Source organism: Streptomyces sp. PTY087I2 (genome assembly GCF_001687325.1).
Lineage (GTDB): Bacteria > Actinomycetota > Actinomycetes > Streptomycetales > Streptomycetaceae > Streptomyces.
Genome location: NZ_LZRD01000037.1, coordinates 1 through 53,196, shown reverse-complemented (window position 1 = coordinate 53,196; position 53,196 = coordinate 1). Strand labels below are relative to the sequence as shown.

The following is a 53,196-nucleotide window of genomic DNA, read 5'->3' as shown; positions in this document are numbered from 1 at the left end:
CGCGGCGCCGCTGGAGCCGGCGCTCGGGCCGCCGGAGCGGTCCGAGGACCCGGCACCCGCGCCGGAACCGGAACCCCCACCGGCACTCGCCCGCGCACCGGCGCCCGATGCGGTCGGCGGCGTGCCGGGGCGCGGGGTCGCGCCCGTGCGCTCCGCGTCGGAGCGGCCGCCGCCGGAGATGTCGCTCTCCGCCATCGGCGTACGCATGACGACCGGCGGGATGGGACGCGAGCCGGGGATGTTGATCCGGATGCGCGTCGTCAGCGTCGTCTCGGTCTTCGGTTCCTCGGGCCGGGGCGGATCCACGGATTCCGGGTTCTCGTCAGAGCCGTCCTGCGACGGGTGGAGCGACGGATACTGGCGGGATCCGTACGGCGGCGTACCCGAGGGGTACGCGGCTCCGCCGCGGCCCTGGGGCCCGGAGGACGAACTGTCAGTTTCACGACTCAAAGCAGGTTCTCCCGATTGGCTCCGCCGCCCGTACTTCCCCCATGCCGCAGGCCAGGGGACGGCTCGGCGCGCGCACCACCATACTGGCCGCCGCCGTCGGACACTCCGCGCCCGGGTGAAACCTCCACCCGTGCCTCACACCTGTGGGGGTCGTCGGCGACCCGGACTTGGCACTTCATGTACCGGACCGGCCACTGTGGATGGCTGATTGCGGCACCTTGGAGGTGGTGGCGCAGATCACAGCGACGGCCGTTCCGCCGAGCATGAAGAGCACCAGGCCGAGTTCGTCGCCGAAGACGTAGTCGCCCTCCGGCCGGCCGCTCAGCAGAAGGAAGACGGTGATGAACCAGCCGGCCGCCGGGGCGAGCGCGCCGATCTGGGTGCGGGTCAGGATCCGGCCGCCGTAGAAGAGGCCGCCGGAGCCGAGCAGGGCGATGATCAACCCACCCGGGAACCACGCCGCTTGGACGAGGGTTCCGGCGAGGGCGACGAGCGCGCCGAGGACCGCGAGGCCCAAGTAGGCGGCGATCCGGGCCGGGTTCGGCCGGGCGGCGAATCCGATGGGCTCGGGCTCCCGGGGCGGGGCGTTGCGCCGCGGCGCGTGGGAGGAGTCCGCGCGGCCGCGGGCCTTCTTGGAGTTGCCGCTCACGCCACGCCTCCCTCAGCGTCCGGGGCTGCCTCGGCGCCCGGGACGCCCGCGAACAGGTCGTTCTCGCGCTCCGGTCCGGCCACGCCGCGAACACCGCGCACCAGTTGGTAGCACTCATTGGTCAGCAGGGGCTGACCAAGGTCGTTGGAGAGGGCGAAGAACGGGCCGTCGACCGCGATCTGGGTGGCGTGGGCGCGCATCGCCGCCGACTTCGCCCCGGCGTACGCCGATCCGTCGATCTCCGCGGTGATCTGCTCCGCGCCGGTCACACCCGGGACGTCGGTCACGGCGGCGATGCCGGGGAAGGTGTCGGGCGCGGTGGTGCGCAGCCGGTCGAAGGCGGCCTCCAGGGCCTCGCGCTCCACCCGGTTCCAGTAGATCTTGGCGATGGTGTGCGGTGCGCCGGAGCCGTACGCCGGGTCGGCGGCGAGGTCGGCGGCGCGCATCGCGACGCGGTGGGCCTGGATGTGGTCGGGGTGGCCGTAGCCGCCGTCGGGGTCGTAGGTGATGAGGACCTGGGGGCGGACCTCGCGGATCACCTCGACGAGGTGGGCGGCGGCCTCGTCGACCGGGGTGGACCAGAAGGAGCCGGGGCGGCCGTTCTGTTCGGCGCCCATCATTCCGGAGTCCCGGTAGCGGCCCGCGCCGCCGAGGAAGCGGTGGTCGGTGATGCCGAGCTCCCGCATCGCCGCGGCCAGCTCGCCGACCCGGTGGGGGCCCAGCACGTCGTCCCGGTCCGCGGTGAGGCGGGCGAGCGAGGGCGGGATGACCTCGCCCTCCTCGCCGAGCGTGCACGTCACCAGGGTGACGTGGGCGCCCTCGGCCGCGTACCTGGCCATGGTGGCGCCGTTGTTGATCGACTCGTCGTCGGGGTGCGCGTGCACGAGCAGCAGACGGCGGGCGGGGAGGTCCTTCATGGGGACCACCCTACGAGCCCGGAGGCCCCCCGTGCCCCCGCGCCCTCGCGCCGCCCGCCGTCACCCGGCGGCCGACGTCCGGATCAGAACTTGATGCTGCTGATCATTCCCGCCACGTTGGTCGTCAGATCGGAGATGGTCGGTGCGATGGACGAGCTCGCGATGTAGAAGCCGAGCAGCATGCAGACCACCGCGTGCCCTCCCTTCAGCCCCGATTTCTTGATCAGCAGGAAGACGATGATCGCCAGCAGCACTACCGCCGAAATCGAGAGCGCCACGGCGGTTCACCTCCATCGGTACGTTCGGACGGTCGGAACGGGGGTACACGGAGTCAGCAGGTTGTCAGCGGGTTTCCTACCCACCGAGCGCTACGGATCATAACTATCCGTGCCAACGCATTGATCGGGGCACGGCAGCACGAGGGGCGCACGGACCGTGCCGCGCGGCCGAGTTCGCGACTAGGTTCAGAACCATGACCTCGCAGAAGCTGTCTTTTCCCCGCCAGCACGCCCGGACCCAGCGCTTCACTCTCGGCGCACCTCGCGCCTTCACCGTCTCACCGGATGAGACACGTGTGATCTTTCTCCGGTCGACGTCCGGAGAGGACCGGACCACCCGGCTGTGGGTGCTCGACCCGGTGACCGGCGAGGAGCGGATCGCCGCCGATCCCGAGGTCCTGCTGGGCGGTTCGGCGGAGAAGCTGTCGGCGCAGGAGCGGGCCCGGCGGGAGCGGACCCGGGAGGGTTCGGCGGGGATCGTCTCCTACGCGGTGGACGCGGCGGCGGAGTTGGCCGCGTTCGCGCTGTCCGGAAAGGTGTACGTCGCCGAACTGCGGGCCGGGACCGCGCGGGCGCTGCCGGTGCCGGGCCCGGTGATCGACCCCCGCCCGTCCCCCGACGGCCGGCACATCGCGTACGTGGCCAAGGGCGCGCTGCGGGTGGTGGACGCGACGGGCGAGGGCGACCGGGCGCTGGCCGAGCCGGAGGACCCCCAGGTCACCTATGGCCTGGCCGAGTTCATCGCGGCCGAGGAGATGCACCGGTACCGGGGTTTCTGGTGGGCGCCCGAGTCGGACCGGCTGCTGGTCGCACGGGCCGACGAGAGCCCCGTACAGCGCTGGCACATCGCCGATCCGGCGCACCCCGAGCGCAGGCCGGCCGAGATCGCCTACCCGGCGGCGGGGACGCCCGACGCCGAGGTGCGGCTCTTCGTCATGGACCTGGAGGGGGACCGCACCGAAGTGGTCTGGGACCGGGAGGCGTTCCCGTACCTGGCCCAGGTGCACTGGTCGTCCGCGGGCGCCCCGCTGCTGCTGGTGCAGGCCCGTGACCAGCGCAGTCAGCGGTATCTGGCGGTGGACCCGGAGACCGGTACGACCCGGATCGTCCATGTCGACGAGGACCCGGTCTGGCTGGATCTTTTCCCCGGCGTGCCCGCGTGGGCGCCGGACGGGCGGCTGGTACGGATCGCCGACGAGGGCGGCGCGCGGGTCCTGGCGGTCGGGGACCGGCCGCTCACCGGGTCGCAGCTGCACGTCCAGGCGGTGCTGGACATCGGGGAGTCGGACATCCTGATCTCGGCGGTGGCCGGTGAGGACGCGGTCGAGCCGGAGATCGGGCAGATCCATGTGTACCGGGTCAACGAGCTGGGAATCGAGCGGATTTCCGAAGGGGTGGGTGTGCACTCCGCGGTCCGCTCGGGCGCTCTGTCGGTGGTGGTCTCGGCCGTTCCCGAGGAGCCCGGAACCGCCGCGTGGGTGGTACGGGACGGCAAGCGGCTCGTCCGGATCGCGAGCTTCGCCCAGGAGCCGGTGCTCACCGCCCGCGTGACCCTCACCGAGGGGGGCGCACGGCGGATTCCGTGCGCCGTGCTGCTTCCGTCGGACTACCAGGAGTCGGACGGTCCCCTTCCGGTCCTGCTGGATCCGTACGGTGGCCCGCACGGCCGCCGGGTGGTCGCCGCCCACAACCCGCACCTGACGTCGCAGTGGTTCGCGGACCAGGGCTTCGCGGTGGTCGTGGCGGACGGCCGGGGCGCGCCGGGTCGTTCGCCGGCCTGGGAGAAGGCGGTACGGGACGACTTCGGCCTCACCCTGGACGACCAGATCGAGGCGCTGGAGGGGCTCGCGGGGCGGTTCCCGCTGGATCTGTCCCGGGTGGCGATCCGCGGCTGGTCGTACGGCGGTTACCTGGCGGGCCTCGCGGCGCTGCGCCGCCCGGACGTCTTCCACGCGGCCGTGGTGGGCGCCCCGGTCACGGACTGGCGGCTGTACGACACCCACTACACCGAGCGCTATCTCGGCGACCCGGCCCGGCAGCCGGAGGTGTACGCGGCCAACTCCCTCGTCACCGACGACGGGCTGTCCGAGCCCGCTTCCGAGGCGCGCCCGATGATGATCGTGCACGGTCTCGCCGACGACAACGTCGTGGTCGCCCACGCCCTGCGGCTGTCCTCGGCGCTGCTGGCGGCCGGACGGCCGCACGAGGTGCTGCCGCTGAGCGGGGTGACGCACATGACGCCGCAGGAGCAGGTCGCGGAGAACCTGCTCCTGCTCCAGGTGGACTTCCTCAAGCGGTCGCTGGGGCTGTCCGGCGCCTGAGCCGCCCGCCGTTCCCCGTCCGCCCCCTCCGCCCCCGGTTCACGAGCGGGGCGGCGGGGACGAGGGCGGCGGGGGCCCGAAGCCGGGGGCGGGGGCCGGCGGATGGCCGGGGGCCTGGGGCGGCACGCCGGGGCCGGCGGCGGGCGGGTAGCCGGGAGGCTGGACGCCCCAGGGGCCGGCGCCGCCCCACGGGCCCGGGGAGCCGCCGGGGGTCCTGGGGCCGCCCTTGAGGGCGAGGACGAGCAGCACGATGGGCGCGATGAGCAGCGAGGAGACGAAGCTCAGCATGTTCAGCTGCGCCTCGAACTTCATGTCGAAGAACCGCTCGTACATCTCGAAGCGGATGATGCGCGTCACGCCCAGCACACCGGAGGCGAGCACGAACCCGCCGCCGATCAGGCCGAGTGGTCGCGCGTAGGCCGCCCCGGCGACCGCGCCGACGGCCGCCACCAGGAAAATCAGGATGTGCACCCCGGTGACCCAGCCGGGCGGGCCCTCGGTCAGCGAGATGGTCAGGGGCTTCCCGCCGATGAACCACGCGGGGTAGAGCTCGGACGGATAGATGAACGGCTGCCGGATCTCCCAGCCGGCGAAGACCACCGCCTGGAATCCGAGGAGCAGGAAGGCCGCCACCCCCGCGCCGCGTCCGGGACCGGCGGGGCGCTCCTCGCCCTCCGGTACGGGACGGCGGCCGGCCACCCCGGCGACGATCAGCGCGACCGAGGCGGCGAGCACGACGTACGTGGTGAGCAGGGCCCGGTCGCGGAGCTCCTCCGGGGCCGGGGCGTCGGCGATGATCCAGGTGCTGGGCAGCCGCAGGGCGAAGGTGACGACGCCGGTGACGACCAGGGCCGATGCGGCGGAGGCGGACCGGAGTGCCGCCACGGCGGCGGCGACATACGCCACCAGCAGCACGAGGCTGGTGGCCGATGTGGTGGGCCTCGGCGCGCCCCCGAGGCTCCCGGTGCCCGACCAGTAGTCCCAGACCGGCCCCGGTCCGTCGGCGGCGCGTATGTCCCGCACGATCCAGGCCGCGACCATCAGCGCCAGCACCGCGCACAGAACGGCGCCGGTGATCCTTGCTCCCCGTGTAAGCGTCACCCGCTGATACTCCATTGCCCCGAACGGATGAACAAGGGCGTTCGGGAGGAGCGAGGGGGGCGGGCCGGTGTCGGCGGGCGACCGGCCGGAGCGCCAGGACGACGCTCCGGCCGGACCACGGCACCCGCACGGCCGTACGCTGTTCAGCATGGGGCGTTCGTATATCGGAGCGGCGACGCCGGAGTTGCCGACGTGTTAACGATCCGGACGCCGGTTCATCACGTTTCGCCCTCCCCGGACCCCGGAACCTCCCCGGACCCCGGCCGCTCGTCGGGACCCTCCGGCCCCGGCGCCTCCGCGGGCCCCGGGATCTCCAACTCGTCCTCCGTCGGCACCACATGCTTCTCCTCCGCGAAGTGGCAGGCCGAGTCGTGCCGGGCCGGGGTGTCGACGAGCCGGAACTCCGCGGGCACCGCCAGCAGCGGGACCTCCAGCTCGCACCGTTCCTGCGCCTTCCAGCAGCGGGTGCGGAAGCGGCAGCCGGAGGGGATGTTGGCGGGCGAGGGGACGTCGCCGTGCAGGATGATCCGTTCCCGGTGCTCGCGGGCGGTCGGGTCCGGTACGGGCACGGCGGACAGCAGCGCCTGGGTGTACGGATGGGTGGGGTGGTCGTAGATCTCCGCGTCGGAGCCGATCTCCACGATCCGGCCCAGATACATCACGCCGACCCGGTCGGAGATGTGCCGGACGATGGACAGGTCGTGCGCGATGAAGACGAAGCTGAGGTTGAACTCCGCCTGGAGCCGGTCCAGCAGGTTGACGACCTGGGCCTGTACGGAGACGTCGAGCGCGGAGACCGGTTCGTCGGCGACGATGATCTCCGGGTTGAGGGCGAGGCCGCGCGCGATGCCGATGCGCTGGCGCTGGCCGCCGGAGAACTGGTGCGGATAGCGGTTGATGTACTCCGGGTTGAGCCCGACGACATCCAGCAGGTCCTGCACCTTCTGGCGGCGGCTGCCCTTCGGAGCGACCTCGGGGTGGATCTCGTACGGCTCCCCGATGATGTCGCCGACCGTCATCCGCGGGTTCAGCGAGGTGTACGGGTCCTGGAACACCATCTGGATGTTGCGGCGCACCGCCTTCAGCGCCCGGCCGGAGAGTTTGGAGATGTCCTCGCCCTTGTAGCGGATCGCTCCGGCGGTGGGGCGTTCCAGGTGGACGAGCATCTTGGCGACGGTCGACTTGCCGCAGCCCGACTCCCCCACGATGCCCAGCGTCTCGCCCGCGTACAGGTCGAAGTCGACGCCGTCGACGGCTCGGACGGCGCCGATCTGCTTCTTGAAGAGGATGCCCTGGGTGAGCGGGTAGTGCTTGGCGAGGCCGCGCACCTGGAGGATCGGGTCGCCCTCGACGTACGGGGGGACGGCGTCCTCGCGGGCCTTGGCGAGCAGGGTGGAGCCGGCCGCGCCGCCGCCGGTCCCCGCACTCTCGTCGCGGTCAGCGTGCATCGAGCGTCTCCTTCCAGAAGTGGCAGGCGCTGCGGCGCTGTTCGTCGACCTCGTAGAGCGGCGGCACATCGCTGCGGCACACGTCCTGGGCCATCGGGCAGCGGGGGTTGAAGGCGCAGCCGGGCGGGATGCGGGTGAGGTTGGGCGGCAGGCCCTTGATCGCGTACAGCTCCCGGCCCTTCTGGTCCAGGCGCGGGATCGACTGGAGGAGGCCCTTGGTGTACGGGTGGGCGGGGGCCTTGTAGATCTCGTGGACGGGGGCGGTCTCGACGATCCGGCCCGCGTACATCACGGCGATCTTGTCGGCGACGTCGGCGACGACGCCGAGGTCGTGGGTGATGAGGATGAGGCCCATGTTCAGCTCGCGCTGGAGTTCCGCGAGGAGGTCCATGACCTGGGCCTGGACGGTGACGTCGAGGGCGGTGGTGGGCTCGTCGGCGATGATCAGGGACGGTTCGAGGGCCATCGCCATGGCGATCATGATGCGCTGGCGCATCCCGCCGGAGAACTGGTGCGGGTACTGGCCGACGCGTTCCTTGGCGGCGGGGATGCGGACCCGGTCCATCAGCTCGACGGCCTTGGCCCTGGCGTCCTTGCGGGACATGCCGCGGTGCACGACGAACATCTCGCCGAGCTGCTGGCCGACGGTGAGGACCGGGTTCAGCGAGGACAGGGCGTCCTGGAAGATCATGGCCATCTCCTGGCCGCGGATCTTCCGCCGCTCGTCCGGCTTGAGCTTCAGCAGGTCCTGGTCCTTGAAGAGGATCTCCCCGCCGGCGATCTTGCCGGGCGGCATGTCGAGGATGCCCATGACGGCCTGGGCGGTGACGGACTTGCCGGAGCCGGACTCGCCGAGGACGGCGAGCGTCTCGCCCTCGGCCACCGAGTAGTTGACCCCGTTGACGGCCTTGGCGACGCCTTCGCGGGTGTGGAACTCCACGTACAGATCGCGCACTTCGAGCAACATGGCAACCGGCTCCTCAGCGCAGCTTGGGGTCGAGGGCGTCGCGCACCGCGTCGCCGAGCATGATGAACGCGAGCACGGTGATCGCCAGCGCTCCGGCGGGCCAGAGCAGCATGTGCGGGGCGTTGCGGATGTAGTTGGAGGCCGCGGAGATGTCGATGCCCCAGGAGACGGCCGGGTCCTTCAGGCCGACGCCGAGGTAGGAGAGGGTCGCCTCCAGCGAGATGTACGTGCCGAGCGCGATGGTCGCCACGACGATGACGGGCGCGATGGCGTTCGGGGTGATGTGGCGCAGCATCATGCGGGAGTTGGAGGCGCCGAGCGCGCGGGCCGCCTGGACGTAGTCGTTCTGTTTGGCGGTGATGACCGAGCCGCGGGCGATGCGGGCGATCTGGGGCCAGCCGAGCAGGACGATGAACCCGACGACGGGCCAGACGGTGGAGCTGGTGACGACGGAGAGGAAGACCAGGCCGCCGAGGACGACGGGGATGCCGAAGAAGACGTCGGTGAGGCGGGAGAGGATCGCGTCCCACCAGCCGCCGAAGAAGCCCGCGAGTCCGCCGAGGACGCTGCCGAGGATCGCGACGCCGAGGGTGGCGCAGACGCCGACGGTCACCGAGGTGCGGGTTCCGTAGACGACGCGGGTGTAGACGTCGCGGCCCTGCGGGTCGAAGCCGAAGGGGTGGCCGGGCTCGGAGCCCTTCTGGGCGTCGTCCAGGTTGGCCTGGAGGGGGTCGCCGCTCGCGATGAGCGAGGGCCAGATCGAGATGATCACCAGGAAGAGGATGACCAGCGAGGAGATGATGAAGACCGGGTTGCGCCGCAGGTCGCGCCAGGCGTCCGACCAGAGGCTGCGGGGCTTTCCGGCGGGCCCGGTGCCGTCGGGGCCGTCCGGGTTCTTCTCCAGGCTGGTGCCCTCCTCCATGGCGAGGTCCGTCGCGCCGCCGGCGCCCGCCTGGGAGATCGCTTCGTCCGGGGTCTGCGGCTCAGGCATAGCGGATCCTCGGGTCGAGTACGGCGTACAGGAGGTCGACGATCAGGTTGGCGGCCAGGAAGACGAGGACGAGGATCGTGACGAAGCCGACGACGGTCTGGGAGTTCTGCCGCAGGATGCCCTGGTAGAGCTGGTAGCCGACGCCGTGGATGTTGAAGATCCGCTCGGTGACGATGGCCCCGCCCATCAGCGCGCCCACGTCGGTGCCGATGAAGGTGACGACGGGGATGAGGGAGTTGCGCAGCAGATGCCGTACGACGACGCGGCGGCGGGGCAGGCCCTTGGCGACGGCGGTGCGTACGTAGTCGGCGCGGGCGTTCTCGGCGATCGAGGTCCGGGTGAGCCGGGTGACGTAGGCGAGCGAGACCGAGGCGAGGACCAGACCGGGGACGAGGAGTTCGTCGAAGGTGGGGTCGGCGGAGACCGAGGGCTTGATGATGCCCCACTTGACGCCCAGGAGGAGCTGGAGCAGCAGGCCGGTGACGAAGGTGGGGATGGCGATGACGATCAGCGTCAGGATGAGGACGGTGGTGTCGACGGGGCGGCCGCGCCGCAGGCCGGTGACGACGCCGAGGCTGATGCCGATGACGATCTCGAAGACGACCGCGACGATGGTGAGCCGGATCGTGATGGGGAAGGCGGTGCCCATCAGCTCGGTGACCTTCTGCCCGTTGAACGCGGTGCCGAAGTCGCCGGTGAACACGTTGCCCATGTAGGTGAGGTATTGCTGCCAGACCGGCTTGTCGAGGCCGAACTCGGAGCGCAGCTGGGCGGCGGTGGCCGGGTCGCACTGGCGGTCGCCGCAGAGGCCCGCGATGGGGTCGCCCATCACGTTCACCATGAGGAAGATCAGCAGCGTGGTGCCGAAGAAGACGGGGATCATCTGCAACAGCCGCCGGATCACATAACGTCCCATGAGGGGCTCCGGGGGTCGGTTCGAGCACTGCCGGGAACGGAGTGTGCGGACGGCCGGGCGCCGGTGTGTCAGGGCGCCCCGGCCGTCCGCGTCGCTCAGCGCGTCACTTGACGGTGATCTCTTCGTAGACCGGGACGCTGAACGGGTTCAGCGCGACGTTGTCCACCCGGTCCGAGTAGCCGGCGCTGCCGTTCTGGTACCAGAGCGGGATGACGGGCATCTCCGTGACGAGGATCTTCTCCGCGTCCTGGAAGGTGGTGATGGCCTTCGCCTTGTCGTTCTCGGCATTCGCCTTGTCGACCAGGTCGTCGAACTGCTCGTTGCTCCACTTGCCGTCGTTGGACGGGGCGTTGGTGTAGTAGAGCGGCTGGAGGAAGTTCTGGATCAGCGGGTAGTCCATCTGCCAGCCCGCGCGCCAGGCGCTGGTGAGCTTCTGGGTGGAGACCTGGGCGCGGAAGTCGGCGAAGGTGCCGACGGGGCCGCCGACGCAGGCCTTGTTGTTGCCCATGACGTTGTTGATGCTGTTGCAGACGGCGTCGACCCATTCCTTGTGCGAGCCGGTGTCCGCGTTGTACGAGATCTTCAGCTGGCCGCCGGGGATGCCGCCGCCCTCGTCGATCAGCTTCTTGGCCTCGGTCTTGTTGTACGTGCACTCCTTGCCGCAGAGCCCTTCCTTGAAGCCGCCCTCCTCGCCGAGGACCGGGGAGGTCCAGTCGGACGCGGGGGTGCGGGTCTTCTGGAAGATCTGGTCGGTGATCTGCGGCCGGTTGATCGCCATCGACAGGCCCTGGCGGACCTTGCGCGCGTCGTCGGTGTCCCACTCCTTCTCGTAGAAGGGGAAGGCCAGGGTCTGGATGATGCCGGCGGGGGTGTTGATGTACCGGTCCCCGAGGTCGGCCTCGACGTTGCGGAGCTGGGAGGCGGGTACGTCGTCGACGAGGTCGAGGTTGCCCGCGGTCAGGTCGGTGTAGGCGGTGTTGTTGTCGGTGAAGACCTTGAGGTCGACGCCGCCGTTCTTCGCCTTGTCGTCGCCGGGGTAGTCGTCCCACCGGCGGAGGTTCATCGAGGAGCCCTTGGCGTACGACTCGATGGTGTACGGGCCGTTCCCGATCGGCTTGGAGAGCCAGGCGTCGTGGTCGTCGTAGAACGCCTTGGGCAGCGGGACGAAGGCGGAGTAGCCGAGGGTGTCGGGCCACAGGGAGAACTTCTGGGTGAGCTTGGCGGTGAAGGTCAGGTCGTCGACGACCTTCAGCCCCGACAGGGTCTCGGCGGAGGCGGAACCGGACTCCGGGTGGACCTTGTCGTAGCCCTCGATGTACTGGAAGAAGTAGGCGTTCTTCTGGTTGTTCTTCAGCGCCGCGCCGTAGTTCCAGGCGTCCACGAAGGAGTTGGCGGTGACCTTCTCGCCGTTGGAGAACGTCCAGCCGTCCTTGAGCTTGATCGTGAAGTTCTGGGAGTCCGTCGAGTCGATGGACTCGGCGATCATGTTCTGGGCCTCGCCGGTCTTCGGGTCGTAGCGGATGAGTCCGCGGAAGACCATGTCGAGGACCTTGCCGCCCTGGACCTCGTTGGTGTTGGCGGGCTCCAGCGGGTTCTGCGGGTCTCCCCAGGAGGAGCTGACGATGCCGTCGGCGCCGCCGCTGCCGCCACCGCCGTCGCCGTCGTCGCCGCCGCAGGCCGTCGCTGCCAGGGCGACGGCCACCGCACATGCGGCCCACCTGACGTGTGTGGCTCCGCGCATGAAGTGCCTCCTAGAGTCATCGAGTAGCTCAATGCCTCATATCACCCCATACCGTGACGTACCGCATGCGGGATTGCCCCGTACGGGCGGGAGGGCGGCGGAGACGACGGAGGCCCGGCCCCCTCGGAAGGGGCCGGGCCTCGGTCGTTCGACCTGCGGGAGCGTTACGCCGCGTGTACGACGTCCTTCTCCTCGGCGAAGTGGCACGCCGACTCGTGCGCGGCCGGGGTGGCCGCCGAGACGAAGCGCTCGGGGATCGCCAGCAGGGGCTCCTCCGTCGCGCAGCGCTCCTCCGCCTTCCAGCAGCGGGTGCGGAAGCGGCAGCCCGAGGGCGGGTTCGCCGGTGACGGAACGTCACCAGTCAGGATGATCCGCTCGCGTCCCTCGCGGGCCGCCGGGTCGGGGACCGGGACCGCCGAGAGCAGCGCCTGGGTGTAGGGGTGCGTCGGGTGGTCGTAGATCTGCGTGTCCGTGCCGATCTCGGCCATCTTGCCGAGGTACATCACGCCGACCCGGTCGGAGATGTGGCGGACGATGGACAGGTCGTGCGCGATGAAGACGTAGGACAGGTTGAACTCGTCCTGGAGCTTCTCCATCAGGTTGATGACCTGCGCCTGCACCGACACGTCGAGCGCGGAGACCGGCTCGTCGCAGATGATGATCTCCGGGTTGAGCGCGAGGCCGCGGGCGATGCCGATGCGCTGGCGCTGGCCGCCGGAGAACTGGTGCGGGTACCGGTTGATGTACTCCGGGTTCAGACCCACGACGTCCAGGAGCTCCTGGACGCGGCGGCGCCGGTCGCCCTTCGGGGCCACCTCGGAGTGGATCTCGAAGGTCTCCCCGATGATGTCGCCGACCGTCATCCGCGGGTTCAGCGAGGTGTACGGGTCCTGGAACACCATCTGGATGTTGCGGCGCACCGCCTTCAGCGCGCGCCCGGACAGCTTGGTGATGTCCTGGCCCTTGTAGAAGACCTCCCCGGCGGTGGCCCGCTCCAGGGTCATCAGGAGCTTGGCGACCGTGGACTTGCCACAGCCGGACTCGCCCACGATGCCCAGGGTCTCACCGGCGTACAGGTCGAAGGAGATCCCGTCGACGGCCTTGACCGCGCCGATCTGCTTCTTGAAGAGGATGCCCTGGGTCAGCGGGAAGTGCTTGACCAGGTTCCGCACCTGGAGGATCGGCTCGCCCTGGCTGACGGGCGCGTCGATGGCGGCTACGGCCTCCGCCTCGGTCGCGGCGTCCACGGTCTCCACCTCGGAGACGTTCGGGGTGGCGTCCACGGGCTCCTGCTCCTTCTTGAGCTCAGCCATGGATCGTCTCCTTCCAGAAGTGGCACGCGCTGCCGCGGCCGGCCAGCTCCGTGCCGTCCTGCTCGGTCACCGGGGCGAGCGGCGGGACGTCGGTGCGGCAGATGTCCTGTGCCTTGGGGCAGCGCGGGCTGAAGGCACAGCCCGCGGGGATACGCGTGAGGTTGGGCGGCAGGCCCTTGATCGCGTACAGCTCCTGGCCCTTCTGGTCCAGGCGCGGGATCGAGTCGAGCAGACCCTTGGTGTACGGGTGGGCCGGGCGGCTGTACAGCTCGTCGACCGGGGCCGTCTCCACGATCCGGCCCGCGTACATCACGGCGATCTTGTCCGCGACGTCGGCGACCACGCCGAGGTCGTGGGTGATCAGGATCAGACCCATGTTGTACTCGCGCTGGAGCTCGGCCAGCAGGTCCATGACCTGGGCCTGCACCGTCACGTCGAGCGCGGTGGTCGGCTCGTCGGCGATGATCAGGTCCGGCTCCAGGGCCAGCGCCATGGCGATCATGATGCGCTGGCGCATACCGCCGGAGAACTGGTGCGGGTAGTCCGAGATACGGGCCGCCGCCGCCGGGATCTTGACCTGGTCCATCAGCTCGATGGCCTTGGCCTTGGCGGCCTTCTTGGACAGGCCCTGGTGCACGCGGAACATCTCGCCGAGCTGGTAGCCCACGGAGAGGACCGGGTTCAGCGAGGACAGCGCGTCCTGGAAGATCATCGCGATCTTGCTGCCGCGGATCTTCCGGCGCTCCTCGTTGGACATCTTCAGCATGTCCTGGCCGCGGAAGAGGATCTCGCCCTGCGTGATCTTCCCGGGCGGCATGTCGAGGATGCCCATGATGGTCTGCGCGGTGACGGACTTGCCGGAGCCGGACTCGCCGAGCACCGCGAGCGTCTCACCGGCGCTGACGGTGTAGTTCACACCGTTGACCGCCTTGGCCACACCGTCGCGGGTGTGGAATTCCACGTGCAGGTCGCGGACGTCGAGCAGTGGACCGTCGCCACTCACGGACTCCCGCGGTGCGGGGACGTGAGCCGTCTTGTCGATGGTGGTCACGAACGCCTCCCTCAGCGCATCTTGGGGTCGAGGGCGTTGCGGACCGCATCGCCGAACATCAGGAAGGACAGCACCGTGACCGAGACCATCACCGAGGGGATGACCAGGACGTACGGCGCGTTGCGGAGCTGGTCCTTCGCAGCGGACACATCGATGCCCCACGAGACCGTCGGCTCGGCGAGGCCGATACCGAGGAACGACAGGGTGGCCTCGGCGGCGATGTAACCGCCGAGCGCGATGGTGGCGACCACGATCACCGGAGCGATGGCGTTCGGCAGGATGTGCCGCGTCAGGATCCGGGTGGTGGAGGCGCCGAGCGCCTTGGCGGCGACCACGTAGTCGGCCTGCTTGATCGTGATGACCGAGCCACGGGCGACACGGGCGATCGAGGTCCAGCCGAGGAAGGCCATCGAGAGGATGACGACCCAGACGGAGCGCTCCTCGAAGGTGGTCAGGATGACCATGGCGCCGACGATGAAGGGAACGCCGAAGAAGACGTCGGTGATCCGGGAGAGGATCGTGTCGAGCCAGCCGCCGAAGTAACCGGCGAGCATGCCGATCACCAGGCCGGTGACGGTGACCGCGATGGTCACGACCACGCCGACGGTGATCGAGGCGCGGGCGCCGTAGATGACGCGGGCGTAGATCGAGCGTCCCTGGCCGTCGTAGCCGAGCCAGTCGGGGGCGAAGAAGTGGCCCCAGTTCGGGTGCTGGAGGTAGTGCTCGGCCAGGTTGGCGTCCCGCGGCGAGGCGCTGGTGAACAGCCCCGGGAAGATCGCCATGACGGTGAGCAGCAGGATCAGCACCATCGAGACGAGGAAGAGCGGGTTGCGGCGCAGGTCGTGCCAGGCGTCCGACCAGAGGCTGCGCGGCTTGCCGGGCGCGGGGCCGGCGTCGGTCGCGGGCGGCGTGTCGACGGCCGTGGCCGGAACGTCGGTGCTCTTGGTGAGTGCGGTGGTGTCAGGCATACCGGATCCTCGGGTCCAGGACCGCGTAGAGCAGGTCGACGAGCAGGCTGCATACGAGGTAGACGATGACGAGCAGCGTCACGACGCCGACGACGGTCGCGCCCTCACGCTTGGACAGCGCCTCGAAGACGAGCGATCCGACGCCCTTGATGTTGAAGATGCCCTCGGTCACGATCGCGCCGCCCATGAGGGAGCCGATGTCGGTGCCGAGGAAGGTGACGACCGGGATGAGCGAGTTGCGCATCAGGTGCACGCCGATCACGCGGCGGCGCGGCAGGCCCTTGGCGACAGCCGTACGCATGTAGTCGGCGCGGATGTTCTCGGCGACCGAGGTACGGGTGAGCCGGGCCACGTACGCGAGTGACAGCGACGCCAGCACGATGGCCGGCATGATCAGCTCGCCGTTGGTGGGTTCGAGACTCACGTTGGGCTTGGCGATGCCGAGCTGGAACGCGACGAAGTACTGGATGAGGAAGCCCAGAACGAAGGACGGCATGGAGATCAGCACCAGCGTCAGGCCGAGCAGACCGCGGTCCCGGAGGGACTCGGCCTTGAGGCCCGCGACGATGCCGAGCGAGATCCCGGCGATGACCGTGAAGGCGAAGGCGAAGATCGCCAGTCTCACGGTGATCGGGTAAGCGTCGGCGATGACTTCGGCGACGGGACGCTGGGTCCCGATCTGGACACCGAGGTCACCCTGGAACAAATTGCCCAGGTAGTTCAAATACTGCTGCCAGATCGGCTGGTCGAGGCCGTACTGGGCCTTCAGAGCGGCGATCTGCGTAGCGTCTACGTGCTGTTCACCGGCAAGAGCTCTGACGGGGTCGCCGGGCAGTGCGTACATCATCAGGAAGACCAGGAGGGTCGAACCGATGAAGACCGGGATCATCTGGAGCAGTCGTCGTGCGACATAGCGCCCCATGGGTGCCTCCGTGTGGGGATAACTGCGGCGCGGGGGCCGCCTCTTGGCCAGAGACGACCCCCGCGCCTCCGACCCGTGCCGATGGGCAGCACGGGCGGATGACGGCCAGTTGGGGAATGACCCGCAGGCGTGTTACTTGGTGGTGACGCCCGTCAGCTCGAAGTCACCGTGGAAGTCGATCTTGACGTTGGAGACGTTCTTGCCGTGACCACCGTTGATCGCGTAGTACCAGAGCGGGATGGCCGGCATCTTGTCGACCAGCTTCTTCTCGACCTCCTGGTAGGCGGCGACGGACTCCTCGAGGGAGTCGGCCTTGTCGCCCTTCGCCATCAGCTCGTCGATTTCCTTGTCGTTGAAACGACCGTTGTTCGACTCCGCCTTGGAGTGGTAGAGCTCCTTGAGGAAGTTCACGTTGACGGGGTAGTCGGCCACCCAGCCACCGCGGTAGAAGCCCTTGACCTCGTCGTTGTCACGCGCTTCGAGGTCGGTCGGGAAGTCCGGCTTGGCGTCGCCCACGCAGTCGATCCCGGTGGCGTTGCGGATGGACTCGCAGACAGCGGTCACCCACTCCTTGTGCCCACCGTCGGCGTTGTACTGGATGGAGATCTTGTTCTCCGGGACACCGCCGCCGGCCTTGATGAGCTCCTTGGCCTTGGCCGGGTTGTACTTCAGGATGTCCGTGTCGAGGGTCTGGTTGCCCTTGACCTGCGGCGGCGTGAAGCTCGTCGCCGGGGTACGCGTGCCGTTCAGGACGGTCTTCGTGATGGTGTCACGGTCGACCGCCATGGACAGACCCTGGAGGACCTTGGGGTCGATGTCCTTGAACGTCTTGGAGTAGAACGCCGGGACGAGCGTCTGGATCGCGGCGTACGGCTGCTCGATGGCGCCGTCACCGAGGTCCGTCTTGTACTTCGGGAGGTCACGCGGGCCGACCTGGCGGATCATGTCCAGGTTGCCGGAGACGAGGTCGGTGTACGCGGCCTCGACGGTCGAGTAGTTCTTGAACTGGATGCCCTTGTTGGCAGCCTTGTTCGGGCCCTGGTACTCGTCCCAGGCCTTGACCTGGATGAGCTTCTTGTGGGTCCACTTCTCGAACGTGTACGGGCCGTTGCCGATCGGCTTCTGGCCGAACGCCTTCGGGTCGTCGTAGAAGACCTTGGGCAGCGGCGCGAACGTCGCGTAGCCGAGCTTGTAGTTGAAGTACGGAACCTTCTCCGACAGCTCGATCGTGAACGTGGTGTCGTCCACGGCCTTCAGGCCGGACATCTTGTCGCCCTTGGGCTCACCCTTCTCCGGGTGGACGTCCTCGTAGCCCTTGATGTCGGAGAACCAGAACGCGTTCTGCTGGGCGTTCTTGGAGTTGGCGTACCAGTTCCACGCGTCGATGTACGACTGCGCGGTCACGGCCTCACCGTTGTGGAACTTCCAGCCCGACTTGAGCTTGACGGTCCACGTCTTGGAGTCCTCGGTCTCGACGGACTCGGCGTTCGTGAGAACGATCTCGCCCTTGTCGTCGAAGTCCAGCAGCTGGGTGAACAGCGACTGGATGACGTAGGAGCCGTTGCTCTCGTTGGTGTCGGCCGGCATCAGAGGCTTCTGGGGCTCGCCGACGTCGATCGAGACGTAACCGGCGGGCTGGCCCGACGTGTTCTTCTTGCCTCCGTCACCACTGTCGCTACCGCCACAGGCAGTCGCGGCCAGGGCGATGACGGCCGCTCCCGCGACCCACTTGGCGCTCTTGGCACCGCGCATGGGTTTCCTCCTCATGAGTCCACTTTTGACTACAAGAAGGGCACTGGAGAGATTCACCGACACCCCTGACGGTGATCGTTCAGTGCCCCGAGTGTGCTCGTGAGTCGGCACTCCCCACAGTGCGTGACCCATTGACCCGAGCTCAATGGAGCCAACTATTGAGTACGGCCGGGCTGTAAACCACACTTAAAGGGTCTCGGTTTGACAACATCAGACCCTCTCGTGTGCCCGAAATCCGGACAAAGCGATCCCAGACAGACACGCCCGAAACGGACTGTTAACACATGTTCCGGAGAGCGACCCCCGATATCCGGACACCGCGGTCAGGAAAAGCGATTGACGAAGGCCCGGCCCACCACAGTCTCCGTGGTGGGCCGGGCCTTCTGTCAATGCCTGTGCTGACGGTCCGTCCGACGGGGTGACCCACGCCGGTACGGGCCTGCGCATACGGAGCGTGTGCCTCCGGCAGCCCCCGGGCCCTCGGAAGGGCTCAGCGGAGGCTCGGGGGCGGCTCCTGGCGCGGGCTCAGCCGTGCTTGGCGCGCGAGGCGGCGCGGCTGCGCTCGCGCTGGTCCAGGACGACCTTGCGGATCCGCACGGTCTCCGGGGTGACCTCGATGCACTCGTCCTCGCGGCAGAACTCCAGGGACTGCTCCAGCGACAGCTTGCGGGCCGGGACCACGTTCTCCGTGGTGTCCGCGGAGGCCGCACGCATGTTGGTGAGCTTCTTCTCCTTGGTGATGTTCACGTCCATGTCGTCGGCGCGGGAGTTCTCGCCGATGATCATGCCCTCGTACACCTCGGTGCCGGCCTCGGTGAAGATGACACCGCGCTCCTGGAGGTTGACCATCGCGAACGGCGTGACCGAGCCCGCGCGGTCGGCGACCAGGGAGCCGTTGTGACGGGTGCGCAGCTCGCCGAACCACGGCTCGTGGCCCTCGAAGATGGAGTGCGCGATGCCGGTGCCGCGGGTCTGGGTCAGGAACTCCGTACGGAAGCCGATGAGGCCGCGCGACGGAACGATCCACTCCATGCGGACCCAGCCGGAGCCGTGGTTCGTCATGGTCTCCATACGGCCCTTGCGGGTCGCCATGAGCTGGGTGATGGCGCCGAGGTGCTCCTCGGGGGAGTCGATCGTCATGCGCTCGATCGGCTCGTACGTCTTGCCGTCGACCTGCTTGGTGACGACCTCGGGCTTGCCGACGGTCAGCTCGAAGCCCTCGCGGCGCATCTGCTCGACCAGGATGGCGAGCGCCAGCTCACCACGGCCCTGGACCTCCCAGGCGTCGGGGCGCTCGGTGTCCAGGACGCGGAGCGAGACGTTACCGATCAGCTCGCGGTCCAGGCGGTCCTTCACCTGGCGGGCGGTGACCTTGTGGCCCTTGCCGCCCTTGCCGACGAGCGGCGAGGTGTTGGTGCCGATGGTCATCGAGATGGCGGGCTCGTCGACCGTGATCAGCGGCAGCGCGATCGGGTTCTCCGGGTCGGCCAGGGTCTCGCCGATCATGATGTCCGGGATACCGGCGATGGCGCAGATGTCACCGGGGCCCGCCACCTCGGCGGGCTTGCGGGTGAGCGCCTCGGTCATCAGCAGCTCGGTGATGCGGACGTTGGACATGGTGCCGTCGCGCTTGATCCAGGTGACGGTCTGGCCCTTGCGCAGCTCGCCCTGCTCGACGCGGCAGAGCGCGATACGGCCGAGGAAGTTGTCGGCGTCCAGGTTGGTGACGTGGGCCTGGAGCGGCGCGGCCTCGTCGAACTCGGGGGCCGGGACGTGCGCCAGGATCGTGTTGAAGAACGGCTCCAGGTTGTCGCTGTCCTGCGGGACGGTGCCGTCCTCGGGCTTGGTCAGCGAGGCGACGCCGTCACGGGCGCAGGCGTAGACGATCGGGAACTCGATCTGGTCCTCGTCCGCGTCCAGGTCCAGGAACAGGTCGTACGTCTCGTCGACGACCTCGGCGATCCGGGAGTCGGGGCGGTCCGTCTTGTTGATGCAGAGGATGACCGGCATCTTCGCGGCAAGCGCCTTGCGCAGCACGAAGCGGGTCTGGGGCAGCGGGCCCTCGGAGGCGTCGACGAGCAGCACGACGGCGTCCACCATCGACAGACCACGCTCGACCTCGCCGCCGAAGTCGGCGTGACCGGGGGTGTCGATGATGTTGATCGTGATCGGGTCCCCGCCGTCCTTGGGGTGATACTTCACCGCCGTGTTCTTGGCGAGGATCGTGATGCCCTTCTCACGCTCCAGGTCGTTCGAGTCCATCATCCGGTCGTCGAGCGACTCGGCAGCGTGCGCGGCGAAGGAGCCGGCCTGCTTCAGCATGGCGTCGACCAGCGTGGTCTTGCCGTGGTCGACGTGGGCGACGATGGCTACGTTACGGATGTCGTGGCGCGTGGGCATGGGTGGCTTGCGCTTCTCTCGGATCGTGGGATCAGGCGTCTCAGTCGGTCTTCGAGTCCTCGTACGCCCGCCGGGCGGCACGCCACGGCTCGTCCCATCGTACGGGCCTCGGGCGCGCCGGGCTTCCCGGGCCGATCCGCGGAGGCGGTCTTCCCGTGTGATTCAGGCGATATTCAGCCGGTGTCAAGGTGCTGCCGGGCCACCGATGTGGCCGGAATGCGGGCGGAGCTGCGGTGGAGCTATGTGGGGGGTGAGGAGAGGTGAAGCGACGAACGGCCCGGGTCAGGGCAGAAACCACACTGCCCGCCGGGCGAACCGGCGGGCAAGGGTTTTGAGGTGCATCTGAGCTTGGCGGCGGGAGGGTGTGGTATTTACCTGCTACTTCTTGCGGTCTGCGGGGGATCCTGCCGCTTGCCGGTTCTTGAACCCGATGTCCTGGTACCGGGGGGCGGCGAAGCCGAACGCCCCGACGTTCGCGAGCTTCTTGTCGACCGCGACGAGCTGCGGGCGCTGGAAGAGCGGGATCGATCCGGCGGCGGCCCAGATCCGGGCGTCGGCCTGCTTCATCAGCTCCCGGGCGGCCTTCTCGTCCAGCTCGGACGCGGCCCGGTCGAAGAGCTGGTCGATGTGGTCGGTGCCGACCCGGGTGTAGTTCTGCTCCACGAGGAGCGAGCCGTCGGTGGCGGGCTCCGGCTTGGCGTAGATCGGGCGTCCGTCGGTGGCGGGGTAGGCGGTGGCGGGCCAGGAGTAGAGCGCCAGATCGTACGCGCCGGAGGCGATGTGGTCCTTGAAGTAGCTCTCGTCGGGGACCTTGGTGATCTCCGTGCCGACGCCGATCTTCTCCAGCATCGCGGCGATCTTGTCGCCGACGCTGCGCAGCGACTGGGAGCCGGGCCCGGAGGGGAGCACGAACCGCAGGGTCAGCGTCTTGCCGTCCTTGCCGAGCTGCCCCTTGGCCGCGGCGGGCGCCGGGGCGGCGGTGCCGACGGGGGCGTACGCGCCGGCGGCTCCCCCGGGCTGCTTGTCCGTGGCGGCGACGGCGTTGTCCTCACCGAGGACGCCGGCCTGGCGGAGGAGGGCGGTGCCCTGGGCGGCGGCGGTCCGGGCGGGGGCGAGGACGTGGACGGCGGAGGCGCTGCCGACGGTGGCGGGGGCGGGGGCGCCGGGCTTGTTGTCGTCGCCGACGATGTAGAGGCCGTCGTCGCGGGAGGCGGCGGTGTCGGCGGAGGCGGAGTCGGCCTTCTTGCGCTCGGCGGCGGATTCCTCGGCGTCCTCGGAGTCCGCGGTGCCGCTGTTCTCCTTGTCGGTGCTGTCCTCGGTCTTCTTCCCGTCCTTCTCGCTCTTGGTGTCCTTGTCCTTCTCGGCGTCCTTCTCGGCGGCGTCGCCCTTCTTCTCCGCCTCGCTGCCCGCCTTGGTGTCCTTGGGCGGCTCGGCCGCGCCGCCCCGGGTCCAGCCGGCGTCCGCCAGCAGGGCCTGGGCCTCCTTGGTGTTCTGCTCGCCGAGCGCGCCGCTGCCGTCCTTGTAGCCGGGCTGCCCCGCGAGGGCGAGGTGGCTGCCGAGCGGCTTCGCCGGGAGGCCCAGCGGCCCCAGCACGGTCCGGGCCAGCTCCCCGCGGTCCAGGGCGCGGGCCACGGCCCGGCGGACCCGGTCGTCGGCGAGCGGACCGGACTCGCCGTTCAGCGCGAGCTGGGTGTAGGCGGGCTCCAGGGACTTGCGGACGGCGAAGTCGCGGAGGGCCTTCTGCTCGGTGGCGTACGCGGCGACGGCCTTGCGGTTCTTCTCCCGGGCGGCCTGCGCGATCTCCGCCGCCTCCTCGTCGGAGCCGTGCGCCTGGGCCCAGGAGCGCAGGGCCTGGGCGGGCGTGATCTCGGAGCCCGGGCCGTGGTTGAGGGGCTGGCCGTTGCTGCCGCTGTCGCGGCGGGCGAGCGTGATGCGGTCGGCGGTGGCCGCGTCGATGTCGGCGATGTCCACCGTGCCGTCGGCGAGGGCCTGGGTGCGGTCCTTCGGGGCGACCGCCCGGAAGACGAGGGTGTCCAGCTTGGCCTTGTCGCCCCACCAGCGCGGGTTGCGGGCCAGCGTGACGGTGCCCTTGGACTTGCTCACGCTGCGCAGGACGAAGGGCCCGGCGGTGTTCTTCAGGGTGGTGCGCGCGCCGTCGTTGAAGGCGTCCGGCGACCCGGTGATCTCCTTCGGGTAGAGCGGCGAGAACAGCGAGCGCCAGTCGGCGTACGGCTTGGAGAACGTGACCCGCACCTGGAGGTCGTCCGCGCCCCGCTCGATCTTCTCGATGCGCTCGTAGCCGGAGTTGCGGGCGGTCCAGAACGCGGAGTCCTTGCCGCGGAGCGCCCGCCACTGGGCGACGAAGTCGGGGGCCCCGATCTCCCGCCCGTCGCTCCACACCGCCTGCTGGTTGAGCTTGTAGAGCACGACCTGCTTGGGCTCGCGCTCGATGATCTTCGCGGACTCCAGGTAGTCCGGGTTGAGCTTCGGCTGCCCGGTCCGGTCCATCGGGAACAGGGTCGGGAGCAGGGCCCCGGTGATCCGGGTGGTGGCGCTGTCCGCGTCCGCCTGGAACGCGTTGAAGGTGGCGGGCAGCGCGTCGACCGCCCAGTTCGCCGTCGAGCCGTCGGTGACCGCCGCGCGGGCAGCGGGAGCGATGTCCTGCGGCACGCCGCGGGAGGTCTCCTCACCGCCGGAGCTGCACCCCGCCAGCACGGGGATCGTGAGCACCCCCGTCGTGAGGAGCGCGAGCGATCGGCGCTTTCGAACCGTCCCGCGCGGGACGCCGACGTGGGACATGGCTGATACCTCCGGGGCCGGCCCGGACCACCCCGTACCGGAATGGACCGGATAGTGCGTATGTAGTGGCATTTGCAGTTGATCACACTGATTCCTTCCGCTTACTGAAAGCGCCTCTTCGCGCGAGGGGGCGCCGACACGACGACCGGAGGCCGCAAGCTCACCCGCGCGGAGGAACGTTCCGCTTGCCCCCGCCTCACCCCCGGCCGCGACCGCGCGTGAGCGGACGTGAGCCCCGGCACGCCGGATCGAACGGCCTTGCTCCTCCCACGGCCCAGGATTTAGGGTGAATGCGCTTTCACGAGCCTCGTGATCGCCTCGCGGAAGAAGAGCGGACGGACGGTCGGTCGAGTGAGCGCCCCCACGGTGTACGACGTCGCCGAGCGGTCGGGCGTCTCCATTGCCACGGTCTCCCGGGTCTACCGGAACCCCGATTCCGTACGCGTACAGACCCGCGAGAAGGTCATGGAGGCGGCCCGCGAGCTGGGGTACGTACCGAGCGGCAGCGCCCGGGGCCTGGCCAGCCGGACCACGGGCGTGCTCGGGCTGTGCTTCCCCGACTTCGCGGACCAGGACGCCGAGATCGCCGCCGCCGCGAGCGACGCGGACGACGACCAGGCCGTCATGCTCTACTCCGACCAGGTCATCCGCGGCATGGAGCGGGCAGCCCGGCGGCACGGTTACGCGCTGCTGATCGCGGCCTCGCTGGACGGCGGCCCGGAGAGCCTGGTGGCGAAGGTGGCGGGGCGGGTCGACGGGTTCGCCGTGCTGGCGCAGACGGTGCCGACCGAGGACCTGGAGGTGATATCGCGCCGGCTGCCGGTGGTGATGCTCTCCGGACCGCGCGAGATCGACCACCTGGACCACATCGTGGTGGCCAACGCCGAGGGCGAGCGGGAGCTGACCCGCCATCTGATCGAGGACCACGGGCTGCGCCGGCTGGCGTTCGTCGGCGGCGAGGAGCAGGCGCCTGACGCCGAGGCCCGGTTCCGGGGCTTCCAGGACGCGTGCCGGGACGCAGGGCTTCCGGTGCCCTCCCGCCCGGAGGTGCGCGCCGGGATGATGACGCAGGCCGAGGGCGCGCTGGCGGCGGACGCCCTGCTGGACCGGTCGGAGGGTACGGGGGTGGAGCGGCCGGAGGCGATGCTGTTCGCCAACGACCAGATGGCGGTCGGGGCGCTCCAGGCCCTGGAGCGGCGCGGGGTGCGGGTGCCGGAGGACATCGCGGTGACCGGGTTCGACGGGATCCCGCTGAGCCGCCTGGTCCGCCCGGCCCTGACAACCGTCCGCCAGCCGATCCGCCGGCTGGGCGAGGAGGCGGTGGAGCTCCTGGTCCAACGCCTGGCGGACCCGGGCCGCGCCCCGGTCTCCCTGGAACTGCCGGTCTCGGTGACCCGCAGGGCGAGCTGCGGCTGCGGCTGAGGGCGCGGGTTACGGGCCGGGGCCCGGGTTACGGGGCGGGGCCCGGGTTACGGGGCGGGGGTCGGGCTACGGCGAGGGGTCCAGGCCCTTCGAGCGCGCGCCCATCGCCGGGCGGCCGGGATCAGCCCAACAGCCCCCACGAGGCAACCGACCCCCGCCGGGCGCCCCCTCGGGCACGCAGCCCCCTCAGCCACGCGACCCCTCAGCCACGCGGGGCGACCGGCATCACCCCACCGCCCCCCAGCCACTCCCCGAAGAACCGCGTCCGCCGCGCGTCCAGTTCCGCCGCCTCGGCCGTCATCCCCCGGTACGCGAAGTGCCCCGCCGTCAGCACCTGGAGCTCGCGCTCGCCGGCCAGCGCGTTGTATACGGCGAACTGCCCCGGCGGCGGCACCGACGGGTCGAACAGCGCGGCCGCGACCAGCGTGGGCAGCGTCAGCCGGGTCGCCGCCGTGGCCGCGTCGAAGTAGCGCAGGACCTCCTCGATCTCGGGGTGTTCGCGGTGGTGCGCCCGGACCGCCTCGCCGCTGCCCGCGCAGGGCAGGGTGAGCCGCAGCGGGTGGTTGCCGAAGGTGGGGACGGTGAGCTGGGCCGCGCCGAAGCGGTCGTCCCAGGGCAGCGCGAGGGCCCCGAGCCCGCCGCCGAAGCTCTCGCCGAGGTAGCCGAGGCGCGGCCCGCCCGGCTGCCCGGCCGCCGCCAGCTCCGGCACCAGGGCGGTGAGGGCGGAGGCGGCGCACCACAGGTCGGCCGCGCAGTCCCCGATGACGTACGACGTACGGGAACCGATGCCGTGCAGGACATGCGCGTCGGCCACGTCCGGGACGGAGTCCACCCGGCTCCGCTCCCCCATGCCCCGTACGCACGGCAGGATCACGGCCGCCCCGGGCAGCGGCGCCGGGAGGTCCCGGCCGGGTCCCTGGCGGCCGCCGTACCCGTGCCCGACGACGAATCCGTACCGCACAGGCCCCTCGGCGGGCAGCGCGAGCCAGCCGCCGAGCCGGACGCCGCCCACGGAGGTGAAGGTGACGCCGCGGACGCGGACGCCGTCGCGCTCCTCCTCCACGGGACCGAGGACCGGCCGGGGGTCCACCGCCCGGGCGCGCGCGTACCGGCCGCGCCAGAACGCGTCGAAGTCGTCCGGGGCGGGCGGGGCGGGAACGGAGAGCAGCGCGTCCGGCGCGTCGTACCCGTAGGCCGGGTCGAACGGGAAGCCGTGGGAGAGCGCGACGGATGAGGCCATGCGGCGAGGGTAGACGCCGCGTCACCGACGGGAGTCCGGCCCCCGGGATCGACGAATCGGCCACATCGCCTGTTGTTCCACAAACGGCGCGTTTACGGTTCAACGACAGGACGCCGGAACGTCGGGCGACAGGACGCCGCGATGTCGGGAGACAGGACGCCGAGGCATCGGGCGACAAGACGCCGAGATGTCGAGCGCGTTGCACGAGTGTGACCCACCACCCTCTTGCGGATTCACGAACGCCTGGCGCAGAGTGATGTATGCGCTTACAGGCAGCGCATACATAGCGCATCGCGCAGCATCCGGAATGCTCAAGGAGGAGCCCTCCCATGTCCCGCATCGCCAGAACCGCTCCCGCCGGCATAGCGCTCGCCCTCGCCGTGACCCTCTCCGCCTGCGGCTCCTCCGGCGGCGACGTCGCGGCCGACGAGAAGCAGACGCTCACCGTGTGGGCCATGGGCGCCGAGGGCGAGAAGCTCGCGGACGTGGCCGAGGTCTACGAGAAGGCCAACCCGAACATCACCGTGAAGGTGACCCCGATCGGCTGGGACGTCGCCCACCAGAAGCTCGTCTCGGCAGCGGCGGCGGGCACCCTGCCCGACGTGGCGCAGATGGGCGGGAGCTACATGGGCGAGTTCGCCGAGCTGGGCGTGCTGGAGCCGGTGGACACCAAGGTCTTTGACAAGAAGGACTTCTTCCCGGCGGGCTGGGAGCAGGGCGAGGTGGACGGCACGGCGTACGGCGTGCCGTGGTACGTCGACACCCGGGTCCTCTACTACCGCACGGACCTGGCCGAGAAGGCGGGCGTGAGCAAGCCCCCGGCGAACTGGAAAGAGCTCCAGGACCTGGCCGGCGCGTACCAGAAGAAGGCCGGTACGAAGTGGGGCCTGTCCATCCAGCCCAGCGGCCTGGACACCGTGCAGAACTTCTACTCCTTCCTGTACTCGGCGGGCGGCGAGATCGTCAACGACCGGGGTGAGGCGGTCATCGACAGCCCGGCTGCGGTCAAGGCGCTGAAGGAGTACGGCAGTTACTTCGACAAGGGCCTGGCCAACAAGTCCGTGCAGCCCGGCTACGACGTGGTGAAGGACTTCGGCAACGGCCGGGTCCCGATGTTCTTCGGCGGCCCCTGGCACGTGACGCTGCTCGACGAGGGCCAGCCGCAGATCAAGGGCAAGTGGGCCATCGCCCCCGTTCCGGCGGACGCCTCGTCCACCTCGATGGCCGGCGGCTCCTCGCTCGTCGTCTCCCGGGACAGCGAACACAAGGCGGCGGCCACCGAGTTCATCCAGTACCTGACCGACACGAAGGGCCAGTCCGACTGGTACGAGCGGACGAAGGACCTGCCCGCCAACACCTCCGCGTGGGAGGCCGGCGTCCTCGCCGACGACGCCGGCCTCCAGACGTTCAAGCAGCAGATGGACTCCGCCAAGTCCTCGCCGTCCCTGGCCAACTGGACCGAGATCACCGACAAGGTGGACCAGGCCATCGCCAAGGTGACGCAGGGCAAGGCTTCCGCCGAGGACGCGCTGAAGACGGCGCAGTCCGAGATCGAAGGCCTCGTGAAGCAGTAGCCATGGGCACCTCGACCACCACGACGATCACGGCCGAGAAGGCCGCGCGACCCGCGAAGGCGGGGACCGCACCGGCCTCCGCCCCGGGCGACGGCAGCCGCCGCAAGCGGACGCTGGGCATGCAGAACGCGGCGGGCTGGCTGTTCTCCACCCCGTTCCTCGTCCTGTTCGCCGTCTTCATGGCGTTCCCGATCCTCGCCACGCTGGCGATGAGCTTCACCGACTTCGGGCTGCGCAATGTGACGCGCCCGTGGGAGGCGGAGTTCATCGGATTCGAGAATTACGTCGAGCTCTTCGGTGACGAGAAGTTCCTCAAGTCCCTCTTCAACACGGGGTACTTCGTGGTCGTCGGCGTACCGCTGACGATCGGGATCGGGCTGGTCGTCGCCGTCCTGCTGAACAACGGCATCGACCGGGCGCGGACGTTCTTCCGGGTCGGCTTCTACGCCCCGGTGGTCACGACCATCGTCGCGGTGGCCGTCGTCTGGCGGTTCGTGCTCGACCCGAGCGACGGGCTGATCGCGGGCCTCTTCTCCGAAGTGGGCTGGACCGCACCGGACTTCCTCGGCTCCGAGACGCTGGCGATGCCGTCGCTGATCGTCATGGCGGTCTGGCGGAACGTCGGAACGGTGATGGTGCTGTTCATCGCGGGCCTCCAGGCGATCCCCACCGAAGTACGGGAGGCGGCGAAGCTCGACGGCGCGAACGTCTGGCACGAGTTCCGGTCCATCACGGTTCCGCTGCTGCGCCCGACGGTCCTCTACGCCACGGTGATCACGACGATCGGCTACCTCAACGTGTTCGAGGAGCCGTTCGTGATGACGCAGGGCGGCCCGTCCGACTCGACCCTCACGGTCTCGCTGAACATGTACCGCGAAGGGTTCAACTTCTTCCACATGGGCTACGCGAGCGCGATGGCGTACGTCCTGTTCGTGGTGATCATGGGCATCACGGTGCTCCAGCTCCGACTGCTGAAGGACAACACGAAATGAGCGCCACCAGCAGCGCCCCGGTCAAGAACCTGGGCAAGGGGTCCCGTCCGAAGCGGAGCACCACCCGCCCCCTGATCTACGTCCTGCTCTCGCTCGGCCTGCTGGTCATGTCGGCGCCCTTCCTCTGGATGGGGATCTCCGCCTTCAAGACGCAGAGCGAGCTGTCGGCGAGCCCGCCGGTGTGGATCCCCACCGAGTGGACGCTGACCAACTTCCGGCAGCTGCTCGACAAGCTGGACCTGCCGCTGTACTTCATGAACTCGGTGATCGTGGCGGTCCTGGTGACCGTCTCGAACCTGGTCTTCTGCTCGATGCTCGGCTACGCCCTGGCGAAGCTGAACTTCGTCGGCCGCAACAAGATCTTCGGCCTGGTGCTCGGTGCGCTGATGGTGCCCGGCAACCTGATGCTGCTGCCGCTGTTCGTGCTGATGAGCAGGCTGAAGCTGATCGACAGTTACGCGGGTCTGGTGCTGCCGTTCGCCGCCGGGGCCTTCGGGGTCTTCCTGATGCGCCAGTTCATGCAGTCGATCCCGGACGAGCTGCTGGAGGCGGCCCGGATGGACGGCGCGAGCGAGTGGTACATCTTCTGGCGGATCGTGATGCCGCTGGTGAAGCCCGCGCTCGCGACACTGTCGATCTTCACGTTCCTGGGCTCCTGGAACAACTTCGTCTGGCCGCTGATCGCGACCAACGACCCCGACAAGTACACCCTCCCGGTCGCCCTGGCGACCTTCGCCACCGACCCCAACAAGGCGGGCGGCTCCAACGGGATGCTGATGGCCGGGGCCTTCCTGATCGTGCTGCCGGTGCTGGTCGTGTTCATCGCGCTGCAACGGCACTTCACGCAGGGCATCGCCACGGCGGGCATGAAGTAGCCCCCGGATCAGCCGACTTCACGTAGCGGCCGCACCCCACTCCGTAACGAGCGCGGCCACACCCCTCACCACCACCAGAAAGACATGTCGCGATGACACACACGCCTGCTCCCGTCCCGTTCCCCGAGGGCTTCCTCTGGGGCGCGTCGACGGCCGCCCACCAGATCGAGGGCAACAACACCGACTGCGACTGGTGGGTCAAGGAGCACGCCGCCGGCACCCACATCGCGGAGCCGAGCCTGGACGCCTGCGACAGCTACCACCGCTGGCCCGAGGACATGGACCTGCTGGCCTCGCTCGGCTTCACCGACTACCGGTTCTCCATCGAGTGGGCCCGTATCGAGCCGGTCGAGGGCCGCTTCTCGCGCGCCCAACTCGCCCACTACCGGCGGATGGTGGAGGGCGCGATCGAGCGCGGCCTGCGCCCGATGGTGACCCTGCACCACTTCACGGTCCCGCAGTGGTTCGAGGCGCGCGGCGGCTGGACGGCGGAGGGGGCGGTGGAGCTGTTCGCGCGGTACGTCGCGGCCTGCGCCCCGGTGATCTCCGAAGGCGTACGGCACGTCTGCACGATCAACGAGCCGAACATGATCGCCGTGATGGCGGGCCAGGCCAAGCGCGGCGACAACAGCTTCCCGCCCGCCGGCCTGCCCACCCCCGACGACGCCACGACCCAGGCCGTCATCGCCGCCCACCACGCGGCGGTGAAGGAGGTCCGGGCCCTGGACGCGGGCATCCAGGTCGGCTGGACCATCGCCAACCAGGTCTACCAGGCCCTCCCCGGCGCGGAGGACGTCACCGCCGCCTACCGCCACCCGCGCGAGGACGTCTTCATCGAGGCGGCGCGCGGCGACGACTGGATCGGCGTGCAGTCCTACACCCGTACGCGGATCGGCCCCGACGGACCGATCCCGGCGGCCGAGGACGTCGAGCGGACGCTGACGACGTGGGAGTACTACCCGGGCGCGGTCGGCGAGGCGCTGCGCCACACGGCCGAGGTCGTCGGGGACGTCCCGCTGATCGTCACGGAGAACGGCATCGCGACCGCCGACGACAGCCGCCGGGTCGACTACTACACGGGCGCTTTGAGCGAGGTCGCCTCGGCGCTGGAGGACGGCCTCGACATCCGGGGCTACCTGGCGTGGAGCGCGCTGGACAACTACGAGTGGGGTACGTACAAGGCCACGTTCGGCCTGATCGCGATCGACTGGGAGACCTTCGAGCGCACCCCGCGCGACTCGGCGAAGTGGCTGGGCTCGCTGGGCCGCACGCGCGAACTCCCGCGCACGGAAGCCTGATTCACCCGCGCGTTCGCGCGCCCTTGATACGGGGAGCCACCTGACGGCTCCCTCCGGCCCGGGAGCCGGCGGAACCTGACGACCGCCGGCTCCCGAGCCGCCCGCACGAGCACTGTTCCCCTCTCCCCCTTCTGCCACCAGGAGCCGGACCGATGGACCGTCGCACGTTTCTCACCGCCGCAGGGACCGGGGCCGCGGCCCTGTCGCTCGGAGCCGTAACAGCCCCCGCAGCAGCGGCGGCCTCCCCCGCCGACCCGCGTCTCCTTCGGACCTGGTTCGTCGACACGTACCGCTCGATCGAGGCGATGACGACCGACTTCGGCCTGGTCACCGACAAGATCGACCTCAGGAGCGAGGCAGCCCCCACCCAGTCCCCTCAGACCTCCCCGACCAACATCGGCTGCGGCCTGTGGTCGACGGTGGCGGCGGCAGGCCTGGGGGTGATCGGCGAGGGGGCGATGCTCCGGTCCCTGACCCGTACGGTCACGGCGGTCGAGAAGCTGGAGCGCCACCACGGCTTCTGGCTCAACTGGTACGACGCACACGACGGTTCGGTGCTGACGGAGTGGCCCGGCACGGGCGCCCCGGTGCGCCCGTTCCTGTCCTCCGTGGACAACGCGTGGCTGGTGACGGGCCTACGGATAGCCGCCGACGCGGCACCGACGCTATGCGCCCGCATCGACCGCATCCTGGCCACGGCCGACTGGTCGTACTTCTACACGCCGTACGACCCGGCCGACCCGGTGGCGGGCCCCGGCCAGCTGCGCGGCGGCGTCTGGACGGACACGGAGGAACCGACCCCGCACCACTACGGCGCGCTCAACACCGAGCCCCGCATGGCGAGTTACCTGGGCATAGCCGACGGCTCGCTCCCCGGCGACCACTACTGGCACCTGCTGCGCACGATGCTGCCGGAGCACGAGCAGGAGCAGAGGCCGGGCGGCGGCTACGTCACGGTCGACGGCGTACGCGTATGGAACGGCCACTACACGCACCGCGGCCGGAAGGTGGTGCCCACCTGGGGCGGCTCGATGTTCGAGGCGCTGATGGTGCCGCTGTTCGTACCGGAGCCGGAGTGGTCGCCGCGCGCGTGGGGCGTGACCCATCAGCGTTACGTACGCGGCCAGATCGACCACGGCCTGCGGGAGGCGCGGTACGGCTACTGGGGCTTCTCCCCCGCCAACGTCCCCGAGGACGGCTACCAGGAGTACGGGGTCGACGCGCTCGGCATGCAGGTGGACGGCTACGCCTCCAACACGGACCGCACGCACACCACGGACGGCGAACCCCTGCCCCCACCCTCGGCGTTCACCAACGGAGTCGTCACCCCGCACGCCTCGTTCCTGGCCCTCCCGTACGCCCGCCGGGAGGCGGTGGCCAACCTGCGCGCACTGGAGCGGGACTTCGGCGCGTACGAGGACGGCCTCGGCTTCCGCGACTCGGTGAACGTGTCCACGGGCCGGGTCAGCGACTTCATGCTCGCGCTGGACCAGGGCATGATCGCCGCCGCACTCGCCCAGGAGCTACGCCCGGGCCTGCTGCAACGCCCGTTCCGCACGGGGGGTTTCCGGTCCCGGGTGCGTCCGCTGCTGGAGCGGGAGCGGTTCTCGATCTGAGGCCGAGGATACGGAGAGAGCCTTGCCGGCACGGGGGCGCTGTCCCGGTGGCCCCCGCGCCGGGATCAGGCCTCGCCCAGGTTGCCCTCGTCGTCGATGCGCTGAAGAATCTGCCAGAAGTCACCCTCGTCGAGCAGGCCTATGAGCACCTCGATGATGTTGTCGATGCCGGGATCGCGGACGATCAGACCGTCGTAGCACCAGAAGTAGCGTCCGCCCAGATCCTCGCCCGTGCGGGAGCCCTTCTCCATCAGCCGCTGGACCTCGTCGAGAGTGAAGACGGTCGCGGTCCAGCGGGAGCCGTCCGCCGACATCCGCACCTCTACGTCGATGTTGCAGACGTCTTCCAGCACCTCGTCCGCACCAAGCACGAACGACGCCTCGAATCGATCTGTGCGGACGCGGTACCAAGGTCCGTCCCGAACCCGCTCGACGACTCCGGGCGACAAGGCATTGGTCATGGCGGGAGTATGGCGGTGCCCTACGACCTGTTCAACGGGAATACCCATCGCGAAGCATGCGAACAGGCGCCGGGGTGTCCGGCGTGTCCAACCACGGCACATGAGTGCCGTCGGGAGTGATGGTCAGCCCGAACCGCTCCGGTCCGGGCTGCCCGGCCTCGCGCCACCAGCTGTACGCGGCCTCGACTGCCTCCCACAATCGGTCGGGCCCGTGCTCCCACACGGTGAAGCGGTCGGCGGTCCGCCCGTCCACGTCCACGGCGGCCCAGGAGGTCGCGTCGGTGGTGGCCAGCCACAGCCGGAAGTCGACACCCTCCACATCGGGGTTCTCGTGCCAAGTCCGCCACACGTGGGGCAACTGGAGACCGATCGCGAACTGGGCGGCCCAGTCCTCGCCGGCGACCGCCCAGGGAGTCAGCCGGGTGGAGGACTCCGTGGGCACGTGGCTGTCACACACCACATCGCGGTAGATCCGCAGGTCCGTACGCTGCCCCCGCATCAGCATGAACGCCGAGTGCGGGGAGAAAGACCCCGAGGCGCCGCCGTAACCGTCCACGGTGAGCCTGAGCAGCCCGTAGCAGAACCATGGCGACTCCCAGGGCACGAGGACTGCGCCGCCCGGCCGGGTCTGCGCGATCCACGCCGGAGGAACTGTCCGTACGGAGCAGGTCGCGATCACCCGGTCGTAGGGTTCGTCGGCCTCCTGGCCCCGGGCCCCGTCGCCCTGGACCGCCCGTACATCCAGCCCCGCGCCCTCAAGGCGGCCCGCCGCGGTCGCCGCCAACTCCGGGTCGACCTCGATGGTGGTCACCCGGCCCGGCCCGAGGCGGTGCGCGAGCAGCGCCGCGCTCCACCCGGTGCCGGTGCCGATCTCCAGAACGCGGTGGCCCGCCCGTACGTCCAGCAGGTCGAGCATGCGGAAGACGATGGACGGGGCGGAGGCCGAGCACGAGGCCCAGCGCTCCCCCGGTGCGGCAGTGTCCCCGTCATTGACCTGGGTGACGACGGCGGTGTCGGCGTAGGCGTGCCGCAGCCACTCCGCCGGGGCCGTCGCCCGGTCACACTCCACCAGGTCGTCCCCCACCCAGACGGTCCCGGGCAGGAACGCGTGCCGGGGTACGCCCCGGAAGGCGGCTTCCCAGACCGGGGCCATGGGAGCACCGAGGCTCTCGTTCACCGAGCCCAGCAGGCCGGCGCTCATGGCGGACACGACGCCGGTCTGCTCGTCCGGTGCGTTCAGCTCCATCTGCGGTGTGCCTACTTCCCTTTGTGCTTCGGCCCCGGCGCAGGCTTGGCGGTGTCCGAGGACGGCTTGGCCGTGCCCGGATCCTTGCCGCCCGAGTGCTTTCCGTCGCCACCACCGCCGCCTTTGCCTGTTCCCCAACCCATGGCTGCCCGTTCCTCTCGGTCGGCCGTTTCGATGAAGTGACCGTAAGGAAGGATCGGGCAGGGTAGCTACGTTGTTGCATGCGGTTGCACGGATTCACCGGAGAGAGTCGAGAGCAGCCGTGATCAATGCACGAGCGTTTACGCCGTAAACAGCCATCTCCGCCAGTTGGGAGAACGTATCGGCGTACATCGCGACTTCACTGGGCTGGGTGATCGTGAGGTACCCGGAGACCAGCTCGACATTGGTCTGTGAGGCGTCGAAGATCCAGAATCCTTCCACGGGCATCCTGGAACGGCCCGCGGCCATCGGAACCACACCCAGACTGACGTTGGGCAGAGAACCCACGGTGAGCAGATGGCCGAGCTGCCCGACGAGGACGTCCGTTCCGCCGATGCCGTTCCGCAGCACCGACTCCTCGATGAGGAAAGCGAATCGGCGCCCGCCCTCGTACAGCACGCGCTGCCGCTCCACGCGTGCGGCCACCGCCTCGGCCACATCATCGACCTCGACGCGGCGTCGCTGAACGGCGCGCAGCACCGCCTCGGTGTATCCGCGTGTCTGGATCAGCCCCGGCACCAACCAGGACGAGTAGGACCGGAAGCGACGGGTGCGTTCGAACAGCGGCGATCGCGCTTGCTGCGCCTGCTTGAGCCCGGCTTGCTCCATCCGCTTCCAGCCGATCCACATGCCCTCGGCGTTCCGGAGCGACGCGAGGAGATCGGCGGTCTGGTCCTCCGCCCCGCACGCCCGGCACCAGGCCCGGATATCACCGGCGGACGGAGGTGTGCGGGCGTTCATGATCCGCGACGACTTCGACGGGTGCCAGCCACAGCGCACAGCGATCTCGCGCCCGGTCAGCCCGGCGTCCCGGCAGAGGCCGGCAAACCGATCCGCGAGAATGCGCCGGGCCTGCTGAGCACTTGAGGAAGGAGATTCGGCCATGGTGGGACGGGATCAGCGGGGCCGGTACTGCTCATGCGGCGCAGCACGTTCCCACACGGCCTCGAAGGCATCCGCGCACAGCTTCACCAGCGCCGGATCGTCCGTGTACTCCCGCCCGTCCTCGTCCAACTGCCCGTTTCCGGTGAAGTGGTGGAAGAGAACCTGATCCCCGTCGAACACCCAGAAGTCCGTGCTGGGCAGGGCGAGGCCGGTCGCCCTGCGCCTGGGCAGCCAACGGACCGCTTCACCCGCCGCGATGTTCGTGAACGTGCTGTCGTACTCGTACCGCACATAGTCGCTGATCGGCTCGGACACGACGCGGGCACGCCGGACTGCCACGCCCCGGCCGACGGCTTCGTACACCGCTTCGTGCCAGCCGCCCCACCAGGCCGACCGCTCGGCGCGGTCCAGCCGCTCTCCTCGCCGCCACGCGATGTACCCGGGGTCGTCGAGCATGTACGAATCACGCAACTCAAGGTGGACTGCCGATCGTTGCGCACGCGCCAGAGCGTCACGCGCCGGGGGCTGCACGTCCCGCCTCTCCTCCGTCATTGCCTTCCCGACGAGCAGGAAGGTAGTCCAGCATGGCCGCCGGAAGCCGGATGATCGTCTCGTGGCCCGGAACATCGGTGGAATGTCCCGGAACGGAGCCGACTTCCTTACATTCGTCGACTTCTGCCTCAGTCGCTCTGTACGACTGGATCAGGAGATCTCCCGTTTCCTCGTGCAGCCAGATCGTCGGCGACTCGTCGGTCGGAGAATCAGGATCGATGCCGAGAAACCGTAAAACCATGATCAGCTCCCGCTGTCGAGGGTTGCATCAGCATGCACGAGCGTTCCGTTGCAGGACGGCGCTCGTCAAGAGCACGGAGGGGCGCACAGGAAGCGTTCTAGCGCTCCCTATCGGAGGAGAGATGCGGGAACTCCCGCACGAGTACGGCGTCCACCGCCGCGAGCGTCGGATCGACGATGTCCCAGTCATGGACGGACGGGTGGCCCGCGAACAGCCCGCACGCGTCCTCGCCCCGGGGCTCGACGGCACCGCACCAGCCCAGCTCCGCCAGGATCGCCCGCTCGCCCCTCCAACGGGCCCAGACGGCGGTGTGGTTCGCGTCGATGTCCCACAACGCCATCGCGTGGCCACCGTCGTGGTCGGCGGCCAGCTCGCAGAGGAGGTGTCCGGCTTCCGGGCGGCTGCCGCCGGGAGGGGCGGCGAGGCGGAGCACGAAGTCCGGGGGCGGCAGCAGGGTCACGGCGGTGCACTGGTCCATGGGGCGGGAATCCTCCGGTCGCCGTCAGGGCGCGTCGGTGTCGGGTACGTCGGGTGTGCCGAGTACGTCAGGGGCGTCGGGCGTGCCGGGAGCGTCGCCCTCGGAGACGAGTCGCCGGACCTCGCTGTGGACGTGTGCGGCGATGAGGTCGCCGAGCGGGTCGGTCACGGAGAAGGAGTGCGGCCCGGGGTGGTGGTCGAAGTACGCGCACGTGGTCACCGTGCGGGTCGCCAGCTCGCGGAGCACGGCGGGGCACAGGCGCAGTGCGTCGAGCCGGTGGACGCGGTGGGCGCCGGTCCCCGACCAGAGGAGCCACAGGTCCTGGTCGTCCGGGGTGTCCGCGGTCCACAGGTGTGCGGCGTGCTCGGCCGACTCGTCGTGGTCGCCCAGCTCGCACAGGACGAAGGCCTCCGGCTCCACGGCATCGGGCGGATGCGCGGGCCCGCCTTCCATGGTGGCGAGCGCCAGCAGTGCTTCGGCGTACGGGACTTGGGTCACGGCGGTGCATTGCAGCACGCGGTCAGGCTCCTTCCGTACGAGGCGGGGACGGGTGGTCCGCCGAGGCTGCCGCCGTCCACCCCCACAGGTCCACGGGCCACGCGCCGAGGGTGACGCGGAGCCCCACGAAGGGGTCGACCACGGTGAGCAGGGCGGGTCGACCGGATTCCAGCGCGCTCAGGGCGTGGTCCTGGCTGCCGTGGTCGCCCGCCCAGGCCCGGAGCGCCTCGGGGGCGTCGGAGCCGTGGAAGGCGACCGGCCGGACGTCCCTGGCCCCGAGCCACGGGGCGGCCTGAGGCAGATTCCGCCCGTGCCCGTCCGCCAGCCGCAGTGCCTGCCGCCGGAGCCAGCGGAGAACGAGCCGGCGGTTCGGCAGAGCGACCCCGCCGAGCGGGAGGGCCCGGCCACCGGCCTTGGCCGTGACGGCGGCGACGTAGTCCAGCACCCTCGCCCGGCCCGCGCCCGGGAGCCCCGCCCTCACAGCACTTCCCCCCGGCTACGGGCGTTGAGCCGGGCGGTACGGGCCCGAAGCTGCTCCATGAGCAACGCGGGCCGCACGTAACGGGGTTCGACCTCCCATTCGCGCCCACCGCCGACCGGCCGGAGGGACCAGTACGGGCCGGCGACGCCCTGGAACTCCCCCACGCGGTCACCGCGGCTCGTGTCCGCGAGCAGGGTCCCGGGGTCCGGGACGGGTAAGGGTCGTTCCGTATTCGAGCTGGCGTTCTCGCCGTACACCGATCGCTCCTCTCTGTAGCCGTACGACTACCGGGGCGACTCAGCGTGGCCTAGCGTGGATACGTCTTCAACGTTTCGGAACTGGGGGATACGTTGGTCAACCGCAAGGAAGTGAACCCTGACGGGGGCCCGGAGGCGGCCTACGGAGCACGTCTGCGTAGGGAGCGCGAGGCTCGGGGCTGGAAACAGGACGAACTGGGCGGGCGCATCGGCTACACGGGGCGGCACGTTTCCGGCGTGGAATTGTGTCACAAGTCCCCAACTCGCAAGTTCTCGATCGCCGTTGATGTGGCGATGGGATTCACGGGAACCGCTGATTCGTTCGAGCGCGAGTGGCGCAAGATCAAGCACGGGGTGCTGTTGCAGGGCTTCCCGGAGTACGTGGCGCTGGAGGGCCGGGCGGCGGAGATCCGGCTGTTCGAGGTGGGCGTCATCCCGGGGCTGTTGCAGACCCGGGAATACGCGGAGGCGCTGGCGCGCGGGGCGGTCGACCGGGGCGTCATGACCCCCGAACAGGCCGATCAGCGCGTCTCGTTGCTCATGGAGCGCCAGGGCGCGCTGTTACGCACCGTCCCGCCGATGCTGATCGCGGTGCTGGACGAGAGCTGCATCCGCCGCCCGATCGGCAGCCCCGCTGTGATGGACGCCCAGTTGCAGTATCTGGTCGACTTCGCCGCGCAGTCCCACACCATGCTCCAGATCGCCCCGTTCAGCATCGGTGAGCAGCGGCCCTTCGATCGGCTGGTGAATCTGCTGACGCTCCAGGACCGGTCCGTGGTCTCCTACGTCGAGTCGGAGACGCAGGGCCATCTGGACCGTGAACTCAGCTCTGTCATCCCGATGGTGAGGGCCTACCATCAGTTGCAGGCTGTGTCTCTGTCGCAGACAGATACCGTGGACATGATCCACCAGCATCGAAAGGGCACCCCGTGACGACCGAATCCACGACCCAGCAGTGGGTCAAGTCCTCCTACAGCAACAGCGGTTCGTGCGTCGAGTGGGCCCCGCGTACCGCGTCCGCCACCGGCATCGTCCCCGTACGCGACTCCAAGAACCCCGAAGGCCCGGTCCTCACCGTCCGCGCCGCCGCATTCAGCACGTTCGTCACGGGTATCACCTCAGGCGAGCTGTAGCACCGACCGCAGCCACGACCGAACAGCGACGAAGGGGCGGCCCACCGATGGCAACCAGTTCCGCGACCCAGCAGTGGGTCAAGTCCTCCTACAGCGACAACGGCGGCACCTGCGTCGAGTGGGCCCCGGCCACCGCGTCCGCCACCGGCATCGTCCCCGTACGCGACTCGAAGAACCCGGGCGGCCCGGCGCTGGCCGTCGCCGCCGCCGCGTTCTCCTCCTTCGTGGCGGGCGTCAAGGCAGGCGGCTTCGACACCACCGCCTGACCTGCACCGCTGCCGCCACTGCTCCGGTTACGCCCCACCGTGCCCGCACCCGCACGGTGGGGCGTCCCGCTGTCCGGGGTAGGGGCCCGGCCTACACTCCCGGTGTGACAGCCATGGAACCGGTGATCCGCCCGGCGGCCCCGGCCGACCTGAGCGCCGTGGCCGAGATCTACACGTACTACGTCCGCCACACCGTGATCACGTTCGAGGAGAGCCCTCCACCGGTGTCCGCCTGGCACGAGCGCCTCGACGAACTCGCTTCCCGGAAGCTGCCGTTCCTGGTCGCCGAACTGTCCGGCGAGGTCGTGGGCTACGCGTACGCGGCCCCTTGGCGCCCCAAGCCCGCCTATCGGAACACCGTCGAGAACTCGATCTACCTGGCGCCCGGCCGCACGGGCCAGGGCCTGGGAGGAGCGCTGCTGGAAGCCCTCCTGACCGCCTGCGCCGGGACTCGCGTACGCCAGATGATCGCCGTCATCGCCGACGCGGGCACGGACACCTCGGCCGCGCTGCACCGCAGCTACGGCTTCACGGACGCGGGGCGGCTGACCGCCGTCGGCTACAAGCACGGCCGCTGGGTCGACACCCTGCTGATGCAACGGACACTCGGCCACCCGGTTCCGGACGTGAACCCCTAAGCGACCCAGCAGTAGACGCCCTGGCCCTGGCGGCGGGCGCTGCCGGCGAGCGCGGCCAGGTCACCCACGATCGCACCGGCAATGTCCGTGTCGATGATCTCGCCCTCCTCCGCGCGGAGTTGAACCCAGGATGCAGCGGCGTCGCGCAGCGTGGGCTGCTCGGCTTGCGCGAGTGCGGTGAACAGGTCGGGCGAGAGCGCGAAGACGAAACATCCGCCGTCGTCCTGGGCGACGACGACACGCGGCTCACCGGCGTCGACGAGATCCTCGAAGCTGCGGTCGGTGAGCAAGGACTGCCACTCGACCACCGCCCCCACGGGATCGAAGTTGCCGAGGGAGAGCGATTCGCATGCCTCGCCCGGTCCGTTCCGGAGAGCCAAAGCCGCCGCCGTGTCGTCCGGCGCCACGAAGAACTCGACGATGATGCTCATCCAGGCATCATCCCAGACAGCCCGCACGCGACTCGGCGCGGCCTATCCCCCCGAAGCCGGTCCGGTCCGGCCCTCAGAGCGCCCGTCGCCTGGCGCGGGCGCGGCCCACCGCCTGGTTGGCGGCTTCCATAACGATCGTGGTGCCGACGATCACGATCAGGCGCAGCCACCACGGAAAGCCGAGGAACTCCGCGCACACAAAGGCCACGGCGACCGAAACGATGAGTGTCACCGTGAACGGGATGCTCTTCGCTTCGCTGTTCTCAGAGGTCGTTCCCGGGATGTTCACCACGTCCGAAGCACACCCTTCCGGCGACCGGCAACAGAACAACCCGCCGCATTGCTCGGCGAATTAACGGACGCAACCCGGAAACGGCACATGGCAGTGCACACCTTCATTCCCCCGAATCCTTCTCCTGCTGATGAGCCGCGAGACAACGATGTGGTCAGCATCGGGCGCGGCGGCTTCCGACCCTAGCCCGACCTGGTCATCGCATCAACCGCGTCAATGCTGTGAGCGTTCGCACAGCGAGAAGAGGCAACCCATCGGAGTTGACGAACCGTAGAGCGCTGCCGAATTCCGAATCGTGCGCCGCGCCGCGCTACGGGTGGTAAAGGGCGCGGGCGCACACCAGGCCAACGGACGCACCCTCCCCGATATCCAGGAAGCACCTCACCTGCCACGCCTGCGTACCGCGCGCCTGGCGGCTGGTCGTGACCGCACCCGGCGGGTAGACGCGAAAGCCCCGCTTTCCGCCCACGCCGTTACGGGACACGATGCCGCGTTCGCCCAGGACGTCGCGCGGAAACACGAACTGCCCGAAACGGCCGTCGTCTCGGGCGCCGATGACGAAGAGGTCGACGCCGTCGTCGGCGTCGGCGTCGAAAGGCCGGATCGGGCCATCGGTGGAACGCCGCCACACGGTGACGAACCGGCCCGCCTTCGTCGGGGTCGTTCTCGCCACGCGAAAGGCGACCGGCTGCCCGTCGAGCGTGAACCGGTGAGCCGCGTAGTCGGCGCTCTCCGGCTCGGGCACCGGTCGCGAGCAGGAGAAACCGCCCGGGTCGTACACCGAATTCTTCGCCGCCCGCAGGTCGCCGTGAAGCTCCGCCCACGGATGATTCGTCGCCATTCACCCATCCTGCCACCGCGTCGGCCCGCTCCGCCGGAGCAGCAAAGGCACCGACCGGAACCGCCCCCTGGCAGCATGTTGACATGGCCTTGACACTTCCCCGCCCTCGCCCGAGGCTCTGAATCCCCCATGGACCGCTGACGACAATGAGGTGTCACCCCCATGCGATCACGCCCCATCGGATTCCTTCTTTCCGCCCTCGCCGGCGCGGCCCTGGCGTTCGGCGGCACCACCGCATCCGCGAGCCCGTCCGCCGCCCCGGCCCCCGGTGCCACGTCGGCCGGGAACGTCGGTACGGCCGACGCCTGTTACACCTGGAGCGGGACCCTCCGGGAGGGCTCCAGCGGTGAAGCGGTACGTCAGCTCCAGATCCGGGTCTCGGGCTACCCGGGCACCGGAAACCAGATCGCCATCGACGGAGCGTTCGGCCCGGCCACGAAGGCGGCCGTGACGCGCTTCCAGGCCGCGTACGGTCTGGCCGCCGACGGTATCGCCGGACCCGCGACGTTCAACAAGATCTACCAGCTCCAGGACGCCGACTGCACCCCGGTCAACTTCACCTACGCCGAGCTGAACCGCTGCAACTCCGACTGGTCCGGGGGCAAGGTCAGCGCCGCCACCGCCCGCGCCAACGCCCTGGTCACCATGTGGAAGCTCCAGGCCATGCGGCACGCCATGGGCGACCGGCCCATCACCGTCAATGGCGGCTTCCGCAGCGTGTCCTGCAACAGCGCGGTCGGCGGCGCCGCCAACAGCCGCCACATGTACGGGCACGCCGCGGACCTCGGCGCGGGCTCCCAGGGCTTCTGCGCCCTCGCCCAGGCCGCACGCAACCACGGCTTCACCGAAATCCTCGGCCCGGGCTACCCGGGCCACAACGACCACACCCACGTCGCCGGCGGCAACGGCCGCTTCTGGTCCGCGCCCAGCTGCGGCATCTGACGCCGCAGCACCCTCCTGACGTGCGGGGGCCTCCGTTCGGCGGACCGGAGGCCCCCGCACTCGTAATGCGTAGGTCTCGGGTTCGAATCCCGAAGGCGGATCCATCCGAAGCCCAGCTCAGACCTTCTCTGAGCTGGGCTTCTTTGGCTCAGCGGATGCGGCGGCGACCTCTTGAAATGGACGGCGCAGGTGCCCGTGGTCTCAGTTGTGGTCTCAGACGGGCCCGTGGGGGGGGCGGTGCGAAGGCGTTGCACATGCGGTGCATGGCGTTCTTGGACAGTGCTGAACGCCCCTTTAGGTAGCGGCGCGCCTGTCTGATCTGGGTGTGACGAAGGATCTCCATGATGGTCGGCATCTCCGCCCTCAGTCGGCTGCGCCCGGCGGCGCGCCGCTAGCTGCGAGTCCGAAGGGTGAGACACCCTCTATGGCGGGGGCAGTGAGCTACGCTCATCACGCGCACAGCAGCGCCTTATGGCTTGGGGAGGGGCTGTGAGTAGACCGGAGAGGCAGTTTTGGAAAACGCTGACTAAGGCCACTTTGGGGCTAGGAGCAGTTGTCGGACTCTATCTAACCGCAGCAAGCGTTAAGGCTGCATGGGCTTTCTGGCTTGTCCTCGCGCTAGGTTCTGGCTACTCCGTTACCGTTGTCCTAATTCCACGCGCCTTCAAGAGGAGCGTGGAATACGCAAACCGCGTTGGGAACTATCCAAAACTTCTGCAGCTTAAGGTTGATCTTGAGGGGCAAAAAGAAGCCCTCCTTGTGGAGATTGACGAGCTAAGACTACAGAAGAAGGATGAATACCAAAGAGGGGTAAGCGAAGGAGTCCGGCAAGCATGGGGCGCAGTAGCGTCAAGAATTGCCGATACACCAGTCCTGACTAACGCAATAAAAGAATCTGACGGTCTAATTCTAGTGGCTACCTGCGAAGGGAGTCGACCACTTCCTGGAGCGCGATATCTCGTCGCCATGCGGATATCAGGCTCGGTCAAGGGGGTTGTGGAAGTGCGCAAGGACAAAGATTCGTCGCATTCAATCCAACTAGTGATCGTTCAAGCGAACGATGAAAAATTCTGGCTCCGCGTGAACGAGAAGGCCGAGCTCGAGGATAATTTGCCAGATAATATTCACCTAATTCCGTACGAGATAACCGAAGGCGAGGCAAACCCACTTGCCGACCTGGTTGATGAGGAGGTGGCCGAATGACCACGGTTGAAGGGAAGCTGGCAGCACTAGTAGATGAATCACGAGTGGCGATCAACCTGGGGTCTGCTGCGGGCGTGCAAGAAGGAGACAGAGTTTCCCTGTTCAGGACCGTTCAGGTCGATGATCCAGACAGTGGAGAGTCGCTCGGATCGGTTGAGGTCAAAAAGCTGGCCCTTAAGGTCGAGCTTGTTCGCGAGAAGATGTGCGTCGCTGCGGTGAGCGACCTATTTATCGTCGATAACGAGGCGGGGGACACTCTATCTGCCCTATTGCGGCCTAAGCGTAGGAAGCGTGTCGCTTTCGACGTAGCCAGAGGGGATCAGCGAACAGTCAAAGTTGCCATCGGGGAGAGAGTGACCATTGATATTTCTCGTGATGTAGATAGCGAGTAGGCGCGGTAAGCATCAGGCGTAAGACATCTGACGCAATAGCCTGCGTGGCCATTTCCCATTCCATAGCGTCCACCAAAAGCCCGAGCGGAATGGTACGACCGTCATGGAATATTTTAGATTGGGCTAGGGATTCAAGGGGCAAGGTGGCGACCCTCCAGGTTGCTTCGGCGCGAAGGGGTCTCAGCCTTGGTCTCGGCAGAGACCGAATCCGCAGTTATCCAGCCGCGTCTCCGCAGTGCCGCGAGGTGGTCTGATCTGGGCCTCCGAGAGCGTGGTGGACTCGGACGGATGCCGGTGGAACAAGATCGGACAACTCGCCATTCGTTGGTCTCGGGTTCGAATCGCGAAGGCGGCTCAGAGAAGATCCACGTCACACAGTCAGTGAGAGGAAGGCCGGCGTACTCATCGGTCGGCGCTGCCGGGCGAGACGACCCATTCGGCGGGTTGGCCGGTCAGAGAGGCGATCATGTCGAAGTCGCCGTCGTAGTGGAGGACCGTCCGCCGGTGCAGCTCTGCCGTGGCGGCGATCAGCAGGTCGGGGAGGGACAGTGCGCGGTGGAAGCCCGCGTTGAGAGCGTGGCGCTGGACTTCCAGGGCGCGGGCGAAGGTGTGGTCGTCGGTGTGGAGGTAGTCGAAGGCGTGGAGCCAGGTGCTGATCCGGGTTGCCTCCGAGCTGTCGCGTGCGGAGTGGATCATCTCGTACTCGGTGGGCCGGCACACGGCGAGGAGGTAGCGCTCGTGCAGGGGCTTGAGCACTTCTTTGACGTTCGGTTTCGTCCAGCGGGCCAGGGCGGACTTGTCGATCAGGTAGCGGTCCTGCATCAGGCGGCCCGGCCCCCGTCCCGGTCGCCGTCGCGCTTGAGGGAGCCGTCCGCGTTGCGAGGGCCGGTGTTCTCGACGATCTCGCTGAAGTCGAGCTCGCCGGCCTCCATGGCATCGAAGCCCTCTTGACGAAGGTGCCTCTTGACGGCGTCTTCCATGGCGAGGCGGACGGCTTTGGCCTTGGTCTTGGTGCCGAAGATGCGCATGGCCTCGGTGACCATGTCTTCGTCGAGGTCGATGACTGTTCTGGCCATGCGAGTACTCCCTCCGCTGCAAGCCTTACCAACGAAATGATACCTCTTGCCGACCAAAAGAGATGTCGTTTTGTGGGGAGATCTCGTCGCGGGTGGGAGGCTGCAACGTTCGGGGCGAAGTGCTGCCCGGTTCTCCTTTCGGCCGGCCGTGACGCCCGCCGGGGTCACCCGGTCCCGGTCGGCTCCGGCGGCCTCTCGGCGGAGGCGGCAGCGGCGGAGGCCGAGGTGGCCACCGCGATCGTGCCCTGGGCCACCGCGCACAGCGTTTCCTCGCCCTCCGCGTTCACCATCAGCAGGTCGCAGCGGCATACCACCCGGCTTCGGCCCGGGCGGACCACCTCGGCGCGGGCGCGCAGCGTCTCGCCCCTTGCCGGGCGGAGGTAGTCGATGGTGAAGCCCGCCGTCAGGACGGCCGGGCCTACCGCCGCGCCCGCCGCGAAGGTGAGGGCGTTGTCGGCCGCGTAGCTCAGGACGCCTCCGTGCACGAAGCCGTTCTGCTGGCGCAGCTCGTCGCGTACGTCCAGTTCCAGGACCGCCGCTCCGTCGCCGAAGGCGGTCAGCCGCGCGCCCAGCAGGACGCTGAAGGGCTGGGCCTCCAACACCTTCTGGCCGGACGCGAGTTCCTGGGCGTTCGCCTCCATGCTCCACCTCATCTCCTCGCGGAGGCACGAGCCTCGCCGCCCGGGAGCGGTGACGTCGGCATCGGCCCCTGTCGTACCGGACCGCTACTGTCCGGCGTATGGAGAACATGATCCCTCGCGGCAACTGGCTCGACGACGACATATTCCGTACGTTCGTGAAAGAGGTCGCACCGCTCCGCCTCAGCTCCTGGAGTCTGTCCGAGTTCGAGCATGCAACCTCCGCGCTGGGATGGGAACTTCAGGAGCCGACGGAGGTCGCGGGCCAGGTCTGGCGCAGGTTCGCTCCCCGGAAAGGGCCCTCGGCCGGGTACGGCACCCTCATCTCCGGCGCCTCGGAGCCCGAGCGGATCCGCAAGCTGAACGTCCGCGTCGTCGATCTGCCCGCCGAGGACCTGGCCACGGCCGCCGGCTTCATCCGGGCCGCCTGGTGGGTCATGGAGGAGGAGCTGGGGCCGCCCACGATGTGGGGAGGCGACTCCGGGCCGTGGATGCTGTGGCGGCGCCCCGGCACCAGCATCCTCGTGCACTCGCACGACGAGGGCGAGGTCAGTCTCGAACTCCTGCCCGCCGCAACCGACAGCGATTCCGTCGGGCGTGGGTACTCCCGTGGGCGGTGGCGGGCCGCCGAGGCGGGCGATCCGGCCACCGCTCCCGTGCCTGCGTCCGCCTCGCCCGAACTGGCCGGCACCACCTGGGAAAGCGTGGAGAAGCGCCTGGCCGAAACCCTTCGCTCCCTCGACTACGACACCCCCTTCTTCCCCGGCAGGTTCATCCTGCACCTGGGGTCCGCCCATGATCCCCAGCGCTTCGTCCAGTGCTGGAGCCAGGACCTGAGCCTCGTCGTCGAGGCCACCGGCCATCTGCACCGGCCGGACGCGGCCGACCCCGCCCGGATGGAGCGGGACGGCTGGGAGTTCTCCCGCTCGATCTGGCAGCGCCGGTTCCCCGACGCCATGGACGATCCCGCGCACGCCGCCACCGCCGCCCGCATGCTCGTCGAGGAGCTGCGGCAGCTGGGGGTCGACCTGGCCGACCTCTCCTACGACGGCACCATGAGCGGTCGCGGGCGCGGCTTCCATCTCGGCCTGCCGGACCTGGGGATCCCGCGCGTCCACCGCCCCGCCGTCTGAACGCCCGTATGCGGGGCCGTCGTTGCCGGAATCATTGACAGCGACGCGCCCCGCTGTCACCGTCTCGACTGACGGCGGCAGTCGCGGACCGGGTCCCCACCCGTCCGCCGTACGCACCCCCGGCCATCCCCGCCACCCCCACCTTGGCGTCTCCCTCCCCCACCGTTCGGCCGCCGCAGATTGGGAGCGCTCCCACAGAAGGGCCGCACTCGTGAAGAGACTTCTGCGCACGCTCGTCGCCTCGACCTTCGCCTGTCTCCTGCTCCCCCTCGGTTCAGGGCCACAGGCCGCCGCTGCCGTACAGGCCGACCCGATCGGGATGACCAGCGGGTTCTACACGGACCCCGATTCCACCCCCGCCGCCTGGGCCGCCGCGAACCCCGGTGACGGCCGCGCCGCCGCCATCCGCGACAGCATCGCCTCGCGGCCGATGGCCCGCTGGTTCGGTTCCTGGAGCGGGGACATCGGGGCGGCGGTCGGCTCGTACGTGGGCGCGGCCGACGCCGCCGACAAGCTGCCCGTCCTCATCGCGTACAACATCCCCGGCCGCGACGCCTGCGGCGGGCACTCCGGCGGTGGCGCCGGCACCCCGAGCGCGTACCGCACCTGGATCTCCGCGTTCGCCTCCGCCATCGGCTCCCGGCCCGCACTCGTGGTCATCGAGCCCGATTCGCTGGGCGACTTCAGCTGCCTGAGCCAGGACCAGATCGACGAACGCAACGGGATGCTCCGGGACGCGCTCGACCGGTTCGCCGCGTACGCCCCCAACACATGGACCTACCTCGACGCCGGAAACCCGGCCTGGATCAGCGCCGACACCATGGCGCAGCACCTCGACGGCGCGGGTGCCCGGCAGGCGCACGGCTTCACGCTCAACATCTCGAACTACTACGCCACCGGCGAGAACTCCGCGTACGGCGACGCCATCAACGGCTCTCTGTCCGCGTCCTACGGCTACACGAAGCCTTACGTCATCGACACCAGCCGCAACGGCAACGGCTCCAACGGCGAGTGGTGCAACCCGGGCGGACGCAGAACGGGGGCGGTCAGCCAGACGGGCGGCGGTGCCGAGATGCTGCTGTGGCTGAAGACGCCCGGAGAGTCGGACGGTGACTGCGGGGTCGGGGCCGGTTCCGTGGCGGGGCAGTTCCTGCCGGAGGTCGCGTACAAGATGATCTACGGGTACTGAGGTCCCGCCCCGGCCGTGCTCGTCGATGCCGCACGGGCCCCGGACCTCAGCGGTTCCTGGTCCCGTCCGTGACCCGGTCCAGGCGGTAGAGGTCGGCGACGCAGCCGCCGGGCCAGTACCGGCGGCCCCCCTGGCTGAACGGCTCCAGCATCTGGCTGATCACCAGGCGCTCGTACGGCAGGACCCGCTCCCCGGCCGCCGCCCCCTCGTGCAGGCGGCGGTCCTGGGCGTCCCATTTACCGGCCCGGGCCCGCATCGCGGTGTCCAGGTCGGTCAGGGCGACGGCCGGGCCCGCGCAGACCAGGACGCAGAGCGCGACGCACACCGCCTTCGCCGGGGCGGTGCGGCGGGTGTACCGGCGGACGGCCAGGCCCAGCAGGGTCCCCGCGCCGACGAGCAGGATCACGTACAGGAGGAGGTAGTCGTTCCACACCCGGTTGGCGCTCGCAGCGCTCACCCGGTCGCCGAAGACGGGGTACGCGATGACCGTGCAGAGGTAGCCGGAGACCAGGAGCGCGACCAGCCCGGCGGCGATGAGCAGCGGCCCGTGCGCGGGCGGGCGGGGCGTCGTCCCGGCCGCCCGCCGGCACAGCAGCCCCAGCAGGACGCCCACCGCGACCGCGCCCACGTACTGCCAGGTCGTGACCACGGTGACGGTGATCTCCGCGAACGCGCGCAGCGACGCGGTGAGGGAGTCGGGGGCGAGGAGGGAGGTGGTCCCCGCCCCGAAGCGCTCCCTGCGGTTCATGGAGCCGGGCGAGGTGATGAGTACCAGCGCCCCGGCCGCCGTCCCGGCGATGCCTCCGGCGCACCACAGGCGGACGAACCTCCGCTCGGCGGCGGGGACGACCCGGCCGGACAGGAGGAGCGCGGCCAGCAGCACCATCACCACGACGATCGCCGTCTCCTCGGACAGCGTCGCGAGGAAGGCCGCCATCAGCACCGCGACGGCGATCGCGAGTGCCCGGCCGCGCCGGGTGCGGGCGAGCAGGAGCGGAATCAGCGCGGCGCAGGCCAGGACGGGCGGCAGCGTGTGCGAGACGGACGCGGCGGGCCAGTAGAACGTCTTGTACGTGTTCGGCGTGGCGAACAGGAACAGCACCGTGGTCATCGCCGCGAGGAGCAACGGCAGGCCGCGCGGGGTGCGCAGACCGGCCCTGCGCAGCGCCAGGACGGCCACCGCCCACAGGACCGCGAGCACCAGGACCCCGCTGACCAGGGGGAACCACTGGTGGCCCGCGACCTGGAACTTCGCGTACGCGCCCACCAGGAGCGCGTTGGCGACCCGCCCGTTGTCGTCGAAGTAGAACTGCCCGACCAGGCCGGTGACTCCGTCGTCCCGTACGCGCGGCAGGAAGCACCAGTCGTCCGCGCCGGGCCTCACCCACCGGCCGAACCAGGAGGCCGCGGCGAGCAGGGCGAGGGGCGGGAGCGCGAGGGCGGTCATCCAGAGCGCCGTCCAGGGGCGGTTCGCCGGGTGTCCATCCCTGTCCTGTACGGACCGGTCCCGCCCTCCCTTGTCCCGCTCTCCTCTATCCCGTTCGGATCGGTCCCGTTCGGATCGGTCCGTCGCCGTCTCGGCCTGCGCGCCCGTTCGGGCCTCGGTTACGGGAACCTCGTCGGACATCGCGTGCTTCACCGGTCCTGGGGCGAGCGGGTGGACAGCGGTACGGACGCCGCGCGGGCGGGCAGCGGTTCGGCGGGGACCTCCACGGCCTCCGGTACGGCGGCCGGCCTGGTCCGGCCCGAGGTGATCGCCCATCGGGCCAGCAGGAACGAGACGGGCGTGACCAGGACGCCGGCCGCCAGCGCGGCGAGGTTCTTGTCCATTCCGAGCCCGCTGACCGCGCCGTACAGCAGCGCCCCGGACGCCACCAGGTTGACCAGGCTGGAGAGCGGATAGCGGACGAACGCGCGCCAGGTCGGCCGGGTCCGGCAGGTGACGTAGGAGTTGAGCAGGAACGAGCACACGATGCTGACCGCGTAGCCGAGGACATGGGCGGTCAGGTAGGGGATCCAGCGGTTGAGGGAGGCGTAGACGCCGAGGTAGACGGCGGTGTTCACACACCCGATGAGGACGAAACTGCCGAACTGGCGGACCGTACGGGACCGGCCGGGGGCGCCCGCGGCGGTGGCGACGCGTTCGACCGGGCCGCCGGTGAGCTGCGGGCGCGGCGGCGGGCCGTCCGGCAGCGCCGCCCGGCAGGTCGCGTCGGTCTCCCGTACGACGTACGGCGGGCGGTGCTTCGCCTCGTGGTAGATGCGGCCCACGTACTCCCCGATGACCCCGAGCGTCACCAGCTGGATGCCGCTGAGGGCGACGACGGCGGTGAGCAGGGTGGCGTAGCCGGGGGTGTCCACGCCGTGCAGGACGACGCGCACGACGGTCCACAGGGCATAGGCCAGCGCCGAGACGAAGACCCAGAAGCCGGCGTAGATCGCGAGGCGGAGCGGCCGGTTGTTGAAGGAGAGCAGTCCGTCGATGCCGTAGTTGAGCAGCCGTCTGCTGCCCCATTTCGACCGGCCCGCCACCCGTTCGCTGTTGCGGTAGCGGAAGGTGACGGTGTCGAAGCCGATCCAGGAGAAGATCCCCTTCGAGAAGCGGTTGCTCTCGGGGAGGGACAGCACGCTCTCCACCGCCCGCCTCGACAGCAGCCGGAAGTCTCCCGAGCCGTCGATCAGCTCCACGTCCATGCAGCGGCGCACCAGCGCGTAGTAGGTGTGGCTGAGGGTGCTGCGGATCATGCCCTCGCCCGTGCGGTCGCGGCGCGGGATGACCTGGTCGTAGCCGTGCCGGTGCAGTTCCAGCATGCGGGGGATCAGCTCGGGCGGGTGCTGGAGGTCGGCGTCCATGATCACCACGGCCGCCCCGCGCGACATGCGGAGGCCCGCGAGCATGGCGGCCTCCTTGCCGAAGTTGCGGCTGAAGGCGGTGTAGTGGACGCGCGGGTCGCGGGTGGCGATGGCGTTCAGCAGCGGGCGGGTGCGGTCCCGGCTGCCGTCGTCGACGTAACAGATCTCGAAGCTGTCCCCGAGGGGGTCCAGGACGGCGAGCAGGGCGGCGTGGAAGGACTCGATGACCTCGGCCTCGTCGAAACACGGCACGACGACCGACAGCTGAAGGCCAGTCACTCGCCACCTCCGGACTTCGGGCCTCTCGTGCGGCCGGGCCCGACCGGCGCCGCCGCCGTCGGCCTCCGGCGCGGGGCCCGGAACGCGCCACGTCCGCCCCATCTGACGACGGGCGGCGGCCCGCGTCTCTCCGCACACGCGCGGGCGGACCGCTTTCCCGCGCCCCTTTCATGCGAACAGCGGAGGCGGACCGGCGGATCCGTCCCGCAGGCTCCCCCCGAGGGCGGGCGCGGGTCGGCGGACCGTCCCCGCGCACAGTCGGCGCAGGTCGGCAGGATGCTTCGGCGGACGGCGGACGGGGCTCCGGGTAGGCAGAACGCTCCCGCGGAGAGCGAGCGCGGGGTCGGCGGAACACCACCGCGCGCGGCGGGCGCGGTCAGCAGATCACCCCTGCGCACGGCCGACGCAGGTCGGCAGGACGCTTCGGCGGACAGCGGGCGCAGGTCGGCGGAACGCCACCGCGCACAGCCGGCCCGGGTCGGCGCAACGCCCCCGCGCACAGCCGGCGCGGTCGGCCGATCGCCAGGTCGCGGGGGCGAAAAAGCGCACATAGCCTCGCAAACGTGACGTCTCCTCGACCGCCACGGACCACCGGCCGGCTCGCCGCGCTCTCCGCCGCGCCGCTCGCCGCCCTGTCCGCCGCGCTGCTCGCCCTGTGCTGGGTGGTGCTCCCCGCCGCCGTGCCCGCGCGCGCCGACGACCCCGTCGAGCTGTCCCGGGACGGGCAGATCACCGACCGGGTCGGGGCCCTGGGCGACCGGGCTGGGCAGGTGGAGGACGCCCTCGACCGGCTGTACGACGAGCAGCGCGTCCAGCTCTTCGTGGTGTACGTACGCGACTTCTCCGGGCGGTCCGGGCAGACCTGGAGCGACGAGACCGCCGACCGCAACGGTCTGGGCCAGGACGACGTGCTGCTCTCCGTCGCCACCCACGACCGGCAGTACGCCTACTCCGTCGACGCGGACTCCCGGCTCACCGATGCTCAGTTGCGGGACGTGGCGGGTACCGCGATCGAGCCCGCGCTCCGGGAGAACGACTGGGCGGGAGCGGCGATCGGCGCGGCCGACGGGTACGCCTCCGTCCTGGCCGGACGCCCCGTGACCGCCCCCGCGATCACCCCGGGCCCCGCCGACCCCGGAACGGGCGGCTCCGGCTCCACCGGTGCCCGCGACTTCATCCTTCCGGTGGCCGTCCTCGCCGGTGTGGGCGCCGTCGGCGTGTACGCGTACACCCGGCGCAAAGGGCGCGCGACGACCCGCACCACCCCGGCGGCGACCGGCTGGGGCCGGGGCGCGGGAGCGGGCGGTGCGCCGGAGCCGCCGACGCCGCTGCCGGAGCTGGACGCGCAGGCGAAGCAGGTGCTGGTGGACACCGACGACGCGGTCCGCACGAGCGAGGAGGAACTCGGTTTCGCGACCGCCCAGTTCGGCGAGGAGGCCGCGAAGCCGTTCACGGAGGCGGTCGCACGGGCGAAGGACGAGCTGACGCAGTCATTCCGGTTGCGCCAGCAGCTCGACGACGCCTTCCCCGAGGACGACGCGACCCGCCGGCGGATGCTGGACGAGATCCTGCGCCGGTGCGCCACCGCGAACGAGGGGCTCGACACCGTCTCCGAGGACTTCGACCGGCTGCGCGCCCTGGAACGTACCGCTCCACAGGCCCTGGCCACCGTGGACGCCACCCACCGCGGCCTCGCCGGCCGGGTCGCGGCGGCCGAGTCGGGCGTCGCCGGGCTGCGCGAGCGGTACGGGGAGGGCGCCGCCGCCCCCGTGGCGGCCGACGTCGAGGAGGCCGAGGACCGGCTCGTCTTCGCGGGCTCGGCCGTGGGCGAGGCCCGTACGGCGGTCGAGGGCGGCGAGAACTCCCGGGCCGCGGTGTACATCCGGGCGGCCGAGGGCGCGGTGGGCCAGGCCGGCACGCTGCTGGACTCGGTGGACCGGCGGGCGGCGGAGCTGGGCGAGGCCGCGCGGAAGCTGCCCGCCGCGCTGACCGAGACGGAGACCGACCTCGCGGACGCGGGCGGGCTGCTCGAAGGGACCGCCGAGGGCGCGTCGACCGCCGACCTGCGCGGCCGGATCGCCCGCGCCGAGGCCGTACTCGCCGATGTGCGGGGCGCGATGGCGGCGGGACCGTACGACCCGATCGACGCGCTGCGCCGGGTGGAGGAGGCGGACGCGGCCCTGGACGAGGCGCTGGCGGGGGCCCGGGACCAGGAGCGCGGCGAGGCGAAGGCCCGGTCCCTCCTCGATCAGGCGATGCTCACCGCCCGGTCCGCGATCGGGGCGGCGGCCGACTTCATCACGACCAACCGGGGCGCGGTCGGCAGCCAGGCCCGTACCCGGCTGGCCGAGGCGCAGCGGCGGTGGGAGCGGGCCCGGGAGCTGGCGGCCACGGACGCGCAGGGTGCGCTGGCCGAGGCGCAGCAGGCGGACGCGCTGGCCGGGCAGGCGATGGCCCTGGCCGAGCAGGACGTCCGCGGCTTCCGCTCCCCGCAGGGCCCCGGCGGGATGGGCGGGATGCGGGGCGGGGGCGGCGGCATGGGCGGGGCGGTGCTCGGCGGCATCATCCTCGGCGGGCTGTTCGGGGGCG

At 69.9% G+C, this 53,196-nt stretch carries 51 protein-coding genes and 1 pseudogene; 17 read left to right on the top strand and 35 right to left on the bottom strand.

The window, feature by feature from the left end; all coding sequences use genetic code 11:
- The 4 genes and pseudogenes from A3Q37_RS37405 to A3Q37_RS30965 all read right to left on the bottom strand — a co-directional run.
- Positions 1–450: pseudogene (locus A3Q37_RS37405) on the bottom strand (hypothetical protein); the annotation flags it as partial.
- Between the two features lie 175 nt (positions 451–625).
- Positions 626–1,099, bottom strand: coding sequence for a DUF6113 family protein (locus A3Q37_RS30975; protein ID WP_065489685.1), 474 nt, complete (start codon positions 1,097–1,099; stop codon positions 626–628).
- On the bottom strand, positions 1,096–2,016 hold the full coding sequence (gene mshB / locus A3Q37_RS30970) for an N-acetyl-1-D-myo-inositol-2-amino-2-deoxy-alpha-D-glucopyranoside deacetylase (protein WP_065489683.1): 921 nt from the start codon (positions 2,014–2,016) through the stop codon (positions 1,096–1,098). The genes A3Q37_RS30975 and mshB overlap by 4 nt, the downstream gene beginning before the upstream one ends.
- 83 nt (positions 2,017–2,099) lie before the next feature.
- Positions 2,100–2,294: a membrane protein gene (locus tag A3Q37_RS30965; protein ID WP_006127350.1), complete on the bottom strand. Its 195-nt coding sequence runs from the start codon at positions 2,292–2,294 to the stop codon at positions 2,100–2,102.
- Between the two features lie 194 nt (positions 2,295–2,488).
- On the opposite strand from A3Q37_RS30965, the gene A3Q37_RS30960 reads away from it, so the two are divergent.
- Positions 2,489–4,615: a S9 family peptidase gene (locus A3Q37_RS30960; protein WP_065489679.1), complete on the top strand. Its 2,127-nt coding sequence runs from the start codon at positions 2,489–2,491 to the stop codon at positions 4,613–4,615.
- 39 nt (positions 4,616–4,654) lie between these two features.
- Here A3Q37_RS30960 and A3Q37_RS30955 read toward each other — a convergent pair whose 3' ends face one another.
- From A3Q37_RS30955 to A3Q37_RS30895, 13 genes are all read right to left on the bottom strand, one after another.
- Positions 4,655–5,716, bottom strand: coding sequence for a hypothetical protein (locus A3Q37_RS30955; RefSeq protein WP_255311994.1), 1,062 nt, complete (start codon positions 5,714–5,716; stop codon positions 4,655–4,657).
- A 218-nt stretch (positions 5,717–5,934) separates the two neighbouring features.
- Positions 5,935–7,164 carry an ABC transporter ATP-binding protein gene (locus A3Q37_RS30950; protein WP_065489666.1) on the bottom strand — a complete coding sequence of 410 codons (1,230 nt, stop codon included), beginning with the start codon at positions 7,162–7,164 and terminating at the stop codon, positions 5,935–5,937.
- Positions 7,154–8,131, bottom strand: coding sequence for an ABC transporter ATP-binding protein (locus A3Q37_RS30945; protein ID WP_065489665.1), 978 nt, complete (start codon positions 8,129–8,131; stop codon positions 7,154–7,156). The genes A3Q37_RS30950 and A3Q37_RS30945 overlap by 11 nt, the downstream gene beginning before the upstream one ends.
- A 13-nt stretch (positions 8,132–8,144) precedes the next feature.
- On the bottom strand, positions 8,145–9,122 hold the full coding sequence (locus A3Q37_RS30940) for an ABC transporter permease (protein ID WP_065489663.1): 978 nt from the start codon (positions 9,120–9,122) through the stop codon (positions 8,145–8,147).
- A complete protein-coding gene (locus A3Q37_RS30935; protein ID WP_065489662.1) occupies positions 9,115–10,038 on the bottom strand; it encodes an ABC transporter permease in 924 nt (307 codons plus the stop codon). The genes A3Q37_RS30940 and A3Q37_RS30935 overlap by 8 nt, the downstream gene beginning before the upstream one ends.
- Before the next feature lie 103 nt (positions 10,039–10,141).
- The gene (locus A3Q37_RS30930) at positions 10,142–11,779 is read right to left on the bottom strand and encodes an ABC transporter substrate-binding protein (RefSeq protein WP_065489660.1); all 1,638 of its coding nucleotides are present in this window, start codon (positions 11,777–11,779) and stop codon (positions 10,142–10,144) included.
- A gap of 164 nt (positions 11,780–11,943) precedes the next feature.
- Positions 11,944–13,092 carry an ABC transporter ATP-binding protein gene (locus A3Q37_RS30925; protein ID WP_065489658.1) on the bottom strand — a complete coding sequence of 383 codons (1,149 nt, stop codon included), beginning with the start codon at positions 13,090–13,092 and terminating at the stop codon, positions 11,944–11,946.
- Positions 13,085–14,143, bottom strand: coding sequence for an ABC transporter ATP-binding protein (locus A3Q37_RS30920; RefSeq protein ID WP_065489656.1), 1,059 nt, complete (start codon positions 14,141–14,143; stop codon positions 13,085–13,087). The genes A3Q37_RS30925 and A3Q37_RS30920 overlap by 8 nt, the downstream gene beginning before the upstream one ends.
- Before the next feature lie 11 nt (positions 14,144–14,154).
- Positions 14,155–15,111 (bottom strand): ABC transporter permease, encoded by a 957-nt coding sequence (locus A3Q37_RS30915; protein ID WP_065489654.1) that lies wholly within the window; start codon positions 15,109–15,111, stop codon positions 14,155–14,157.
- Positions 15,104–16,033 (bottom strand): ABC transporter permease, encoded by a 930-nt coding sequence (locus A3Q37_RS30910; protein ID WP_065489652.1) that lies wholly within the window; start codon positions 16,031–16,033, stop codon positions 15,104–15,106. Before A3Q37_RS30910 ends, A3Q37_RS30915 begins: the two co-directional genes overlap by 8 nt.
- Before the next feature lie 132 nt (positions 16,034–16,165).
- Positions 16,166–17,785 (bottom strand): ABC transporter substrate-binding protein, encoded by a 1,620-nt coding sequence (locus A3Q37_RS30905; protein WP_065489650.1) that lies wholly within the window; start codon positions 17,783–17,785, stop codon positions 16,166–16,168.
- Positions 17,786–18,310: 525 nt separating this feature from the next.
- The gene (typA, locus tag A3Q37_RS30900) at positions 18,311–20,185 is read right to left on the bottom strand and encodes a translational GTPase TypA (protein WP_065489648.1); all 1,875 of its coding nucleotides are present in this window, start codon (positions 20,183–20,185) and stop codon (positions 18,311–18,313) included.
- Positions 20,186–20,563: 378 nt separating this feature from the next.
- Positions 20,564–22,984 carry an ABC transporter substrate-binding protein gene (locus tag A3Q37_RS30895; protein ID WP_065489646.1) on the bottom strand — a complete coding sequence of 807 codons (2,421 nt, stop codon included), beginning with the start codon at positions 22,982–22,984 and terminating at the stop codon, positions 20,564–20,566.
- A gap of 351 nt (positions 22,985–23,335) precedes the next feature.
- Between A3Q37_RS30895 and A3Q37_RS30890 the strand changes: the two genes are divergently transcribed.
- Positions 23,336–24,406, top strand: coding sequence for a LacI family DNA-binding transcriptional regulator (locus tag A3Q37_RS30890; RefSeq protein ID WP_065489644.1), 1,071 nt, complete (start codon positions 23,336–23,338; stop codon positions 24,404–24,406).
- A gap of 202 nt (positions 24,407–24,608) precedes the next feature.
- Here the strand turns inward: A3Q37_RS30890 and A3Q37_RS30885 are convergent, their stop codons facing one another.
- Positions 24,609–25,646: an acetylxylan esterase gene (locus tag A3Q37_RS30885; RefSeq protein WP_065489642.1), complete on the bottom strand. Its 1,038-nt coding sequence runs from the start codon at positions 25,644–25,646 to the stop codon at positions 24,609–24,611.
- Between the two features lie 329 nt (positions 25,647–25,975).
- Here A3Q37_RS30885 and A3Q37_RS30880 point away from each other — a divergent pair, with 329 nt between their 5' ends.
- From A3Q37_RS30880 to A3Q37_RS30860, 5 genes are all read left to right on the top strand, one after another.
- Positions 25,976–27,220, top strand: coding sequence for a sugar ABC transporter substrate-binding protein (locus tag A3Q37_RS30880; protein WP_065489640.1), 1,245 nt, complete (start codon positions 25,976–25,978; stop codon positions 27,218–27,220).
- Positions 27,221–27,222: 2 nt separating this feature from the next.
- Positions 27,223–28,212, top strand: coding sequence for a carbohydrate ABC transporter permease (locus A3Q37_RS30875; protein WP_065489638.1), 990 nt, complete (start codon positions 27,223–27,225; stop codon positions 28,210–28,212).
- Positions 28,209–29,087, top strand: a complete 879-nt coding sequence (locus tag A3Q37_RS30870) for a carbohydrate ABC transporter permease (protein WP_065489636.1) — start codon at positions 28,209–28,211, stop codon at positions 29,085–29,087. Before A3Q37_RS30875 ends, A3Q37_RS30870 begins: the two co-directional genes overlap by 4 nt.
- Positions 29,088–29,179: 92 nt before the next feature.
- Positions 29,180–30,385 (top strand): glycoside hydrolase family 1 protein, encoded by a 1,206-nt coding sequence (locus tag A3Q37_RS30865; RefSeq protein WP_065489635.1) that lies wholly within the window; start codon positions 29,180–29,182, stop codon positions 30,383–30,385.
- Between the two features lie 152 nt (positions 30,386–30,537).
- On the top strand, positions 30,538–32,001 hold the full coding sequence (locus tag A3Q37_RS30860) for a glucoamylase family protein (protein ID WP_065489630.1): 1,464 nt from the start codon (positions 30,538–30,540) through the stop codon (positions 31,999–32,001).
- 65 nt (positions 32,002–32,066) lie between these two features.
- Here the strand turns inward: A3Q37_RS30860 and A3Q37_RS30855 are convergent, their stop codons facing one another.
- The 9 genes from A3Q37_RS30855 to A3Q37_RS30820 form a co-directional block, all read right to left on the bottom strand.
- The gene (locus tag A3Q37_RS30855; protein WP_065489628.1) at positions 32,067–32,462 is read right to left on the bottom strand and encodes a hypothetical protein; all 396 of its coding nucleotides are present in this window, start codon (positions 32,460–32,462) and stop codon (positions 32,067–32,069) included.
- Positions 32,463–32,493: 31 nt separating this feature from the next.
- Complete coding sequence (locus A3Q37_RS30850; protein ID WP_065489626.1) at positions 32,494–33,708, bottom strand: methyltransferase domain-containing protein; 1,215 nt, start codon at positions 33,706–33,708, stop codon at positions 32,494–32,496.
- Positions 33,709–33,945: 237 nt separating this feature from the next.
- Positions 33,946–34,794 carry a helix-turn-helix transcriptional regulator gene (locus A3Q37_RS30845; RefSeq protein ID WP_065489625.1) on the bottom strand — a complete coding sequence of 283 codons (849 nt, stop codon included), beginning with the start codon at positions 34,792–34,794 and terminating at the stop codon, positions 33,946–33,948.
- 12 nt (positions 34,795–34,806) lie between these two features.
- A complete protein-coding gene (locus tag A3Q37_RS30840; protein WP_079138065.1) occupies positions 34,807–35,346 on the bottom strand; it encodes a DUF6879 family protein in 540 nt (179 codons plus the stop codon).
- Positions 35,306–35,587, bottom strand: coding sequence for a hypothetical protein (locus tag A3Q37_RS36100; RefSeq protein WP_079138064.1), 282 nt, complete (start codon positions 35,585–35,587; stop codon positions 35,306–35,308). The genes A3Q37_RS30840 and A3Q37_RS36100 overlap by 41 nt, the downstream gene beginning before the upstream one ends.
- A 97-nt stretch (positions 35,588–35,684) precedes the next feature.
- Positions 35,685–36,065 (bottom strand): hypothetical protein, encoded by a 381-nt coding sequence (locus A3Q37_RS30835; protein WP_065489623.1) that lies wholly within the window; start codon positions 36,063–36,065, stop codon positions 35,685–35,687.
- Positions 36,066–36,089: 24 nt separating this feature from the next.
- Complete coding sequence (locus A3Q37_RS30830) at positions 36,090–36,581, bottom strand: hypothetical protein (RefSeq protein ID WP_065489622.1); 492 nt, start codon at positions 36,579–36,581, stop codon at positions 36,090–36,092.
- 4 nt (positions 36,582–36,585) lie between these two features.
- Positions 36,586–37,044: a hypothetical protein gene (locus tag A3Q37_RS30825; RefSeq protein ID WP_255311993.1), complete on the bottom strand. Its 459-nt coding sequence runs from the start codon at positions 37,042–37,044 to the stop codon at positions 36,586–36,588.
- Positions 37,041–37,301: a hypothetical protein gene (locus tag A3Q37_RS30820; protein WP_065489621.1), complete on the bottom strand. Its 261-nt coding sequence runs from the start codon at positions 37,299–37,301 to the stop codon at positions 37,041–37,043. Before A3Q37_RS30820 ends, A3Q37_RS30825 begins: the two co-directional genes overlap by 4 nt.
- A 93-nt stretch (positions 37,302–37,394) precedes the next feature.
- Between A3Q37_RS30820 and A3Q37_RS30815 the strand changes: the two genes are divergently transcribed.
- The 4 genes from A3Q37_RS30815 (at position 37,395) to A3Q37_RS30800 (ending at position 39,338) form a co-directional block, all read left to right on the top strand.
- The gene (locus A3Q37_RS30815) at positions 37,395–38,234 is read left to right on the top strand and encodes a DUF5753 domain-containing protein (RefSeq protein ID WP_065489619.1); all 840 of its coding nucleotides are present in this window, start codon (positions 37,395–37,397) and stop codon (positions 38,232–38,234) included.
- Positions 38,231–38,434: a DUF397 domain-containing protein gene (locus A3Q37_RS30810; RefSeq protein ID WP_065489617.1), complete on the top strand. Its 204-nt coding sequence runs from the start codon at positions 38,231–38,233 to the stop codon at positions 38,432–38,434. The genes A3Q37_RS30815 and A3Q37_RS30810 overlap by 4 nt, the downstream gene beginning before the upstream one ends.
- A gap of 47 nt (positions 38,435–38,481) precedes the next feature.
- On the top strand, positions 38,482–38,700 hold the full coding sequence (locus A3Q37_RS30805; protein WP_065489614.1) for a DUF397 domain-containing protein: 219 nt from the start codon (positions 38,482–38,484) through the stop codon (positions 38,698–38,700).
- 113 nt (positions 38,701–38,813) lie between these two features.
- Complete coding sequence (locus A3Q37_RS30800; protein WP_079138063.1) at positions 38,814–39,338, top strand: GNAT family N-acetyltransferase; 525 nt, start codon at positions 38,814–38,816, stop codon at positions 39,336–39,338.
- Here A3Q37_RS30800 and A3Q37_RS30795 read toward each other — a convergent pair.
- The 3 genes from A3Q37_RS30795 to A3Q37_RS30785 all read right to left on the bottom strand — a co-directional run bounded on the left by A3Q37_RS30795 (position 39,335) and on the right by A3Q37_RS30785 (position 40,902).
- A complete protein-coding gene (locus tag A3Q37_RS30795) occupies positions 39,335–39,769 on the bottom strand; it encodes a hypothetical protein (protein ID WP_065489612.1) in 435 nt (144 codons plus the stop codon). The two genes, A3Q37_RS30800 and A3Q37_RS30795, sit on opposite strands and share 4 nt — an antisense overlap.
- A gap of 73 nt (positions 39,770–39,842) precedes the next feature.
- Complete coding sequence (locus tag A3Q37_RS30790) at positions 39,843–40,061, bottom strand: hypothetical protein (protein WP_065489610.1); 219 nt, start codon at positions 40,059–40,061, stop codon at positions 39,843–39,845.
- A 310-nt stretch (positions 40,062–40,371) separates the two neighbouring features.
- Positions 40,372–40,902, bottom strand: coding sequence for a MepB family protein (locus A3Q37_RS30785; RefSeq protein ID WP_065489607.1), 531 nt, complete (start codon positions 40,900–40,902; stop codon positions 40,372–40,374).
- A 162-nt stretch (positions 40,903–41,064) separates the two neighbouring features.
- On the opposite strand from A3Q37_RS30785, the gene A3Q37_RS30780 reads away from it, so the two are divergent.
- From A3Q37_RS30780 to A3Q37_RS36090, 3 genes are all read left to right on the top strand, one after another.
- Positions 41,065–41,844: a M15 family metallopeptidase gene (locus A3Q37_RS30780; RefSeq protein WP_065489605.1), complete on the top strand. Its 780-nt coding sequence runs from the start codon at positions 41,065–41,067 to the stop codon at positions 41,842–41,844.
- Between the two features lie 489 nt (positions 41,845–42,333).
- Complete coding sequence (locus A3Q37_RS36965; protein WP_141693624.1) at positions 42,334–43,047, top strand: hypothetical protein; 714 nt, start codon at positions 42,334–42,336, stop codon at positions 43,045–43,047.
- Positions 43,044–43,439 carry a FlgT C-terminal domain-containing protein gene (locus tag A3Q37_RS36090; protein WP_079138061.1) on the top strand — a complete coding sequence of 132 codons (396 nt, stop codon included), beginning with the start codon at positions 43,044–43,046 and terminating at the stop codon, positions 43,437–43,439. The genes A3Q37_RS36965 and A3Q37_RS36090 overlap by 4 nt, the downstream gene beginning before the upstream one ends.
- Positions 43,440–43,841: 402 nt before the next feature.
- On the opposite strand, the gene A3Q37_RS30770 is transcribed toward A3Q37_RS36090, so the two are convergent.
- The 3 genes from A3Q37_RS30770 to A3Q37_RS30760 all read right to left on the bottom strand — a co-directional run bounded on the left by A3Q37_RS30770 (position 43,842) and on the right by A3Q37_RS30760 (position 45,156).
- Positions 43,842–44,261, bottom strand: coding sequence for a PIN domain nuclease (locus A3Q37_RS30770; RefSeq protein ID WP_065489596.1), 420 nt, complete (start codon positions 44,259–44,261; stop codon positions 43,842–43,844).
- Positions 44,261–44,515 carry a type II toxin-antitoxin system VapB family antitoxin gene (locus tag A3Q37_RS30765; RefSeq protein WP_062697603.1) on the bottom strand — a complete coding sequence of 85 codons (255 nt, stop codon included), beginning with the start codon at positions 44,513–44,515 and terminating at the stop codon, positions 44,261–44,263. Before A3Q37_RS30765 ends, A3Q37_RS30770 begins: the two co-directional genes overlap by 1 nt.
- Before the next feature lie 164 nt (positions 44,516–44,679).
- Entirely contained in the window at positions 44,680–45,156 is a 477-nt protein-coding gene (locus A3Q37_RS30760) for a PaaI family thioesterase (RefSeq protein ID WP_065489594.1), read from the bottom strand.
- A gap of 98 nt (positions 45,157–45,254) precedes the next feature.
- Here A3Q37_RS30760 and A3Q37_RS30755 point away from each other — a divergent pair, with 98 nt between their 5' ends.
- Both A3Q37_RS30755 and A3Q37_RS30750 read left to right on the top strand, forming a co-directional pair.
- Positions 45,255–46,286, top strand: a complete 1,032-nt coding sequence (locus A3Q37_RS30755; RefSeq protein WP_065489592.1) for a TY-Chap domain-containing protein — start codon at positions 45,255–45,257, stop codon at positions 46,284–46,286.
- 211 nt (positions 46,287–46,497) lie between these two features.
- The gene (locus tag A3Q37_RS30750; RefSeq protein WP_065489590.1) at positions 46,498–47,475 is read left to right on the top strand and encodes a glycoside hydrolase family 6 protein; all 978 of its coding nucleotides are present in this window, start codon (positions 46,498–46,500) and stop codon (positions 47,473–47,475) included.
- Between the two features lie 46 nt (positions 47,476–47,521).
- Here the strand turns inward: A3Q37_RS30750 and A3Q37_RS30745 are convergent, their stop codons facing one another.
- Positions 47,522–49,102, bottom strand: coding sequence for a DUF6056 family protein (locus A3Q37_RS30745; protein WP_065489689.1), 1,581 nt, complete (start codon positions 49,100–49,102; stop codon positions 47,522–47,524).
- An 8-nt stretch (positions 49,103–49,110) separates the two neighbouring features.
- Complete coding sequence (locus A3Q37_RS30740) at positions 49,111–50,607, bottom strand: glycosyltransferase (protein ID WP_065489588.1); 1,497 nt, start codon at positions 50,605–50,607, stop codon at positions 49,111–49,113.
- Between the two features lie 632 nt (positions 50,608–51,239).
- Here A3Q37_RS30740 and A3Q37_RS30735 point away from each other — a divergent pair.
- On the top strand, positions 51,240–53,196 hold a 1,957-nt coding region (locus A3Q37_RS30735; RefSeq protein WP_065489687.1), incomplete at its 3' end, for a TPM domain-containing protein.

Excerpts from the sequence above, each read along its gene's own strand:
- mshB (WP_065489683.1), bottom strand. The coding sequence starts at position 2,016 with ATGAAGGACCTCCCCGCCCGCCGTCTGCTGCTCGTGCACGCGCACCCC.
- A3Q37_RS30960 (WP_065489679.1), top strand. The coding sequence starts at position 2,489 with ATGACCTCGCAGAAGCTGTCTTTTCCCCGCCAGCACGCCCGGACCCAG.
- A3Q37_RS30950 (WP_065489666.1), bottom strand. The coding sequence starts at position 7,164 with ATGCACGCTGACCGCGACGAGAGTGCGGGGACCGGCGGCGGCGCGGCC.
- A3Q37_RS30945 (WP_065489665.1), bottom strand. The coding sequence starts at position 8,131 with ATGTTGCTCGAAGTGCGCGATCTGTACGTGGAGTTCCACACCCGCGAA.
- A3Q37_RS30940 (WP_065489663.1), bottom strand. The coding sequence starts at position 9,122 with ATGCCTGAGCCGCAGACCCCGGACGAAGCGATCTCCCAGGCGGGCGCC.
- A3Q37_RS30935 (WP_065489662.1), bottom strand. The coding sequence starts at position 10,038 with ATGGGACGTTATGTGATCCGGCGGCTGTTGCAGATGATCCCCGTCTTC.
- A3Q37_RS30930 (WP_065489660.1), bottom strand. The coding sequence starts at position 11,779 with ATGCGCGGAGCCACACACGTCAGGTGGGCCGCATGTGCGGTGGCCGTC.
- A3Q37_RS30925 (WP_065489658.1), bottom strand. The coding sequence starts at position 13,092 with ATGGCTGAGCTCAAGAAGGAGCAGGAGCCCGTGGACGCCACCCCGAAC.
- A3Q37_RS30915 (WP_065489654.1), bottom strand. The coding sequence starts at position 15,111 with ATGCCTGACACCACCGCACTCACCAAGAGCACCGACGTTCCGGCCACG.
- A3Q37_RS30910 (WP_065489652.1), bottom strand. The coding sequence starts at position 16,033 with ATGGGGCGCTATGTCGCACGACGACTGCTCCAGATGATCCCGGTCTTC.
- A3Q37_RS30905 (WP_065489650.1), bottom strand. The coding sequence starts at position 17,785 with ATGCGCGGTGCCAAGAGCGCCAAGTGGGTCGCGGGAGCGGCCGTCATC.
- typA (WP_065489648.1), bottom strand. The coding sequence starts at position 20,185 with ATGCCCACGCGCCACGACATCCGTAACGTAGCCATCGTCGCCCACGTC.
- A3Q37_RS30895 (WP_065489646.1), bottom strand. The coding sequence starts at position 22,984 with ATGTCCCACGTCGGCGTCCCGCGCGGGACGGTTCGAAAGCGCCGATCG.
- A3Q37_RS30885 (WP_065489642.1), bottom strand. The coding sequence starts at position 25,646 with ATGGCCTCATCCGTCGCGCTCTCCCACGGCTTCCCGTTCGACCCGGCC.
- A3Q37_RS30880 (WP_065489640.1), top strand. The coding sequence starts at position 25,976 with ATGTCCCGCATCGCCAGAACCGCTCCCGCCGGCATAGCGCTCGCCCTC.
- A3Q37_RS30875 (WP_065489638.1), top strand. The coding sequence starts at position 27,223 with ATGGGCACCTCGACCACCACGACGATCACGGCCGAGAAGGCCGCGCGA.
- A3Q37_RS30870 (WP_065489636.1), top strand. The coding sequence starts at position 28,209 with ATGAGCGCCACCAGCAGCGCCCCGGTCAAGAACCTGGGCAAGGGGTCC.
- A3Q37_RS30865 (WP_065489635.1), top strand. The coding sequence starts at position 29,180 with ATGACACACACGCCTGCTCCCGTCCCGTTCCCCGAGGGCTTCCTCTGG.
- A3Q37_RS30860 (WP_065489630.1), top strand. The coding sequence starts at position 30,538 with ATGGACCGTCGCACGTTTCTCACCGCCGCAGGGACCGGGGCCGCGGCC.
- A3Q37_RS30855 (WP_065489628.1), bottom strand. The coding sequence starts at position 32,462 with ATGACCAATGCCTTGTCGCCCGGAGTCGTCGAGCGGGTTCGGGACGGA.
- A3Q37_RS30850 (WP_065489626.1), bottom strand. The coding sequence starts at position 33,708 with ATGGAGCTGAACGCACCGGACGAGCAGACCGGCGTCGTGTCCGCCATG.
- A3Q37_RS30845 (WP_065489625.1), bottom strand. The coding sequence starts at position 34,794 with ATGGCCGAATCTCCTTCCTCAAGTGCTCAGCAGGCCCGGCGCATTCTC.
- A3Q37_RS30840 (WP_079138065.1), bottom strand. The coding sequence starts at position 35,346 with ATGACGGAGGAGAGGCGGGACGTGCAGCCCCCGGCGCGTGACGCTCTG.
- A3Q37_RS36100 (WP_079138064.1), bottom strand. The coding sequence starts at position 35,587 with ATGGTTTTACGGTTTCTCGGCATCGATCCTGATTCTCCGACCGACGAG.
- A3Q37_RS30835 (WP_065489623.1), bottom strand. The coding sequence starts at position 36,065 with ATGGACCAGTGCACCGCCGTGACCCTGCTGCCGCCCCCGGACTTCGTG.
- A3Q37_RS30805 (WP_065489614.1), top strand. The coding sequence starts at position 38,482 with ATGGCAACCAGTTCCGCGACCCAGCAGTGGGTCAAGTCCTCCTACAGC.
- A3Q37_RS30800 (WP_079138063.1), top strand. The coding sequence starts at position 38,814 with ATGGAACCGGTGATCCGCCCGGCGGCCCCGGCCGACCTGAGCGCCGTG.
- A3Q37_RS30795 (WP_065489612.1), bottom strand. The coding sequence starts at position 39,769 with ATGAGCATCATCGTCGAGTTCTTCGTGGCGCCGGACGACACGGCGGCG.
- A3Q37_RS30785 (WP_065489607.1), bottom strand. The coding sequence starts at position 40,902 with ATGGCGACGAATCATCCGTGGGCGGAGCTTCACGGCGACCTGCGGGCG.
- A3Q37_RS30780 (WP_065489605.1), top strand. The coding sequence starts at position 41,065 with ATGCGATCACGCCCCATCGGATTCCTTCTTTCCGCCCTCGCCGGCGCG.
- A3Q37_RS36090 (WP_079138061.1), top strand. The coding sequence starts at position 43,044 with ATGACCACGGTTGAAGGGAAGCTGGCAGCACTAGTAGATGAATCACGA.
- A3Q37_RS30770 (WP_065489596.1), bottom strand. The coding sequence starts at position 44,261 with ATGCAGGACCGCTACCTGATCGACAAGTCCGCCCTGGCCCGCTGGACG.
- A3Q37_RS30765 (WP_062697603.1), bottom strand. The coding sequence starts at position 44,515 with ATGGCCAGAACAGTCATCGACCTCGACGAAGACATGGTCACCGAGGCC.
- A3Q37_RS30760 (WP_065489594.1), bottom strand. The coding sequence starts at position 45,156 with ATGGAGGCGAACGCCCAGGAACTCGCGTCCGGCCAGAAGGTGTTGGAG.
- A3Q37_RS30755 (WP_065489592.1), top strand. The coding sequence starts at position 45,255 with ATGGAGAACATGATCCCTCGCGGCAACTGGCTCGACGACGACATATTC.
- A3Q37_RS30745 (WP_065489689.1), bottom strand. The coding sequence starts at position 49,102 with ATGTCCGACGAGGTTCCCGTAACCGAGGCCCGAACGGGCGCGCAGGCC.